This is a genomic window from Pseudomonas trivialis (assembly GCF_001439805.1).
Lineage (GTDB): Bacteria > Pseudomonadota > Gammaproteobacteria > Pseudomonadales > Pseudomonadaceae > Aquipseudomonas > Aquipseudomonas trivialis.
In genome coordinates, this window is the sequence record NZ_JYLK01000004.1 from 115343 (window position 1) to 173013 (window position 57671).

The following is a 57671-nucleotide window of genomic DNA, read 5'->3' on the forward strand; positions in this document are numbered from 1 at the left end:
CGTTATCCTCGACCACCAGGATGGTTTCCTGGCCGCCGAGGGGCTCCACGGGTTCAGCCGTCGACTCCTCGCATTCCTCGCCAAGGCTGCGCGGGAAATACAGCTGCACCACGGTGCCCTGGCCTTCGGCGCTGCACACATCGACATGCCCGCCGCTTTGGCGCACAAAGCCGAACACCATGCTCAAGCCCAGGCCGGTGCCATGGCCGTCGCGCTTGGTGGTGAAGAACGGCTCGAACACCTTGGCCTGGATCGCCGGTGACATGCCCACTCCGGTGTCGCTCACCGACAGGCGCACGTACTCGCCGGGGCTGATGCTTTTGCCCACGCAATCCCTGGGGTTGAGGATGATGTTTTCGCCGCTGATGCGAATCACGCCCTCGCCTTTCATGGCGTCCCGCGCGTTGATCGCCAGGTTGAGCAGGGCATTTTCCAGCTGGTTGCGGTCGACGTGAATGCGCCACGGGTCGCGCGGCAGCTGCACATCGATATGGATGGTTTCACCCAGCGCGCGCTGCAACAGCTCACCGAGGTTTTCATAAATGCGCAAAGGGTTGTATACCGCCGGCGACAGCGGCTGGCGACGGGCAAACGCGAGCAATTGCGAGGACAGCTTGGCGCCCCGTTCCACGGCGGCAATGGCCGCCGTGACGCGGCGCTGCACTTGGGGGTTATCCGGCTCATGCCGGGCCAGCAGGTGCAGGTTGCCGGCGATCACTTGCAGCAGATTGTTGAAATCGTGGGCCACGCCGCCGGTCAGGCCGCCGATGGCTTCGAGTTTCTGCGACTGGCGCAACTGGTCCTCGGCGGCCGAACGCGCCTGCACTTCGGCGGCGACGCGCTGCTCGAGGTTGTGGGTGAGCTCCTGGCGCACCCGCTCGGACTTCACCAGTTCGGTGGTCTCCACCACAATCGCCAGCACCCCGGCCGGTTGCTGGTTGTCGCCGGCAACCGGGCTGTAATAAAGGTCGAGCCACAGGGTTTCAGGCTGGCCGTTACGCGACAGCACCAGTTCCTTGTTGTTGAACGACAGCGTGCCGCCGGCCAGGCAGGTGTCCACCACATGCCGATTGAACTCGGCCACTTCCGGCCAGCCCTGCTCCACCGGCGTGCCCAGCAGGTAGGGATGGCGCCCGCCGGCGAACACCGAATAGCTGTCGTTATAGATCATGTAACCCGCCCGCCCCCACAGCATCACCATCGGCACCGGGGATGCGAGCATCATCTGCACCGTGCAGGCCAGGCTGGTGGACCATTCGTCGAGCGGCCCCAGGTCGGTGTTCGACCAGTCGAACGCGCGAATGCGTTGGGCCATTTCACCGGCCCAGCCTTCACAGTCATGTGGGTTGGATAAAAATTGCATGATTGGGCTCTGCGCAAAGAGAACGTTCGCAACGATTTGGAGCATGCCAGTTGTAGATGGTTTCATCCGGACTTATTTAGGGTGCAAACACTATGCAATCAACGGCTTCAATGGAAATTCCGGCTGCGCACATGGATGCCGTCCAGCAGCGGCGTGAGGTCGGTGAGACGCCCGGCGATCAGGTGCCGCACTTCGCCCACCGCCTCCCAGCGACCGTCCACCTTGAGCAGGCGCGAACCCACCAGGGCCTGGCGCTGGCGTTCGGCGAGGTCGCGCCAGACCACCACGTTGAGGTTGCCGAATTCATCTTCCAGGGTGACGAAGGTCACGCCGCTGGCAGTGCCGGGCCGTTGCCGCCCCGTGACCAGCCCCGCCACACTGACGTTGCGCCCATGCTCCACCGTCGCCAGCTCCCGGGAGCTGCGACAACGCCGCTTGCGCAGTTCCCCGCGCAGCAAGGCCAGCGGGTGCGGGCCCAGGGTGGTACCGAGGGTGGCGTAGTCGGCGTGCAGGTCTTCGCCCAACGTTGGCGCGGGCAACGCCACCGGGGTTTCGTCGGCGCCGGGCAGGCCGGCAAACAGCCCCAGCTGTTTATGCACACCGGCCACGTCCCAGCGCGCCTGGTGCCGGTTGCCGGCCAGCGCACGTAATGCACCGGCATCGGCCAGTAGGGCCTGGGCACGCTTATCCAGCCCGGCGCGCTCGTCGAGGTCGGCAATATCGCCGAACACTTGGCGCCCACGCGCGGCCTCGATGCGCCGCGCGTCGTCTTCGCGAAATCCCGCGATCATGCGCAGCCCCAGGCGAATCGCCGGTTGCTGACCGTCGATGGGCTCCAGGCTGCAATCCCAGTCACTGGCCAGCACGTCCACCGGGCGGATCTGCAGGCGATGGCGGCGTGCGTCCTGCAGGATCTGGTCCGGGCTGTAGAAACCCATGGGCCAGCTGTTGATCAGCGCACAGGCGAACGCCGCCGGCTCATGGCACTTGAGCCAGCAACTGGCGTAGGTCAGCAGGGCAAAGCTGGCCGCGTGGGACTCGGGAAAACCATAGCTGCCAAAGCCCTTGATCTGCTCGAAGATCTGCGCGGCAAAGGCTTCGGTGTAGCCGTTCTTCATCATGCCGGTGCGCAGGCGTTCCTGATGGGGCTCCAGACCGCCATGGCGTTTCCAGGCAGCCATGGAACGGCGCAACTGGTCGGCCTCGCCGGGGCTGTAGTCGGCGGCGACCATGGCGATCTGCATCACCTGCTCCTGGAACAGCGGGATGCCCAGGGTGCGCTCCAGCACCTCCTTTAGGGCAGGCGACGGATAAGTCGTGGGCTCTTCTTTATTACGCCGACGCAGATACGGATGCACCATGCCGCCCTGAATCGGCCCGGGCCGCACGATGGCGACTTCAATCACCAGGTCGTAAAACGCCTGCGGCTTGAGCCTGGGCAACATCGACATCTGCGCCCGCGACTCGATCTGGAACACACCAATGGTGTCGGCCTTGCTGATCATCGCGTAGGTGGCCGGGTCTTCCTTGGGGATCGACGCCAGCGTCAGGTCCTGGTGGCGGTGGCGGCGCAGCAGGTCGAAGCAGCGGCGGATCGCGCTGAGCATGCCCAGGGCGAGGATATCCACCTTGAGCAGGCCCACGGCGTCGAGGTCGTCCTTGTCCCACTGGATGATGGTGCGCTCGGCCATGGCCGCGTTTTCCACCGGCACCAAGGTGTCCAGCGGGTGTTCGGAAATCACGAAACCGCCGGGGTGCTGGGACAGGTGCCGGGGGAAGCCGATCAACTGTTGGGTGAGCGTGAGCACCCGGCGCAGGATCGGGCTGTCCGGGTCGAAGCCGCTTTCACGCAGGCGCGCCAGCGGTGGCGCATCATCACTCCAGCGCCCGCAGCACTCGGCCAGCGCGTTGATCTGGTCGGCGGGCAAGCCCAGGGCCTTGGCCACATCGCGCACTGCGCCGGCCGCGTGATAACTGCTGACCACCGCCGTCAACGCCGCGCGGGTACGCCCATAGCGCTGGAACACATACTGCAATACCTCTTCGCGGCGTTCGTGTTCGAAGTCGACGTCAATGTCCGGCGGTTCGTTGCGCTCTCTGGACAGGAAGCGCTCGAACAGCAGGCGGGTCAGGCTCGGGTCGATCTCGGTGATGCCCAGGGCAAAGCACACCGCCGAGTTGGCCGCCGACCCGCGCCCCTGGCACAGGATCGAACGGCTACGAGCGAAACTCACGATGTCGTGCACCGTGAGGAAGTAGCTTTCGTAGCCCAGCTCGCTGATCAGCTTCAGCTCGATGTTGATCTGCTCCAGGGTGCCGGCCTCGACGCCCTGGGGCCAGCGCCGGGCGATGCCTTCTTCGGTGAGGGTACGCAGCCAGCTCTTGGCGCTGTGGCCGTCGGGCACCAGCTCGCGCGGATAGTGGTAGCGCAACTGGCCGAGGTCGAAGGTGCAACGTCGGGCGATGGCCAGGGTTTCGTCGAGCAAGGCCTGGGGGTACAGCGCGGCCAGGGCCTCGCGGCTGCGCAGGTGGCGCTCGCCATTGGGGTGCAGGCGCGTGCCGGCTTCGGCCACCGGCACGTGATGGCGAATGGCGGTCATGGTGTCTTGCAGGGCCCGGCGACCGCGCGCATGCATGTGCACATCGCCACAGGCCACCGCCGGGAGGTGCAGGCGGGCGGCCAACTGCAGGCGCTGCTCCAGATGGCGCGCATCGTCCTGGCCGCAGTGCAGGTGCACCGCCAGCCACAGGCCGTCGACGAAGGTGCGGCGCAGCCATTGGATATCGGCCTGGGTATTGCCGTCTTCGGCCACCCACAGCGCCAGCAGTCCGGAAAACGGTGTGTCGAAGTCCTCCCGCAGCAGGCGATAACGGCCCTTTTCGGCGCGCCGCCGGGCCAGGGTGATCAGCCGGCACAGGTGCTGGTAACCGTTGAGGTCCTGCACCAGCAACACCAGTTTCGGGCCGTTTTCGATGCGCATCTCGCTGCCGATGATCAGCGGCACCTCCACCGCCTTCGCCGCCTGCCAGGCCCGCACGATGCCCGACAAGGTGCACTCATCGGTGATCGCCAGCGCGCGGTAGCCCTGCTGTTTGGCGCGCTCGAACAACTCCAGCGCACTCGAGGCGCCGCGCTGGAAGCTGAAGTTGGACAGGCAGTGCAGTTCGGCGTAGTTCATGCAAACCAGCCTTGCAGCCATAACCCGTCGCTTTGCCCCACGCTGCGGTAGGCCCAGCCCTGCTGGCCGGCGCGGGTCTGGATCAGGTAGTAGTCGCGGCGAATGTCGGCGCCGTCCCACCAGCCGGATTCGATGCGTTCCGGGCCCATCAGAATCTGCACCCCCTGCTCGGCCAGCAGGGTCGGTTCGCGCAGCAGCCAGCCGGGGCGTTGCACCTTGTTCAGGGTTGAGCAGGGATGTTTGTCGACCACCGCCTGCCAAGCACATTCGGGGCGGTGATCAGCATGAAAACGCAGGCCCTGCACCGCCTCATCCCCCAGGCGCGCGCGCAGGCGTTCGCGCAACTGTTCCCACGGCAGGGTTTGTTGCGGGCGGTCGTCGAACAGGTCCTGGCGCTGGGGCACGAACAACGGCAGGTCCTCGGCCACCAGGCGAAAGCCGCGTACCGGCGCGGTGACCTGCACCTGCTCAAGCCGCCCGCGAGCCAGCTCGAACAGCATCGCCGGTTCGCGCTCGGCGCTGAGCAGGCCGACCTTGATCACGCTGTCCGGCGCCTGGGCGTGTTCCAGGTGCAGGTCGAACCGTTGCACGCCGCTGTCGCGACCGCAGAGGAAGGCCGATAGATCGCCGGTCAGGCGGCGCAAGGGAAACAGCAACGCCTGGTGGGAGTGCACGTCGAAATTCAACTCGATGCGCGCATCGAACTGGTCCGGCGGCTGATAGAAGGCCAGGGCCAGGGGGCGCTGCCCGGTCAAGGTATCCAGGTGCTGCAGCAGCCCGGCTTCAAACCGCCGCGCCAGGGTATGCCGGGGCAGCGCCTGTACCTGGGCCAGCGTGCGCAGGCCCATGCGCGACAGGGCGGTGGCGGCCTGCGGGTTCAGGCCTGCGCGGTCGATGGGCAGCGGCGCCAGGGCGTGCAGCAAGGCGCTGTCATCGGCCACGGCCAGGCCATCGTAGAGGTTCGCCAGCACGCGCGCCGCCGCCGGGTTGGGGGCGGCGACGATGCGGTGGCGAAACCCCAGTTCAGTGAGTTCCTTGCGCAAGCGCGCCTCGAACTGCGGCCAGGGCCCGAACAGGCCCAGGCTCGACTCGATCTCGAACAGCAGCGCACGCGGGTAAAACACACTGACCTGGGAACTGAAACGGTAAGCCCAGGCCGCGAGAAACTGTTGCCAGTGTTCGATTTGAGCCGGGTCGTACTCGGCGCTGGCAAAGGTTTTGCTCAGCGCATGGGCGGCCGTCAGCGACTGGCCGGGGCGCAAGCCCAAGGCGCGCGCGGCGGCATTGGCCGTTTGCACGACGCGGCGCTGCGGCGTGCCCGCCAGCAGCACCAGCGGTTGATCCGGCTCGGGATGCAGACGCTGCACCCCGTCCATTGCCAATTGCGGGAAAACAATACACACCCAGCGCATGGCAACCTCAGTGCCCGGCCAGCGCGATCGGCGCCGGGTGGGCCAGCCCGCCCCGGCACTTGAGCACGCGCACCTGCGCAGGCCGCGCCTCGATCGCCAGACGCAGGGCCGCCGGCGACGCATTGACCGCCTCGCCCAATGCGCGCCAGGCAAACGCCAGGGTCTGCCCGGTTTCCGCCGCCACCTGCAAGCGGCGCAAGGCGCGGTCATCGGCCTTGCGCGGCCAGCACAACACCGCGCCGCAACTGCCGGAACGCAGGCACTGCTCCGCCGCCCACAGCGCGTCGCGTTCCTCGGCCTGGATGACGGCGAGCTGGCGCAGGTCCACCCCGGCGTTGTGCCAGGCATGGGCGTACGGCGTGTAAGGCGGCGCCACCAGCACGATGCGCTCCCCCGCCGCCGACAGGCGCGCCAGGGTCGGCAGCACCAGTTGCAATTCGCCTACGCCCTCCGTGGCCATCAGGATTTCGCTGAGGGCCGACTCCGGCCAGCCACCGCTGGGCAGCACCGCATCCAGCGCCGCCAGCCCCGTGGGGTGCACGCTGGCCGGTGGTGCAGCGGGCCGGCCTTTCCACACGCGGCCGCCATTGAACAGCGTGTCCAGTGCAATGACGGCGCCCATCAACCCTGCCTCACCAGGCCGCAGAACACCCCTTCGATGGCCAGGTCCTGGTCAGGCCCCACCACGATGGGCTGATACGCAGGGTTGCGCGGCAGCAGGCGCACGCTGTCGCCATGGCGCTCGAACCGCTTGATGGTGACTTCGCCATCCAGGCGCGCCACCACGATCTGCCCGTTTACGGCCTCGGCACTGCGGCGCACGCCCACCAGATCACCGTCGAGAATGCCGTCTTCGATCATCGAATCGCCCTGCACCCGCAGCAGGTAATCCGGAGTTTTGGCGAACGTGGTCGGGTCCAGTTGCAGGCGGCTGTGCACCTCGGCATCGGCACCGATGGGCAACCCGGCGGCCACGCGACCGAGCACCGGAACATCCAGCCAGTCGGGCCGCGCCGGCTGGTTGAGCAGGCGAATACCACGGGCCTGGTTGGGGTTGACCTCGATAAAACCGGCCTCGGTCAGGGCCAGTACGTGCTTGCGTGCCACGCTGCGCGAGGCAAAGCCGAACGCCTCGGCGATCTCGGCGAGGCTGGGAGGCTGCCCTTGCTGCGCGATGCGATCGCGGATAAAGGTCAGGATGGCGGTACGGCGGGGGGTCAGAGTCGTCATGGAGTACATTTGTACTCCTGCGGGAAATTTCTGACAATAGCCGGCAGTCGGGAGCGCTTATTGAAGCCAGGTGCACCAATAGCCCCAACTGACAAGTCGATAGGGCCGTCCGGTCCAGCGTTTGAGTGATAGCGGAACGGCGGGTAACTCTGCCTCAGTCATAAAACTTTTTTTCACTGAGCCCTACAGAAGGCCCAAAACGACGAATGTGTCGATGAGCATCACGAGGGTGTAGGCGACAAACCAGGACATCGTTAAGTCCCCTCTGGCCACCATTTGAACCACGCGTACCAAGCGCCTGTTGCGATAATCCAAATATAAGAAACACGATATGGCCACAATGCCCAACGCTTGAGCACCGGAGGAACAGATGCCAATTCCTCTTCAGTGACAAGGCCTGCTTTCAGAAAGCGCTTGGGCATCGAGAGGATGTCAATCATCAACCCCATACGATGAAACCGGTCGATTCGACTGTTTCTCTTCCAAAAGCGCTTATGCCTACGAACTTTTTCGTTATTGTCAAAGTAACTTTCCAGCTCGTCGAGTTTTGCATACTCGGCAAAAAGCATCAGGCTCAGGAGTACAAAAATACCCGCGAGGTGCACGATGATTAAGGCAAGAAAAAACGACACGGTCAGGCACCCTCTGGCTCGAAGATCAAGTCACCGTTGAGCTCAAGTATCTTTCCACCCAGAAATGCACTTTCATCACCAAGAACCGAACCTGCCTCATAGCCACCTGCAGCGCCGCCAATAACTGCGCAAGCAAGCGCACCCTGCCCTTTCATAGAAATACCCAACACCATATGGCAAACACTACGAGATAACTTCGCACCTACATGTCCACCAAAAACCGATCCCATTACCCCACCCACAAATCTGCCTGTCTCCACATACTTCGCGCTTCGACATTGCGCCTCTCTCCCCGTCACACACGCCTCCCTGACCTCCAACCCAGTAACGCCTACATCCAGCGCCAACCCAATGTAAGTCCCTTTGCCCAGCCATTTCGACATCTGCGCAATCTCCCGAATCCGCTTCGCATATCCTGCTATCTCACCTTTATGCAGATAGCTTCTGGTCGAAATTCCCAGCACTTTCCTCAGCCGCGTAAACCTGTACCGAACCTCGCAGCACCTTGCAGTTGCAATTCCAACCGGCTGAACAACGTTTGGCGCTGGCGGATAAAGTTCTCCCTGCTCAGATGCCCACTTCTCAACCGCTGATGCACTTGTTCGATTTCCTCCAAAGTTTGCGCCACTTCATCCAGATGCCGCGCCCAGGCGGATGTAGCACTGCCAATACCAATCGAGCCATACGCAAGAAAACTCTGCAGCAAATCATAATTGCCGATCACCACCGCGCCAGCCGACGTATTCAGCTCCAGGCTGCGACGAACCTGTTCAGCATGCCGCATCAACCAGGCCTCCTCGCCGGAACAGCTCACGCTGCTGGCATCGGGAATAATCACCAATTGCCCCGGTGCCACAAGACCGGGGCGCAGGTGTCGGTTCAGTACGTCGAAATGATCAGAGCGCTGTCGATTCTGGCCGCCGCCCATCAAGCGCGATTTCAAACTCTCGTAGTCCGTTGTGCGGTCATTGATGTAGCTCTGCGCCATGCCTTACATCCGGGATGCAATGAAACTGGCGTCGAAATATAAGCAGGGAAGCACGGCCTGGACACAAATCCGGGAGGGGCCCATCACATTTGGGAAGCTGCCTACACGGCAGAGAATTTGCGCTTACAGAAAGCGGCCCGACCTACCGTCAAACCTTCGGCAATAGCCGGTAGTCGGGAGCGCTCACTGAAGCCAGGCGCACCAATAGTCCCAACTGACAGCCCAAATCATCGCAAGTCGATAGGGCCGTCCGGTCCAGCGTTTGAGTGATAGCGGAACGGCAGATAACTCTGCCTCAGTCATAAAACTTTTTTTCACGGCGTCAGTTGGATCACATCAGATTTGAATGTCGAACCACCAAAACCAGACGCACCAAACGATGGTTGCGCCCCCCCAGATATAAGTAAGGTAAAAGGGCCACAACACCCAACGCCTGAGTGACAAAGGAATGGACTTCAGTTCGGCCTCCGTCACGATTCCTGCTTCCACGTGGCGTTTTGAATCGGACAAAAACTCATAAATCTGCAACATGCGATAAAACCTGTCGATTGGCTGGTTTCTTCCCCAAAAGCGTTTAGTGTCGCGAACCTTTTCATTTTGGCTGAAGCAGCTTTCCAGACTGTCGAGTTTTACGTACTCGGCAAATAGTCGCAGCCCGAGGGTAACAAGGCCTCCAACAAACCAGACGACGGTGTAGACGAGAAAGAATGACAATTGTCAGGCCCCTTCAGGATCGAATATCAAGTCTCCATCAACCTCGATGATCTCCCCACCCAAAAAAGCACCGCCAGCACCGCCAGCATTTCCGCCTGCGCTGCCTCCCGCTGCACCTCCAATGACCCCACACGCAAGTAATCCATTTCCTTTCAAATAAACGCCCAGATACAAGCGACAAGCACTACGAGCTACATCAGCAGCTAATTTTGCCCCAATGGCAGCTCCCGTCACCCCGCCCACAAACCTGCCCGCCTCCACATATTTCGCTCGTCTGCACTGCGCTTCCTTACCCGTCATACAGGCTTCCTTGATCTCCAAACCTGTGACGCCAACATCCAACAGCAATCCTGCATATGTCCCTTTGCCCAACCACTTGGACGTCTGCGTTATCGCCTTGATTCTTTGCGCATATCCTGCAATTTCATTCTTGTGCAGATAACTTTTAGTCGACAATCCGAGCACTTTCTTCAACGATTGATTGCCTTGCAATCCCGTTCCGAAACGCGCCGCTCCTTGCAACTGCGCATCCAATCGACCAAACAGCATCTGCCGCTGCCGAACAAATCCATCCCTGTCCAACCCGCCACTCTTCAACCGTTGATGCAAACGTTCGATTTCTCCCAGTGTTCGCCCCACTTCATCCAGATGCCGCCCCCAGCCAGACGCTGCGCTTCCCACACCAATCGAGCCATACGCAAGAAAACTCTGCAGCAAATCATAATTGCCGATCACCACCGCGCCAGCCGACGTATTCAGCTCCAGGCTGCGACGAACCTGTTCAGCATGCCGCATCAACCAGGCCTCCTCGCCGGAACAGCTCACGCTGCCGGCATCGGGAATAATCACCAATTGGCCCGGTGCCACAAGACCGGGGCGCAGGTGTCGGTTCAGTACGTCGAAATGATCAGAGCGCTGTCGATTCTGGCCGCCGCCCATCAAGCGCGATTTCAAACTCTCGTAGTCCGTTGTGCGGTCATTGATGTAGCTCTGCGCCATGCCTTACATCCGGGATGCAATCAAACTGGCGTCGAAATATAAGCAGGGAAGCACGGCCTGGACACAAGTCCGGGAGGGGCCCATCACATTTGGGAAGCTGCCTACACGGCAGAGAATTTGCGCTTACAGAAAGCGGCCCGACCTACCGTCAAACCTTTACCACTTTGGCGAGCGGGCTTGCCACAACAGGCCCGCTCGCCACAGAGGTGCACTTTTGCTGCACGAGAGTTTTTGCTTTGCTTTGATTTTGATCTCAGGCGCCCCGTCAACCACGCCTAGTACCCGGTCATCTCCAGATACCCCACCCCACCCTCAAACTTCACCGGACCTTCCCAGTAAGGAATACCCAGATCCATCCAGGCCTTGGGATTGACGGCCTGCGTCGTAATATCCAAGCCCTTGCCGGGAATCTTCAGCGACCAGCGCGTGGGAATACGGCGCCCGTCAATCTCGGTGGTGGCCAATGGCGTGAGCTGGATATCGGCATTGTGCAAGGTCTGCGTCCCCCCTTGCGGATCAATCCAGGTACCCGTCAGGTAACCCGAACCGTCCTTCTGCCGCACACGAAACAGCATCAACTGCTCGCCCCCGTCCAGGTGCAACGAAAACCAGTCCCAGCCCGTCTGGCTGGCGGCTAATGGCTGGCTGCTCCACTCCCGATCCAGCCACGCCGGCCCGGTCACCTGATACACCTTGCCATCCAGGCTGACACTGCCGCTGGCGGTGAAAAACGGCTGACTGTAGTAATACGACGCCTGGCCCTGATCCGATTTACGGCTGTAGCCACGGTCACCCTGCAGCACCAACGGGCGGCTGGAGGTCAGGCGCAAATCGTAGGCAAACTGCGCGCCGCCGGCCTTGAGTTGCATGTCTGCCAAGGGGCTGGCCGCGCCGGGACGGCTGGCAAAATTCCACTCGTCGATCCAGGCAGCAAACGGCGCCGCCTGGGCGCCGGCCTGGCCGACACCGCCACGGGCGTAGCGCTCGGCAGCGTAGTGCCGGGTGGCGGAAGTGACCGCCGCGTGGCCCAGCCACACGGTGGAATCGCGCCAACCGGCCTGCGCGGGCCCGGCCTGCAAGGCGTTGCGAAACAACGTCCACTGCACGCCAAATACATTGCCCTGGGCGTCCTTCACGTTGGCGGTCACGTACCACCATTCAATGCGAAAGCCTGGATGCGCGCCGTGGTCTTCGGGAAACGTGAACACCTTGCCCGGCACCACCTGGGCAAAGTCCGCCGCTTCGCTGCCAAGGCCGGCGAAGCTTTCTTCAGGGGCGGGGACTTTGTCGCACGCGCTCAACAGCAGCAACGCGCACCACAACCAGGCTTTAATGTTCATGGGCAAATGTCCTCAGCAGCTCCGCCGGGCGGCTGCGGTACAGCTGCCAAAGCGGCCAGGCCGAGGCCAGCAGCGTGGCGAGCATTGCCAGCCCCAGCAATTGCGCCAACTGCCACGGAAATACCTGCAACGGCAGACGCCAGCCAAAGGCCTGCACGTTGATCACCGCGTCCAGGCACCAGGCCAGCAGCAGGCCCAGGGGCAAGGCGAGCACCAGGGTCAGCACCGCCAGCAACCAGGTCTGGCCCAGGTTGAGCAGCATCAGTTGTCGGCGCGTCACCCCCAGCGCCCACAACGGCGCAAGTTGGCCGAGGCGGCTTTGGCTCTGGGTCAACAGGCTGATGAACAGCGCCACGCCGGCGACGCCGAGGGTGAGGCTGTTGAGCGCGGCCGTGGCAGCGAACGTGCGTTCGAACACCTGGCTCGACCAGCCTTTGAGCTGCTGTTGATCGACAATGCGGCTGTCCTCCAGGGCAAAGGTGCGCTGCACGGCCTGGATCAGCAAAGGTACCTGTTGCGGCAACACCCGCAGGTTGAAGCGCACCGGCGACAGCCCCGGCCAATGCGCCAACAGGTGCTGTGAATCGACCAGCAGGTGGCCCTTGGGGTTGCCGTAGTCGGCGTAAATCCCGACCACCGAGGGCGACCAGTTGCCCTGCGCGGTGGGCACGCTGAGCGTATCGCCCAATCGCACCTTCAAGCGCCGCGCCAATTGTTCGCTGAGCATCACTGTATCGCCTTGATGCAGGCGGTCCCAGGGTTGGCCGACGGCTTCCAGCAACGGCCAGTGCTGACGGTAGGTCGGGTCGTCGACCACGCCGAACACGTCCGCCGGCCAGCCCTGCAACTGCACGCTGACCTGCCAGGCGGGCAGCACCGCCTGCACCTGCGGTTGGCGGGCCAGCCAGGTGTGCATCTGCTCGGCCTGCGCCGGGTTTTGCGGGTTGAGGTAGAGCTCGGCGGTAAGGCGCTGTTCCAGCCAGTTATCGAAGGTGTGGCGAAAGCCCGAGGTCATGGAGCCCGCGCCGATATTGGCCGCCAGCGCCAACAGCAGCGCCATCAGCGCCAGGCTCAGGGCCGGCAGTTGCTGGCGGCAATCGGCGAGAAACCACTGACCCAACACCGAACGGCTGCGCCCCAGCACGCCTTTGAGCAGCGCATTGAGCAACACCGGCAAGCCCAGCGCCGCGCCCAGCAACAGTGCGGCCATCAGCACAAACCCGGCGGCCAGGCTGTTGCCCAGCCACAGCGCCAGCAACGCAATCAGCAGCGCCGCCCCCGCCACCCACCCCTGGCGCCGCAACCAGCGGCCATGGGCCTCATGCCAGGCCTGGGCGTTGGCCAGTGCCAGCAGCGGCAAGCGTGCCGCGCGCCACAGGCTGCCGGCACCGGCAAGCAGCGCGCCGAGCAGGCTCAAGCCGAGCCCGGCTACCCACCACCCAGGGCTGAGGCTCAGTTGGCCCGGCACCTCGGCGCCGTACAGGCCGCGTATGCTGGCAGCCACATCCGGCAGCAACAGGCTGGCCAGCAAGTACCCGCTGGCCACACCCAGCACGCCGCCGAGCAACGCCAGCACACCCAGCTCCACACTCAGGCTGAGGATCAGCAGGCGCGCGCTGACCCCGCAGGCGCGCAAGGTGCGCAGCAGGCTGCGTCGTTGCTCCAGGGCCAGCCCGATGGCGGCGTGGACGATAAACAACCCGACCACAAAGGACAGAAAGCCCAGGGCATCCAGGTTCAGGTGAAAGCTTTCGGTGAGGCGCGCGAGGTTGTTGTCTTCGCCCTGCTTGAGCTGCAAGCCGGCCGGTGGCGTGGGATGGGTGGCGGCGAAGGTCTTGTCCAGCAGCAGGCGCGACAATTGCCCGGGCATGCCCAGCAAAGGTTGCGCAAAGCCGATGTCCATCAGCAGCAGGCCGGGGGCCATGTCCGGCTGGGCCTGCAAGGGCGGCAAGGTTTGCCCGCTGGCGGTGTGCGCTTGCTCGCCCTCGCGCAGGCCCAGCGCGTGCAGGGTCTGCGGCGAAATCCAGGTGCGCCCCGGCGCGGCAAAAAACGCGAGCCTCTGCGCCTGGCTCAAACGCTGCCCTGCCACCGCGCCACTGCCGGGCAGGGACAGCGGTTCGATGCCCATCAACTGCAGACGCTGGTCTTCATGCCCCTTGAGCACCACGCGCCCCTGCACCACCGGCGACACCGGCCAGCCGGCGCGACGCAACTGGGCAAACAGCGCCTCGGGGAAAGCGGCGGCATCCGGCGCACTCAGGCTGGCTTGCGGCTCACCGCCGATCAACTGGCCGGCGCGCGCGTAACTGTCCCGCGCTTGACTGTTGAGGGCTTGCACGCCAGTGAGCAACGCCGTGGCGAGCCACAAGCCGGTGAGCACACTGAAAAACTGCACGGGGTGACGCCGCCAGTGGCTGAGCAGCGCGCGCAACGCCCAATAAAATACTCTCATCTCAAGACGCACCGGCGGGCACGACCCGCCCGCGATGCAGCACCACCTGGCGGTCGAGCCGCGCCGCGATGCGCGGGCTGTGGGTGACCATCAACAGGCTGGTGGGGCTGTCGCGCAACAGGTCCAGCAGCAGTTGCAGCACGTCATCGCTGGTGGCTTCGTCGAGATTGCCGGTGGGTTCATCCGCCAGCAACAGGCCCGGCCGCGACGCCAGCGCGCGGCCCACCGCCACCCGCTGCTGCTGACCGCCGGAGAGTTGCTCGGGATAGCGCTTGAGCAAGTCGCCCAGGCCCAGGCGCTCGACCAACTGTGCCTGCCACTGCGGATCAAAACGCCCGGCCAGGCGCGCCTGGAAGGCCAGGTTATCGTCGACGCGCAAACTGCCGATCAGGTTGAACTGCTGGAACACCAGACCGATTTCGCTACGTCGCCACTGCGCCAGTTGCGCCTCGCCCAGTTGGTCCAGGCGCTGCTCGCCCACCTGGATAGTACCGGCGTCCACGCGGTCGAGCCCGGCCACCAGATGCAGCAACGTGCTCTTGCCGCTGCCCGACTCACCCATCAGCGCCAGGCTGCCGCGCTCGCCCAGGTGAAGGTCGACGCCTGCCAGCACCGCCAGCGGCCCCTGCGGGGTGGTGTAGCTCTTGCGCACGCCGTGCACCTGCAACATAAAACACACTCACTTGAAAAGCTGAAAACGAGAATAACGGCTGAGGGCGCAAAGTACGCAAATTTTTCACATGGATTTCACCGCCATCCCACCACTGCCACTTTAAATTGCCGGCGCATTACTGATGAGTCGGCAACTTGTTAGTTATTCAGTGCGACAACTTTTAACCGCAGGATGTTCAGCCAAAAGACAGCCACCCTGTGACAGCCTCTTTATCCCACTGCGGGCATCCGTTAATGCATTGCGCCTACTTGAATATTAATAAATACGGCCATGGTGAATGATGTGGTTGACCTTACGCTGACCAAACCGCGCACGCGCCGACGTTTTATCAAACGCTGGCGAACGTGGCGGATGAGCCTTGCCGTCGTGAGCCTGATGCTCGCAGGCTGGCTGTTGTGGCCTGCGACACCCCGCGACCTGGGTGTGGGCAAACGGCTGCTGACGGCGCATCTTTTGCCTGCCTGGCGGGAAGGCGAACTGATCGTGCTGGTGCGCCATGAAGAGCGCTGTGATCGCTCGAAAACCCCCTGCCTCGGTCCACTTGACGGCCTCACCGTCGTCGGCAACCAGCACGCCGAGGCGCTGGGCAAAGCCTTCAGGGTATTGGGCATGACGCGCACCGACGTGCTCGCCAGCCCCGCCACTCGCACGGTCCAGACCGCCCAGGCGATGTTCGGCAAGGTCCAGCTTACCGCCGACCCACAGGCCATTTGCGGCGAGGCGATCGGCGAAGCGTTGCTGCAGCACAAACATCCCGGGCGCAACCTGATCTTCGTCACCCATAGTGGTTGCATCGCCGACTTCGAAAAAGCCCTGGGCTATCCCCATGCGGCGTTTCCCCAGTACGGCAGCGCGCTGTTCATACGGGCCAGGGCAGACGGCAGGTTCGACACCTTGGGCCTGGTCAATGGGCCCGCGTGGACGGCTGTTTTGAAAAACCTCTGAACACACTTTTTTACATATCCAGCATTACCTATTCAGCAAAATGACAGGCCTGTTCTGGCATGTTGAGCCGCGCCCGTTAATTAACGGCGCCCAACATAACTCGACCCAGTTAGTGAACATTTTGAGTCTTGCTCTTATTACTTATATAGCCCCCCACTCCGTCATTAAGTGTCAAGGAGCCGCGCGCTCATGACCCGACTAAAACCCCTGCCCTTGTTATTGCTGGCAATCGCCGCGTTTTACCTGCTGCCCCTTGGCCTGCATGGCTTGTGGGTGCCCGACGAAACCCGCTACGCCCAGATCAGCCAGGAAATGCTCACCAGCGGCAACTGGGTGTCCCCGCATTTCATGGGTTTGCGCTACTTCGAAAAACCTGCCGGCGGCTACTGGTTGATCGCCCTCGGCCAGGCGGTGTTCGGCCAGAACCTGTTCGGCGTGCGGATTGCCTCGGCACTCACCACCGGCCTGAGCGTACTGCTGGCCTACCTGATCGCCCGCCGCCTGTGGAACGACCCGCGCAAAAGCTACGCCTGCGCCCTGCTCTACCTGAGCTTCGGCCTAGTGGCCGGGCAAGCCGGGTACTCCAACCTCGACCCGCAATTCACCTTCTGGGTCAATCTCAGTCTGGTGGCGCTGTGGTTCGCCCTCGACAGCCGCACGCCACGGGCCCGACTCGGCGCCTGGGCGCTGCTCGGGGTGGCTTGCGCCATGGGCTTCATGACCAAAGGGTTCCTGGCCTGGCTGCTGCCGGTGCTGATCGCGGTGCCCTACTTGTTGTGGCAACGCAGGCTGGGTGAATTGCTGCGCTATGGCCCACTGGCCGTGGGCGTTGCCTTGCTGCTGTGCCTGCCCTGGGCCTGGGCGATTCATGTGCAGGAACCGGATTACTGGCGCTTCTTTTTCTGGCACGAACACATCCGCCGATTTGCCGCCGATGATGCACAGCATGCGCGGGCGTGGTGGTTCTTCCTGCCGATCATGGTGGTGGCGTGCCTGCCCTGGGCCGGGTTGCTGCCCAGCACACTGCTCAAAAGCTGGCGGGAAAAACGCCAGCCGGCCATCGTGTTTCTTTCTCTCTGGCTGTGGCTGCCACTGGCGTTTTTCAGCCTGAGCCGGGGCAAGCTGCCAACCTACATCATGCCGTGCCTGTTGCCGCTGGCCCTGTTGATGGGGCATGCGCTGATCGACCTGGTCCACCAGCACAAGCCACGCGCCATCCGCCTCAACGGCGTGATCAATCTGGTCGTCGGCCTGATCGCCATGGTGGCCTTGATCTACCTGCAAATCGACCGCCCGCTGTACGGCAACAGCCATGCCGAGATGTTCAGCCTGTCGCTGGCATTTATCGTGCTGCTGGGCTGGATCCTTGCCAACCTGCTGCAGGCCTTCCGCCCGCTGACACTGTGGGCGACACCGGCGCTGGGCATCGGCCTGCTGGTGGTGTTACTGCCGGTGGGGATGCCGGCGCAGATCGCCAATAACGAAATGCCCGACCAGTTCGTGCTCGAACATCTGGACGAACTGCAGCAAACCAAGGCGCTGTTGAGCAATCAACTGGAATCGGCCTCCGCGCTGGCCTGGCGACTGAACCGCGCGGACGTCACGCTTTACAACACCGAAGGCGAGCTGCGCTACGGCCTGCAGTACGCCGATGCGGCGCACCGCAAGGTCAACCTGGAGACGGTCCAGGCCTGGCTCGTCGAGGCGCGCAAGCACGGTTCGGTCGGCGTGCTGCTGCGCGTCAGAAGCACCAGCGAACACCGTGAAGAGGGGCAACTGCCACCCGGTGGCAAGCGCTACCGCAAGGGCGACCTGGTCATTACCCTCTACCCGCAATCCCCTTAGGAATACCCATGAGTTTCTGGAAAACCGAACGCGGCGCCCTGCTGTTGCTGCTGGGCGTATCAGCCCTGCTCCTGCTGCTGGGCCTGGGCAGCCGCGACCTGTGGGGACCGGAAACACGCTGGGCGAATATCGCCCTGCAGATGCTGCAAAGCGGCGACTACTTCGACCCTTATCTCAAGGGCGCTCCGTACTACGACAAACCCCTGCCCTCCTACTGGCTGATCACCGGCTTTGCCAACCTGATGGGCGGCCTTGGCCCGTGGTCGCTGCGCCTGTCGTCAGTGATCGCCGCATGGTTGAGCATCTGGCTGGTGTACCTGATCGGCGAACGCCTGTTTCGCAAGGGCACCGGGCTGATTGCCGGCTGGATGCTGGCCACCACGTTCTATTTTCTATTCTGGGCGCGAGTGGCCACGGCGGATGTGCTCACGGTGTGCGGCGTGCTGGCCGCCGTGTGGTGGTACTGGCGCGGGCCGGACGACACCCGATTGGGGCGCTACACGGTCTTTTTTCTGCTGCTGGCGGCGACGTCATTGTTCAAGGGTTTGATCGGTTTCGTGCTGCCGGGCCTGGTGCTGTTACCGCACCTGCTCAGCGAGCAGCGCTACAAACGCCATTTCAACCTGCGCCTCCTGCTGGCCGTGATTATCGCCGGCGCGTTCTACGCGATTCCCTTCATACTGTCCCATCTCTATGGCGCACCCACCTATGGCGAAAGCGGCCTGGAGCTGGTGTTCAAGGAAAACGTGGTGCGCTTCTTCGACCCCTTCGACCATATGGGGCCGATCTACACCTACCTGATCTACCTGCCGGCGTACACCCTGCCCTGGGCACCCTGCTGGATGCTCGGCCTGTGGCTGGCGCTGCGCCACTGGCGCGACACGCCGCCCAATGTGCGCTGGCTGGTGTGGGGCCTGGGCCTGTTGTTCGTGTTCTTTACCGCCAGCGGCAGCCGACGCAGCTACTACGTGCTGCCCCTGGTGCCTTTCGCCCAACTGCTGGCAGCGTGGTGGTTGAGCGAACGCCTGGCGAAAAAACCCGCCGGTTGGCCGCGCTGGCAAAAAGGCTTTGGCTTCGCTGTCGGCCTGATGCTGCTGGTGATCGGAGTGGTGTATCCCTGGACCAACGGCAATGGCGGCGTGACGCAATTTGTCGAGGATGTGAAAGCACAGGCGGTGAAAACAGCACCGTGGGATCAGTGGCAGATGGTGCTGGTGGAAGTCGACAACAAACTGCCGATGTACCTGAACAATGGCGGCAAACCCTTCTACTACGTCAGCGAAACCCAAAACTTCCCGCGCCAGGGCGACAGCGCCGCGTTCATGGCCTGGCTGGAGAAAACCAGCAGCCAGGAATTTGATCCACAGCACACCATCATCATCGCGCAGTTCTCCAAAGACGACCCGACGCCGCTGGCGTTTCTGGGAGTAGATCACCAAGTGATCGTTACCCAGCCGGATAATGGGGAGCGGTTTTTTCACAAGCGTGAAGGTGGGAGTGTGGGGTTTATTCCAGTGAGTAAATGAAGCGACCCGGTGCTTACAGACACTGACTATCCAGTGTGGGAGGCTCCGCCAAATCTTCGACTTAGCGCTGTCGCGCAAAAAACTGATTAGGGCTTGCCCGGTGGCGAGCGGGCTTGCCCCGCGTTGGGCTGCGCAGCAGCCCCACAACAATGCTCTGCACAGTGTCAGGTACACCGCGGTTTCTTCAATTGGGGGCGCTTCGCACCCCAACGCGGGGCAAGCCCGCTCGCCACAAAAAATCCGTTCGTCAGGAAGGCTCCAGTTTGCTGCGCGACAGCGCTGGCCGAATCTCCCACATTGACCGCAATCCATAGGGGTGTTGGTTAATGGCATTTGGTCATGGTTTGTACAGTGAGCACCTGGAGAGCCCCGAGCGGGCGAAGATTCTGGCGGTGTGGCATTTGCTGGAGATTGCCAGGACCACGGTGGATCGCTCTATCCACTGCATGAACAACCCAAAAACCACTGCCTGAACACGCGCAAAAAATGTGGGAGGGGGCTTGCTCCCGATGGCGGTGAATCAGTCAGCCAATCATTGGCTGACCCACTGCCATCGGGAGCAAGCCCCCTCCCACAGGGAGCGTATTTCAAGATCAGGTTCAGCGCATTTCAAACCCTCAAAGTCTGCGGCGGCGGTTGAGCTGCGGAATGGTGGTTTGCGCCACTTCCACTCGCTGCACCTGCGCCTGGGTGCGCGCTGCCAGTTGTGCCAGTGTCGGCTGGCTGAACAGGGTGCGCGCATCCACTTCCAGCCCGGCCTTGCGCAGACGTGCCACCAGGTTTACCGCCAGCAGGGAATGCCCGCCCAGCTCGAAAAAGTGGTCGTGGCGCCCCACCCGTTCCAGCTTCAGCACGTCGGCCCAGATCGCGGCCATGGTGGTTTCCACCTCGCCCTGCGGCGCCTCGTAGGCGCGGCTGATCACCGCTTCCAGGCCCGGTTCCGGCAGGGCCTTGCGGTCGAGTTTGCCCGCCGGGTTCAGCGGCAGCGTATCAAGTTGCACGAAGGCCGCCGGCACCATGTACTCGGGCAACTGCTCCAGCACATGGATGCGCAGCGCTTCAAGGCTCGGCGCCTGTTCGCGCACGGTGAAATACGCCACCAGCCGCTCTTCACGGATCAACACCGCCACTTCACGCAACGCCGGGTGCGCCAGCAGGCGTGATTCGATCTCGCCCAACTCCAGGCGCACGCCGCGCAGTTTGACCTGGAAGTCATTGCGCCCCAGAAACGCCAGATTACCGTCCGGCAGGTAACGCACCAGATCGCCGGTGCGATACAGGCGGTCACCGGCCACGAACGGGCTGTCGATAAAGCGCTCGGCGGTCATCTGCGCCAGGCCCAGGTATCCGCGCGCCACGCCAACGCCACCGATATGCAACTGGCCGCTGACGCCCAGCGGCACCGGCGCGTCGTGGTCGTCCAGCACATACAGGCGGGTGTTGTTGATCGCGCGGCCGATCGGCAGTTGCAGCGCCGGCACCGGTGCGCCGGGTTCAAGGGTCCAGGCGCTGCTGTCGACGGTGGCCTCGGTGGGGCCATAGACGTTGTGCAGGCGCACCTGCGGCAAGCGTGCCTGCACGCCACGGGCAAGGGCTTCGGTGAGTTCGCCACCGCCGCACAGCACGTCGGTGAGGCTGGTGCACAGCGCCGACTCGTCCAGTTCAAGGAACTGCTGCAACATCGCCGGCACGAATTTGATCACGCTGATGCGCTGCTCGCGAATCACGTGCGCCAGGTACGCCGGTTCCCGATGCCCGTCGGGTCGCGCCAGCACCAGACGCATGCCGTTGGTCAGCGGCCAGAACAGCTCCCACACCGAGCCGTCGAAGCTGAACGGCGCGCGTTGCAGCAGCGCGCCGCCTTCAGCGTTCGGGCACAGTGTGGAGCCCCAGTGCATCAGGTTGCTCAGGCCGCGGTGCTCGATCATCACGCCTTTGGGCGTGCCGGTGGAGCCGGACGTGTACATCACGTAGGCCAGGTTGGCGGCGCTCAGGCCCGGCACCAACGGATTACCGGTCGGCGCGTGGCGCCAGGCGCAGCAGTCGAAGTCGATCAGCGGGATCGACACGTCGCCCGGCAGGTCGCGCGTTGCGGCATGCACCAGCAGCGCCACCGGCTGGCTGTCGTACAGCATGTAGGCCAGGCGCTCGCGCGGGTAGCCCGGGTCCAGCGGCACGTAAGCGCCGCCGGCCTTGAGAATCGCCAGCAGGCCCACGACCAGGTCCAGCCCGCGCTCGACGCACAGCGCCACCCGCGCATCGGGCCGTACCCCGCGCTCACGCAGGTGGTAGGCCAACTGGTTAGCGCGCTCGTTGAGCTGTTGGTAGCTCAGCTGTTGTTCGCCGGCCTGCACCGCGATGGCGTGGGGAGTCTGCCGTGCGTGCGCCTCGAACAGCGCCTGCACGCTGAGGGTGTCGGGGTAGACGGTGTCGGTGGCGTTGAAGTCCACCAGCAAGGTGTGCAACTCGTCGGCGGGCAGCACCGGCACGTCGCGCAGCGGCGACGTCGGCACCCGCTCGAGCGCCTGCACCAGGCCGTGCACGGCCGTGTCGAGGTAAGCCAGCAGCCGGCCGGCGCCGACCTTGCGCGGCGCCTTGGCCTTGAGGCGAAACCCCTCGGCGGTGGCGTCCACCGTGAGCATCAGCGGGTAGCTGAGAATATCCTCACTGCTGAGCAAGGCAATGCCAGGCACCAGCTTCAACTCGGGGTCGGCCGAGGCATGCCGGTAATTGAGCAGGCTGTTGAACAACGGCGAGGCGCTGCTGCAACGCTGGGCCAGCGCCAGTGACGCCTGCTCGTGAACGAGCAAGGCACTCAGTTGGGCGTGGGTGTCACTCAGCGCATCCACCACAGTTTGCCCGGCCAGTTGCACCCGCAACGGCAGTGTATTGATGAACATGCCCAAGGCGCGGTCGGCGCCTTCGCCCGCCTGCAGGCGACCAAGCAATACGGTGCCGAACACCACGTCATCGCGGCCCGACACACGGCTGAGCACCTGCGCCCAAGCCAGGTGAAACAGGCTCGCGGCACTCACGCCCAGGGCGCGGGCCTGTTCGCGCACGCATTGATTGAGGTGCTCGTCGAGGGCCTGTTCGGCCTCTTCACTGTCGGCGCGATTGGCCTGGCGCTCCTGCAGGCCGAACGCCAATGTCGGTTCGTCGACATCCGCCAGACGCTCACGAAAAAACGCCTCGTGCGCGGCCTGGCGCGCCGGCAAGCGGCTCTGCGCGACCACATTGCGATACGGCACCGGCGCCGGCAGTTGCGCCTGCTGGCCGAGCAGGTGCGCGCGAATCTCATCCACCAGCACGGTGGTCGAGGTGGCGTCGTTGACCAGGTGATGAAAGCGCAATCGCGCAATCCAGCGTTGCTGCTGCGGCTGTTCGGCGTAGTCCAGGGCCATCAGCGGCGCCAGGCGCAGGTCCAGCGGTTCCTCGGTGTCGCCCAGCGGCGCGACGCGCAAGTGCGCCTTGCGCCACACCACCTGCATCGGTTGCTCCAGCGCATCCCAGGCCAGGCTGGTGCGCAGGATGTCATGCCGGTCGATCACCTGTTGCAGGGCCTGGGCAAAGGCATCGAGCTGTTCGCGCCGGACAAAGCTGAACATCGCGTGCTGCTGGTACGGATCGCGCTCATCGGTGAGGTGGTGGTAGAGCAAGCCCTCCTGCAACGGCGCCAGCGGGTAGATGTCCTGCACATTCGCCGCGCCGCCGGGAATACCCGCGACGATGCGGTCGATGCTGGGTTGGTCGAGTTCGGCGAGGGCCAGCAGGTCCGGGGTGATGTGGGTGCAACCTGGCGCAATTCGGTTGGCCGGCACCGCTACTTCGCGGCCCTGGCTGACGGCTGCCAGCGCCTCCAGGGTGGGCTGGCCGAACAGCACCTGCACGTCGGCATGCAGCCCGGCCTGTCGCATGCGCTGCACCAGCTGCACCGCCAGCAGCGAGTGCCCGCCCAGCTCGAAGAAATGATCATGCCGGCCCACTTGCCGCACCTGCAACAGCTCGGCCCAGATCTGCGCCAGGGTGGTTTCCGCGCCGTCGTGCGGGGCTTCGTAACGGCGGCTGACAAAGGCATCCTGGGTCGGTGCCGGCAACGCCTTGCGGTCGAGTTTGCCGTTGGCGGTAAGGGGCAGGCTGGTCAGCTTCACGTAGGCGGCGGGCACCATGTAGTCGGGCAGCGACGTTTGCAGGTGGGCGCGCAGGGCGTCGATATCGATAGGGTGATGCTCGATGAACCAGGCCAGCAGTTGTCCCTCGCGGAACTGCACCACGGCCTCCTTGACGGCGGGATGGCCGGCCAGAGCGGTTTCGATTTCCCCGAGTTCGATGCGCACGCCGCGAATTTTCACCTGGTCGTCATTACGCCCCAGGTATTCAAGGTTGCCATTGGGCAGCCAGCGCGCCAGGTCGCCGGTGCGGTACATGCGGCCGGCGCTGAACGGGTCATCCAGAAAACGTTCGGCGCTGAGGTCCGGGCGGTTCAGGTAGCCGCGCGCCACGCCCTGGCCGCCGACATACAACTCACCCGCAATGCCGATGGGCAGCAGGCGTTGCCGGGCATCCAATACGTAGACCTGGGCATTGGCGACGGGCGCGCCGATATGCAGCAGGCTTCCCACTTCAACCTTTCCGGAGGTGGCGACCACCGTGGCTTCGGTGGGCCCGTAGTTGTTGATTACGTCGAAGCTTTGCCCACGGTGGAACGCGCGCAGACGGTCGCCACCGATGAGCAAGGTGTGCAGGGTCGGGTGTTCCAGGCGCTGGCTGAAGGCGTACTCGGCCACCGGCGTGGACAGGAAGCACACATCCAGCGGCTGGGCGCGCCACCAGTCGAGCAGCGCGTCGATGTCTTCGGCACCGTCATGGGCCGGCGGCAGGTGCAGCGTGGCGCCCACGCACAGGGCCGGCCACACCTCCCAGGCCATCGCATCGAAGCCGAACCCGGCGACGCTGGCGGTGTGGCTGCCCGCGTGCAGGTTGAAGGCCCGGCAGTGCCAGTCCACCAGGTTCGACACGCTGCGGTGCTCGACCATCACACCTTTGGGCAGGCCGGTGGAGCCGGAGGTGTAGATCACGTAGGCAAGGTGCGTGGGCTGCACCGCCACGTCAGGGTTGGTGCCCAGGTGCAGCGCGGGACGGTCCAGTTCGATCACCGGTACGTCCAGCGCAGGCAGGCGTTGGCGCAGGTCGTGCTGGGTCAGCACGGCAACGGGTGCGCTGTCGTGCAGCAGGTAGTTGAGGCGTTCGGCGGGATGGGCCGGGTCCAGCGGCACATAGCAGGCGCCGGACTTGAGAATTGCCAGCAGCCCCACCAGGGTGTCCAGCCCGCGCCGGGCCAGGATCACCACACGATCGTCCGGCTGCACGCCCTGTTCGATGAGCTGATGGGCCAGGGCATTGGCCTGTTGATTGAGCTGGGCATAGCTCAGTTGCCGGCCCTGATACACCGCAGCCACGGCCTGCGGCGTGCGCGCAGCCTGGGCTTGAATGCGCGCATGCAGGGTGCTCGGCTGAGTATCGGGCTGGGCGGTGGCGTTGAACTGTTGCAGTTGCGCCTGCTCGGCCGGGGTAATCAGGGACAATTCGGCGAGGGCGAGCGCCGTGTCCTCCAGGCCCTGTTCCAGCAACCCGGTGACGCGCTGGGCGAGTGCCTGAACCTCGTCGTTATTGAAATACGCTTCGTTGTACACACAATGCAGGCTTGCAGTGTCCTGCGCACGATTGCGGCGCAGGTGCATGGCAATCGGCAGCGCTTCGTGGTGGTTGGAGACCTTGATGGCGCGGGCCTGGACCTCGCCGTAACGCAGGTCATGGTCGTCCTGCTCATAGGACACCGACACCTCGAACAGCTGGCCGCGATCCGTACGGCGCAGGCCCAGCTCACGGTTCATCTCGCTCAAGGGGAAACGCTGGTGGCGCATGTCCTGCTTGAGCTGGTCGCGCACGCCACGCACCAGTTCGCCGAAAGACAGCTGCTCGCTGAATTGAAAACGTACCGCACTGACCTGAGCAAACATCCCCACGGTCGCGCGAAAACGCGCATTGGCACGGTTGAGCATCGGCAGCCCCACCACCCATTCATCGCGCTGATGGGCGCGGGTGAAATACACATATAAGGCCGCCAGCAACACATGGAACGCCGAGGCCTGATAACGGTTGGCGACATTTTCCATGCGGTGCAGCAACACCACGGGAAACCCTTGCACCAGTGTGTTGCTCGGCGCTGAAGCGGTGTGCCGTGGCGTCAGCAGCGGCTCGGGCAGGGTCTGGTATTTGTCCAGCCAGTACGTACGGTCGCGGGTGTAACGCGGTGACTGCCGGTAGTGCTGGTCGGCGTCGATAAAGTCGATGTATGACGGCGCCGTCGGTTGCGGCTGCGGGCCTCGCGTCAGAGCCGTGTAGAGCTGCGCCAGGGATTGCAGCATCTGACCGAAGCCCCAGCCGTCGAGAATCAGGTGATGGGCCTGGGTGCCGAGCCAGTAGCGGTCAGCATCGAGCTTGACCAGAAAAAAGCGGAACAACGCCTCGTCCTGCAATGCATAGGGCCGGGCCATCTGCGCCTGCATCAAGGCCTGGGCGGCAACCTGCGGCTCGGGTAAAGACGAACAATCATGCCATGCCACCTCTACCGTCAGTGCTGCAGCGAAGTGCTGGCGTGGCAGGCCGTCGGCGTCGCTGAACAACTGGGTGCGCAACCCATCGTGCAGGGCTACCAGTTGCTCGATCGCCTGCTGAATCAGTGCGGGCTCCACTGGGCCGGCAAAATCGAGAAAACCACCAATGTTGTAGAGCGGTGAGTTGCCCGCGCGCTGTTGGTCCAGCCAGATATCCTGCTGGGCGGCGGTGAGCGGAAAGCTGGGCGACGGGCTGGAAATGTGCAGCATAAGATCCTTCTCATGGGAGGTCGCCAGGGAGGTCCATCACGGCGAAATTGCCGGATTGGAGCATGGGGACATGGATCTGCCTGACACCCCAAACCCGGACATCCAAATGAATGGATCCGGTCCGCCTGAACGTTCACCGCTGAAACGATTAAAGCGCTGTAGGAAATTGGCTATATCTGCCCGAGGCTGGCAATTAGACATCCCCGCAAAAAAACTAAATTTTTCTTTTAAATCATCACGTTAAAAATATATAAAAATCCGAGAGGGGTATTCGTATGCGGAAATACCTGACAGAACCGTCGAATTAATGACGGTGCTTTTATGGCAGGTTGTGTCCCACGTTTCCGCTACATACGTAGGACAAATCCATATGGCTAAATGAGTTCTCGAACGCCGAGTCACGTTCAAGCAGTACGGCGCGCCCCGCACAGACCCCCGGGCGCCCGATGACGGTTTTCGACATCAAGGATGAGATGGCTATGAGTCTGACGCGCACCATGAGCAACACAACCAGCCCGCATTTCTATGCCGAAATGGGTGAACTGATTTCAAACAGCGGCCAGGAAGATTTCGCCGCCCACATGCTGCACCTGGTGGACAAATGGGTGCCGATCCACATGGTGGATCTCAGCGAGTGGACCCTCGACGAACTGCGCGACCGCGTGCTCGATATCAAGCTGCTGGGCAGTGCTGGCCTCAAAAGCGAGCTGTCTGCGCCCCAGACCCTGCACCCGCTCAAGGACCATCCGCTGCTGCGAGAGATGCTGCGCATGCAGGACCCGCTGCTGATTCAGATGCGCGCTCAACCCAACAGCGCGCACCCGCGTGGCACCTCGCACCAGTGCAATCTCGTGGCGCGCCAGGGCAATCGGCGCCAGGTGATTTCGTTCTACCGCCCGCCGGCCGAGCGTGGGTTTTCCCTGGCGGAACTGTCGTTTCTCAAGTGCCTGTCGGACACCCTGCTGCCGTTGCTGGAGCGTCATGCCCAGTTGCTTCACCAGGCGCCGCAGAGCAGCATGGAACCGGTGCATAACCCGCTGGAGCAATCGCAATTGCAGCGTGAGTTTTACAAGCGCCTGTCACTGAGCGATATCACGTTGTCGGCGCGGGAGCAGGAAGTCTGCCTGGGCCTGTTGACCGGCGGCACCGTGCCGCAAATGGCAGAAAAACTCAGCGTGAAAAACAGTTCGGTCGAAACCTACCTCAAGCGCGCCGCCGCCAAACTGGGTGTGAGCGGCCGCCATGGCCTGGCCAAATGGATGGTGGGTGCTTGATGAACAGAGTCAAACTCACGGCCGTCGGGGTGGCCTGCCTGCTCGGCGGCTGTTCGCTGATTCCCGAGTACCACCGGCCCCAGGCACCGGTGCCGCAGCATTACCCTCAGGACGGGGTGTATCGCCAGGCGCAAGCGGGCACGCAAACCACCTCGGACTGGCAGCACCTGTTCCATGACCCGGCGCTGCAACAGCTGATGAAGGATGCACTGGTCAACAACCGCGACCTGCGGGTGGCGGCGCTGAACGTCGAGGCGTTCCAGGCGCAGTACCGCATCCAGCGTGCCGACCTGTTCCCGGCGGTGTCCGCCACCGGTGCCGGCAAGCGCCAGAAAGTGCCGGGGGCTGCGACGGGCAGCGGAAAGTCGGCGATCACCTCCAGCTATTCGGCCACCCTGGGCATCAGCGCCTATGAACTGGACCTGTTCGGCCGTGTGCGCAGCCTCAGCGAACAGGCGATGCTCACCTACCTGGGCACCGCAGAGGCCCGGCGCAGCGCGCAGTTGAGCCTGGTGGCGAATGTCGCCAACGCGTACCTCACGTGGCGCGCCGATCAGGAACTGCTGGACCTGGCCCGGCAAACCCTGGCCGCCAACGAACGCAGCCTGCACCTCACCGACCGCAGCAAAAGCGCGGGCAAGGCCTCGGCGGTGGATGTGGTGCAAGCGCGCACCAGTGTCGAAAGTACCCGCGCCAGCGTGGCCCGTTACCAGCGCCAGGTGGCCCAGGACCTCAACAGCCTCGCCGTGCTGGTCGGCGGCCCGGTGGACCCAAGCCTGCCGTCGCGCCCGCTGGCCGACGACCTGGTAGCGCGGGTGCCCGCCGGCCTGCCCTCGGACCTGCTGCAGCGCCGCCCGGATATCCTCCAGGCCGAATACCAGTTGCAGGCCGCCAACGCCAATATCGGTGCCGCGCGCGCTGCGTTTTTCCCCTCGGTAAGCCTCACGGCCAATGCCGGCAGCGCCAGCACCGAGCTGTCGGGGTTGTTCAAGGGCGGTTCGGGCACCTGGACGTTCCAGCCGCAGATCAACCTGCCGATCTTCAACGCCGGCAGCCTGCGTGCCAGCCTTGATTACGCCAGGCTGCAAAAAGACATCACGGTGGCCCAGTACGAAAAATCGATCCAGACCGCCTTTCAGGAAGTGGCCGATGGCCTCGCCGCGCGCCAGACATTCGTCGACCAGCTCAACGCGCAACGGGATTTTGTGGCCGCCAGCCAGCGCTATTACGACCTCGCCCAGCACCGCTACCGCAGCGGAGTGGACAGCAACCTGACGTTCCTCGACGCACAACGCTCGCTGTTCAGTGCACAGCAGGCGCTGATTGTGGATCGACTGGCGCAGTTGGTGGCAGAGGTGAACCTGTACGCGGCGCTGGGGGGCGCGTGGGCCGAAGCCCCGCGCCTGGCCGCTGCGCCCTAGAGCAGTTTCAGCCCGATCGCTGAGCGGTTGCTCCAGTCCGATTCGCGCAACTCGGATGCCCTTCCGTAGTCATCCAGCTTGCCGTTGATGACGGCCATTGAATGCACCGAGTCAGCGACCGTGCCGATGGCCCCCTGCCTGAAGTCTTCAAGAGTGGCCGGCGCCACGTAGTTCTTCAGGCCCAGGCGGCGCAGGGCCTGCCCTGGATACTCGCCATCGTTCAAGCTGGCCAGGGCCGCAGCGTAGCTCTGGTTGCCGACGCCATCATTGTTTTCCAACTGGGCACGCTTGGCGCTGACGGCATACAGGAACTGCGCATTGATCAGCACGTCATTGGGCCTGCTGGCCTTGAAGTCCGAGGCTTTTTGGGCTTGCTCCAACTCTGCGTAACTGATGTGCAGTCTGTAGGCATCGCGCATGACAATGCCAAACCCCGTGGCGGTCACCTGGACGCGCTTGAAGATGCCGTGGGGGTTGTGGCCGAACCTCATCATGGCGGCCTTGATTGCGGAAATGGTGACGCAGTTCCTTTCATGGTTCTGATAAAAGTCCGTGAATATATCAGCGGGTTTTATGCCGATGTTCGCCGCCGTACCGCGGATAAACCGGCCAATGTCGACGGCCCCCGGACCCAGCATTTTAGCCTGTGTGATGCGCAGGCGATTCACTGGGTGGGTGGTGCCATGTCGCACGCCCTTGTGTTCGGACAATTGCCTGAGCCGTTCGCCCAACACGCCCAGCGCGTTGATCAAACCCGCTACGTTGCGCCTCGACGCAGGTTCAATCGACGTATGCGCTGTGGAAAAATCGGTCCTTCCAAAATACACGTTAAGCCCCAGCATTTTTCACCTCAATTTTGTGACCGGCGCGGCCAGTCGGCCAGCACGACAACTTTCAAGGAAGGTGAGACGGGTCTGTTATAGAGCTGCCCCTCCATTACACCATCGATGATGACGCCGTTTTTATGGCTGCCGCCTGACTTCACCGGCACGCCTGCTCGCGAACCCAGCGTTTGCGCATCGACCACCCTGATGTGCTCTTTCAAGCCCAGCAAATACAACGCCGAGTCCCCATCAATGCCCTCGCCCGCCGACGCCAGCACGCCCGGATAGGTGCGGTGCGCGTGGTAGGCACTGTCCTCGCCATACAGTTTCATGAAGGGATCCGAAGCCTTTTGAGCGTCCTGCTCAAGGCTCTTGCGCTTGTTCATCACGGCAAACAGAAAGCAGGCATCCTTGACCATTCCTTCATCGCCACCGCTGAACTTTGCAGCCCTGAACGCCAGGTTCAACTCTTCAATCGATATAGTGAGTTCGACACCATCTCTCATCGTGATGCTGTAGCCGTCCCCGGTTTCCACCACGTCCTCAAATACACTGGCCGGGCTCTGTCCACACGTCATCATTGCAACTTTGATGGCGCCTATATGTTCTTCCCTGCCAGAGCTGCCCAAGTAAGGATAGTTTTCGTATGACGCACGCAGTCCATTGACAATGTCGTCCGGCTTTTGTCCTTTGGGTGTTGTCGATAAGAAGTTCGTCAGCGGTTCATAGTGCTCATCTGCAAACATCTCCGTCAGTTCGCCATCAAAATGGGTACGGGTCGCTGCCAGATTTGACCGTTCCATGAACGGTGCCAGCCTACTGCGCCAGACATTGTCCGTGGACACCGGCTCAGCGCGCGGAGCGGGCGCGACATCCATGAGCGGCAGTGGACTGGGCAGCGTTTTATCCCTGGCCATCCATTTATTCAATGCACTGACCAATGCGTCGTACATCTTCAACAAGGCAGCCAACTCGGGATCTTTTTCCTGCGCCGTTAAATGGTGGCCAATCTCGCTAAGTGCCGAGAACTGTGGAAGAGGATTAACGTTATGACTCGCCGCCGGTTGATTATTGATCGACTCAGGCATTTTGCTAATGCGCGCGGGATTTTTACCGCCCAATGAAAACATCATCAGACGATTGTTGTACGCAGAACTCATGAACATGACATTCAAGTCTCGGTAATTAAAATAAAAGGTCAACCCGTCAACGTGGGTACTTTTGCGTGGCGAATCGAAGATGATCGTTCCGGCCACCCGCGGGCTAATACGTAACAACGACCTTCGATTTCAAACAATTACCATCGGAGAAATCCGCAGGCTCGGCCTGTTTGTCCGAAGGCACGCGGCCCTGCTGGAACTGACGCGGTGTACAACCAAACTCACGCCGAAACACCGTGTGCAGATACTGCGCCGAAGTAAAGCCGCAACGTGAAGCGATATCGGCAATCGCCAGCGCCTGGTTGCCCAACCCCTTGGCAGCCGCGGCGAGCTTGAAGCGCAGGATCTCGTCATGCACGCTGCAGCCGCGCACCTTGCGAAAGTGCGCTTCCAGGGAAGAACGCGACACGCCCACATAGGCTGCTACCTGCGCAGTCTTGATGCCTTGGCAGGCGTACTGGCGAATAAACAACAGGGCTTGCATCACATACGGATTGCCCAGTGGTTGATGCAGGCTGGAGGCCTGCACGTTGATCGCATCCGGCGGCACCAGCACCTGGGTGCCCGTGCAGGGTTTGCCGTGCAACATCTGGTGCAGCAACGCGGCGGCGGTGCGGCCCATGGTCTCGGTGCCCTGGATCACCGAACTGAGCGGCACCCGCGTAAGCGTGCGCGTCAGCGGGTCGTTGTCGATGCCGATCAGGGCGACCTGCTCCGGCACCGCAATGCCCGCCGTGAGACACGCCTGCAAGAGCTGCCGGGCGCGGGCGTCGGTGACGGCGATAATGCCGATGGGCTTGGGCAGGCTGTGCAGCCAGGCGATCTGCTGCTCCACCGCGCTGTCCCACAGCGGCGCGCTGGTGCCCAGGCCGCGATAGATCTGCACCGCCAGACCGTCGCGCTGCATCAGCCCACGAAAGGCCTTCTCACGTTCCTGGGCCCACCGATTGGCCTGGGCTTCGGGCAGGCTGAAACAGGCAAACCGGGTCAGCCCGGCCTCGATCAGGTGTTCGTAGGCGAGCTTCATCAGCGCATGGTTATCGGTGGCCACGTAGGGAATGCCCTTGGGATAGGCGCGCACATCCTCGTAGGAGCCCCCCACCGCCACCACCGGCAACGTGCTCCCGGCCAGCGCCTCGCCGATCAGCGGGTCATCGAAATCCGCAATGATGCCATCGCCCTGCCAGCGCTCGATGCCCTTGAGGCGGCACAGGAAATCCTCTTCCAGAAACAGATCCCAGGACGCGCGGGTGCTGCTCAGGTAATTGCCGATGCCCGCGATGATGCCGCGGTCGTAGATTTTGCTGCCGTTGAAGAGCAAGGCGATGCGGTGGACGGGCGGTAGGGTTTTCATTGTTTTTATCCTGGGGCCGGTCGGTGCAAACAGGTACGCAGAGGTCTGACTGCCAAGGATAGCGGACCTGGGATGAGGCCCGCTTAACTTACCTAAATTCCACCAGCATGGCTGCAACTACTGACCAAAAGACGGAACCGATCAACATCATCATATTGATGGCCAACAGGCGTTTTAGGTGAGGAGGAAAATTTTTGAGATCGACGGGGTCCAGTTCTCCGATGCGAAGAGACGCCTTTGGCAACGTCACCATTCCGGCAATTTTTGATATTTCCCAAAGCGACCAGATTACCCCCCTCTTTCCCAGGCTTGTCCCACATATATAAATAAAGCGACTGTTCCTCAGTGCCTCTTTCATAGACTCCAGGTGCCGACGACTTAGGTAAAAACTAAAGGTAACGCCAGCAACTGCGAGAAAAATTGGCCCACCTGTAACAATGATTGCAATCCAAGGAGGCCAAGTATCAACACTGGTCATGGTTGTCTGGCCTCGTAAATTTTTTCACCTAAGTACTCACCCGTTTTACCACCGTAAGTCGTACCCACCCATGCGCCGGTACCTACAACAGCAGCAACGCAAATAACACCACCTACCCCTGTTGTGACGCCAAGCGCAACGCAGACCGCAGTACTGGCATAGCTGGCTGCCAATCCGGTTGCACCACCTACAGTGGTTGACCCGACGAATTTTCCTCCTTCGGTAAACTTAACCTTCTCACATGCTGCACCGGAATCCCCATTACACACCTGCTTAACCGCCAACAACGAAGACACCCCGCCAAGCCCAATGCCGATGTACCCCCCTGCCTTCATATACTTCGTGGCACGACTAACCGCCTCCACATGAGAGGCATACCCCGGAATCTGCCCCGGCCCACCTGCCTTGTCCCAGTGATGCACCAGGCTTCGACTAGATATACCCAGGGCCGCTTTCAACTTCGGGTGATCGCCCAGGGTTGTCTGGCCGCGCAAGCGAGTGGAATTCACCAAGTGCGCATCCAGCTGTTTCAGAAGCCGCTGGCGATCCGCAAAGAACTGTGGCGATTGGAGGTGGCCGTGCAGGCGATAGCTTTGCTGATGCAAACGTTCGATAGCCTGAAGGGTACCGCGCAGATTGCTCAGATGCTTTTCCATCACCACCGCACTGACGCCCAGCCAGGTCGAGCCATGGCCGATGAAACCGGCAATTTCAGGCCCATGGCGATGCATAAAGTCGGCTTCCTCAGGCGTCAGGGATTCCAGTGACGCCTCAACCTGTTGAGCAGCCCGCATCAGTTGCGCTTCCTGATAGGTGCAGGCGCTGTTATTCGGATCGCTGAGCACGATCAGCGAGCCGGCTTTCACAGTGCCCATGTTGGGGTTGAGCGCTTGGAACTTGCGCATTACGGCCGGATCGATTGCCGGGAAAAGTGTGGCCTCCAACGCCTCGCGGGAGGTGCTTTGGGGCACGATGTAAAAGCCGGGGTCCTCCCCTTGTACGCCGTTGAATGCTGCCGGGGTCGCGGTGCTCGAAGCGTTGTAAGCGCTGTGAGAGAGCGCAACCTGCGGGCTTTCGGCCATTGTTCGGGGCGGCCCGGATGCCCCACTGGAAGTTCGTGGTGCCGTGTTCCGGCTCTCGTAGGTGGCCGTGTGGACCGACGGTATCAACCGGGCTTTACAAGGGCAGCCACTGTGACTATCCAGCGTACCGGCCATGAGCCTGCCGTCATTGTTGATATGGGCAATGCCGCCAATGATGGGATAGGTGTGGCCATCTTTCCCGCAACTGACCCGATCTCCTTCATAAGCGTGGAGGAGGCCATAGAAGTTGATGCGGTTATCCCCATCCAGCACCTCCCCGCCACAGGTGGTTTTGTCACCGAGACCAATGAAATGACCTGCGCTCATAACGTTTCCTTGTTCTATTCGGGCCAGCCGACAATCTTCCCTGAAACTTTGAAGAGGCACTCTCTGGACGTAAAGTCAGACGCTTCCCCAAATCATGTACTACCGGGCCTGCGTTTCATCAGCCACTCAAAATCGCACCACACCTTGGTGATTTTCATAATCGGCAGGCCACGGGCCGTTGCTAGTATCCAGACACCGCCAAGAACAATAAGGAAAACGCCATGCCGTACTTCCCCGGTGTCGAGAAGGTTCGCTTCGAAGGCCCAGACAGCGACGCCCCCCTCGCCTTTCGCCATTACGATGCCAACAAGCTGATCCTCGGCAAACCCATGCGCGAACACCTGCGCATGGCCGTCTGTTATTGGCACACCTTTGTGTGGCCAGGCGCGGATGTGTTTGGCGCAGGCACCTTCAAGCGGCCGTGGCAGCGCAGCGGTGATCCGATGGAAGTCGCCATTGGCAAGGCGGATGCGGCCTTCGAGTTTTTCTCCAAGCTGGGCATCGACTACTACAGCTTTCACGACACCGATGTGGCGCCCGAGGGCAGCTCGCTCAAGGAATACCGCAACCACTTTGCGCAGATGGTCGACCATCTGGAGCACCATCAGGAGCAGAGCGGTATCAAGCTGCTGTGGGGCACCGCCAACTGCTTCAGCAACCCGCGCTTCGCCGCCGGCGCCGCGAGCAACCCGGACCCGGAAGTGTTTGCCTGGGCCGCCGCCCAGGTGTTCAGTGCGATGAATGCCACGCTGCGACTCAAGGGCTCCAACTATGTGCTGTGGGGCGGCCGTGAAGGCTATGAAACCCTGCTCAACACCGACCTCAAGCGCGAGCGTGAACAGCTTGGCCGTTTCATGCGCATGGTGGTGGAGCACAAGCACAAGATCGGCTTCAAGGGCGACCTGCTGATCGAACCCAAGCCTCAGGAGCCGACCAAGCATCAGTACGATTACGACAGCGCCACGGTGTTCGGCTTCCTGCACGAGTACGGGCTGGAGCATGAGATCAAGGTCAATATCGAGGCCAACCACGCAACGCTGGCCGGGCACAGTTTTCACCATGAAATCGCGACGGCCGTGTCCCTGGGCATTTTCGGCAGTATCGACGCCAACCGTGGCGACCCGCAGAACGGCTGGGACACCGACCAGTTTCCCAACAGCGTCGAGGAAATGACCCTGGCCACCTATGAGATCCTCAAGGCTGGCGGATTCAAAAACGGCGGCTATAACTTTGATTCCAAGGTGCGTCGCCAGAGCCTGGACGAAGTGGACCTGTTCCATGGGCATGTCGCGGCCATGGACGTGCTGGCCCTGTCGCTGGAGCGGGCGGCGGCGATGGTGCAGAACGACACGCTGCAGCAGTTCAAGGATCAGCGCTATGCCGGCTGGCAACAGCCCCTTGGCCAGGCGGTGCTGGCCGGTGAGTTCAGCCTTGAGTCGCTGGCCGAGCATGCGTTCACCCATGAGCTCAACCCGCAGGCCGTGAGTGGGCGGCAGGAGATGCTGGAGGGTGTGGTCAACCGGTTTATCTATCGGTGAGGTTTGGCTTGTGTGGTGAGCCTGCTTCTGTGGCAAGCGGGTTCATTGTGGCGAACGGGCTTGTTGTGGCGAGCGGGCTTGCCCCGCGTTGGGCTGCGAAGCGGCCCTGAAACCAGACGCCTCGGTTGTATCAGGTAAAACTGCGGTGTATGAATTGGGGGCCGCTTCGCGCCCCAACGCGGGGCAAGCCCGCTCGCCACGACCAGTAATGTGTTTGCCTAGAGTCTTCCAACAACAATAAAAGGACGCACCACCATGAAGTCATTCAAACGTACCCTGCTTGCCGCCACCCTGGCGATGCTCGCCCTGCCGGTGATGGCCGACCCTGCGCATCCGAAGATCGGCTTTTCCATTGACGACCTGCGTCTGGAGCGCTGGTCCCGCGACCGTGATTACTTCGTGGCGGCGGCGGAAAAGCTCGATGCCAAGGTGTTTGTGCAATCGGCCGATGCCAATGAGCAAAAGCAGATTTCCCAGATCGAAAACCTGATCTCCCGGGGTGTCGACGTGATCGTGATCGTGCCGTTCAACGCCACGGTGCTGACCAACGCGGTCGCCGAGGCCAAGAAGGCCGGCATCAAGGTGGTGTCCTATGACCGCCTGATTCTCAACGCAGACATCGACGCCTACATCTCCTTCGATAACGAAAAGGTCGGCGAAATGCAGGCCAGCGGCGTGCTGCAGGCAGCGCCCAAGGGTAATTACTTCCTGCTTGGCGGCGCGCCCACCGACAACAACGCCAAGGTGCTGCGCGAAGGCCAGATGAAGGTGCTGCAACCGGCCATCGACAAAGGCGATATCAAGATTGTCGGCCAGCAGTGGGTCAAGGAATGGAACCCTACCGAAGCCCTGAGCATCGTCGAGAATGCCCTGACCCGTAACGACAACAAGATCGATGCCATCGTCGCCTCCAACGACGCCACCGCCGGCGGCGCCATCCAGGCCCTGGCCGCGCAGAAACTGGCGGGCAAGGTGCCGATCTCCGGGCAGGACGCCGACCTCGCCGCGATCAAGCGCGTGATCGACGGCACCCAGACCATGACCGTGTACAAGCCGCTCAAGCTGATCGCCACCGAAGCCGCCAAACTTTCGGTGCAACTGGCCCGCAGCGAAAAACCGGCCTACAGCTCGCAGTACGACAATGGCAGTAAAAAGGTCGACACCATTCTGCTGACGCCGACCCCGCTGACCAAGGCCAATGTGGACCTGCTGGTGAAGGACGGCTTCTACACCAAAGAGCAGATCGGCGGGCAGTGACCGTCATGGCCGACTACCTGCTGCAAATGAACGGCATCGTCAAACGTTTTGGCGGTGTCAATGCGCTGAACGGCATCGATCTCAAGGTACGCCCCGGCGAGTGCGTGGGCCTGTGCGGCGAGAACGGTGCCGGCAAATCCACGCTGATGAAGGTGCTGTCGGCGGTCTACCCGCACGGCACCTGGGAGGGCGAAATCCTCTGGGACGGGCAGCCGCTTCAGGCCCAGTCCATCCGCGAGACCGAAGCCGCCGGCATCGTCATCATCCACCAGGAACTGACGCTGGTGCCGGACCTTTCCGTGGCCGAAAACATCTTCATGGGCCACGAACTGACCTTGCCCGGCGGGCGCATGAACTACCCGGCGATGCTGCACCGCGCCGAAGCCCTGATGCGTGAACTGAAGGTGCCGGACATGAACGTGGCGCTGCCGGTGTCGCAGTATGGCGGCGGCTATCAGCAACTGGTGGAGATCGCCAAGGCCCTCAACAAACAGGCGCGCCTGTTGATCCTCGACGAGCCCTCCTCGGCCCTGACCCGCTCCGAAATCGAGGTGCTGCTCGACATCATCAAGGGGCTCAAGGCCAAGGGCGTGGCCTGCGTGTACATCTCTCACAAGCTCGATGAAGTGGCGGCGGTGTGTGACACCATCGCGGTGATCCGCGACGGCAAGCACATCGCAACCACGGCCATGGCCGACATGGATATTCCGCAGATCATCACGCAGATGGTCGGGCGCGAAATGAGCAACCTCTACCCCGCCAGGCCTGATGCGGTGGGCGAAGTGATCTTCGAAGCGCGCCACGTCACCTGCTACGACGTGGACAACCCCAGGCGCAAGCGTGTCGACGATATTTCCTTCGTGCTCAAGCGTGGCGAAATTCTCGGCATCGCAGGTCTTGTGGGCGCCGGGCGCACGGAGCTGGTGTCGGCGCTGTTCGGTGCCTACCCCGGACGCTACAGCGCCGAGGTGTGGCTGGACGGCGACGTGATCGACACGCGCACGCCGCTCAAGTCGATCCGCGCCGGGCTGTGCATGGTGCCCGAAGACCGCAAGCGCCAGGGCATCATCCCCGACCTGGGCGTGGGCCAGAACATCACCCTGGCGGTGCTCGACACCTATGCGCACCTGACGCGCATCGATGCCGAGGCCGAACTGGGCAGCATCGACCAGCAGATCGCGCGCATGCACCTGAAAACCGCCAGCCCCTTTTTGCCAATCACCAGCCTCTCCGGCGGCAACCAGCAAAAGGCGGTGCTCGCGAAAATGCTGATGGCCAAACCCAAGGTGCTGATCCTCGACGAGCCCACGCGCGGGGTGGACGTGGGCGCCAAATATGAGATCTATAAACTGATGGTCGCACTGGCAGCCGAGGGTGTGGCGATCATCATGGTGTCGTCGGAACTGGCCGAAGTGCTGGGCGTTTCGAACCGCGTGCTGGTGATCGGCGACGGCCAGCTGCGCGGCGACTTCGTCAACCAAGGCCTCACCCAGGAACAGGTGCTCGCCGCCGCGCTCAGCCAAAACAATAATGATCGGAAGACCGCCTAGATGAATCAGGTCAAACAGCTTTTTACCCGCTACAAAATGCTCGCGCTGGTGATCGCCGTGGCGTTCATCTGGCTGTTTTTCAGCTGGCAGACCGAAGGCGGTTTTCTCACGCCGCGCAACCTGTCCAACCTGCTGCGGCAGATGTCGATCACCGGGATTCTGGCGTGCGGCATGGTGCTGGTGATCATCAGCGGCGAGATCGATTTGTCGGTGGGCTCGTTGCTCGGGTTGCTGGGCGGGCTGGCGGCGATTCTCGACGTGGTGTATCACGTCCCGCTGCTGGCCAACCTGAGCCTGGTGGCGTTGTGCGGGCTGATGATCGGCCTGGCCAACGGGTATATGACGGCGTATCTGCGCATCCCTTCGTTCATTGTCGGTTTGGGCGGCATGCTGGCGTTTCGCGGGATTCTGCTGGGGATCACCGGCGGCACCACCATCGCGCCGGTGTCGCCGTCGCTGGTGTATGTGGGCCAGGGTTATCTGCCGCATGGGGTGGGAATCGGGCTTGGGGTCTTGCTGTTTGCACTCACCGTGTTTCTCACCTGGAAGCAGCGGCGCAACCGCGCACTGCACGGCCTGACCGCGCATTCGCCGGTGCGTGACGGGCTGCGTGTGGTGCTGATCGGCGCGGTGCTGGCCGGGTTTGTCACCACCCTCAACAGCTACGACGGCATCCCGGTACCGGTGCTGCTGTTGCTGGCGCTGCTCGGGGTGTTCAGCTACGTCACCAGCCAGACCGTGTTCGGCCGCCGGGTGTATGCGGTGGGCAGCAACATGGAAGCCACACGGCTGTCGGGTATCAACGTGCAGGCGGTGAAGCTGTGGATCTTCGGCATCATGGGCGTGATGTGCGCCCTCGCCGGCCTGGTCAATACCGCGCGCCTGGCGGCCGGGTCGCCGTCCGCCGGGAACATGGGAGAGCTGGATGCGATTGCCGCGTGCTTTATCGGCGGCACCTCGATGCGCGGCGGTTCGGGCACGGTGTATGGCGCGCTGCTGGGCGCGCTGGTGATTACCAGCCTGGATAACGGCATGTCGATGCTGGACGTGGACAGTTACTGGCAGATGATCGTCAAGGGCAGCATCTTGGTGCTGGCGGTGTGGGTGGATGTGAGTACACGCACGGGGCGGCGATAGCACCTGTAGGAGCCGGGCAAGCCCTGATGCCGTTCAGTTAAGGAAAGTTTGTGGGCTTATGTGGCGAGCGGGCTTGCCCCGCGTTGGGGTGCGAAGCGCCCCCAATTAAGGAAAACACCGTGTATCTGACACTGCTCAGAGCCTGATTTTGGGGCTGCTGCGCAACCCGACGCAGGACAAGCCTGCTCGCCACAGGGAATTTGCGCTTAACTGAACGGCATTGGGGCAAGCCCTGATGCCAGTCAGTTAAGCGAACGCAATGCTCAAAGTAACGAAGATCAAATGTGGGGCGCCCCCTCAATCACGCCGGTTCCTATTCAAACGCCTGGCGATTTTCTGGCGTGATCAACTTGAACGGCACCCACACCACCGTCGACTCCAGCGCTTCGCCGCGCACAAGGCGCAGCGCGGTGTCCACGGCGCCACTGGCCTGGCCGGCAGCGTCCTGGAACACGCTGACCGCCATCTTGCCCTCAGCCATCAGTTTCAACCCATCCGGGGTGCCGTCGATACCGCCGACCCAATAGTCCCTGGCCTGCTTGCCGGCCTTTTCCAGCCCCATGATCGCGCCGATCGCCATTTCGTCGTTATTGGCCGCGATGATCGAAAAGTCGACGCCCTGCTTGACCCAGTCAATGACAATGGTGGCGGCCTGGCTACGCTCCCAGTTACCGACCTTTTTCTGTACGACTTTCATCTGCGGGTATTTGGCGACGACTTTTTCCACATCCTCGGTGCGCATCAGGGAGGACGCGTTGGCCGGGTCGCCCACCAGAATCACTACGTTGCCCTTGTAACCGGCGCGGCGCGCCAACTCTTCCATCTGCAACGTGCCCGACTCCAGCTCGTTGGAGCCGACAAAGGCAGTCTGCGCCGGCCACTTTTCCGGGTTCGGGTGGCGGTTGACGAATACCAGCGGGATCTTGGCCTCTGAAGCCAACTGCATCATTTGCGCCGCACTTTTGCCGTCAACCATCGCAATGATGATCGCATCCACCCTGGAATTGACCAGATTACGGAATTGGCGCATCTGCAAATCGATACTGTCCTTGCCATTCTCCATAAAGATGTCGGCGTTCATGACGCCGGCCTGCTGCTGCACGCCATTGCGCAGCAAGGTCTGGAAGTTATCGTCGAACTTTGCCATCCCCACGCCCAGCAAGGGCGTGGCGGCCTGGGTGAGGCCCGGGACGAACAGCGTCGCGCCCAGCGCGAGCATTAACCATGCTTTCATGTTCTGACTCCTGCGGCTCAAACGCTGAAATGATGGAGCAGCTCGCGCTGCACTTTGGCCATGTCCGACAGCTCCTGGCTGCTGATGGCGGATTGTTCCGCACCGCTCGCCGTCAGTTGGGCCGAATCGTTGATCTGAATGACCATCCGACTGGTTTCCTGCACCGTGGCACTTTGCTGCTCGGTGGCGGCGGCAATCTGAATATTCATGTCGCGGATACTGTCGACCGCGCCGCTCATGGAGAGCAACAGGTCACCGGCACCCGAGGCCAGGGACACGCATTGGCTGGACTGCACCTGACTTTCGTTCATGACGTGCACCACCGAATGAATTTTTTCCTGCATGAGCCCGATCATGTCCTGGATTTCGCTGGTCGAGGTCTGGGTACGGCTGGCCAGGGAGCGCACTTCATCGGCCACCACCGCAAAACCACGCCCTTGCTCGCCGGCACGGGCCGCTTCAATCGCCGCGTTCAGGGCAAGCAGGTTGGTCTGTTCGGCAATGGTGCGAATGGCGACCACAATGCCCTCGATGTTCTGCCCGTATTTCTGCAGCTCATCGGTCACCTGCGTGGCTTTGTTCACCTGCTCGGCCTGCTGGCGGATATTGACGATGGTCTCGGCCACGCGCTCCTGCACCCGGTGCGTGAGATCACTCGTATCGTCCACCGCCTGGCGTGTGTCCTGCGCGCGCCGCGCGACCTCTTCGACCGTGCTTTCCATCTGTGTCATGGCCGAGGCGGCCGATTGCAAGCGTTCCTTCTGCTCATCCACCACGCGGGTGGTCTGCTCGCTGTTCAAGGCATTGCTTCCAGCGGTGACGGCCAGCGCGTCGGCAGAGCTGATCAATTCACGGAAAGTCTTGCGCAAGGCCTGGGTCAATTCGTTCAGATAACCGCCCAACTCACCGAACTCATCCTTGCGGCTGACATCGAAACTGACCCGCATGTCGCCGGCGGTAAGCGTCTTGAGCACTTCGCGAAAGGCCGCCAACGGACGCCGCAAGCTGAACGCGACCCAGGTACCAATCGCCACTGCCGCCAGCACCGCCAGCACGCACGCGATCAACAGCAAGCTGCGGCTGGTGCCAATCGTGGCATTGGCCGAGTGACTGGCCTGGTTGGCGACCTCCAGAGACTGGCTGCCGAACTCGCCAATCCGCTCCAGGGTGGCCTTGAGCGCCGCGTCAACGGCATCGCGTTGCTGCTGCACTTGCGCCGCCAGTTTCGCCTCCACCTGATAGGCCTGGAACAGACCGTCAGGGGCGGTCAGGTCCGTGAGCAGGCGATTGACCATGACGCCGGCAATCCGCCCGACTCTCGGATCAATCGCCGTCAGGGCCTGGGCGCGCGTGCTGATCACCTCGTCCTGCAGATTGAGCACGCGCTGTAACTTATCAACGGCCGGCGTGACGGTATGAGCCGCGAAGCCATCGTAGGATTTGTTGACTTCCAGCAGCAGTTTTTCAGCGGCCGCCACCTGCTGCGGCTCGCCGGCACTGCGCGCCTGCGCGATGTAATCACGCAGATAGCTGGTCAACTGCATCGCCTGCGCACTGCTGTAGCCCTGCAGTTTGCGTGTCGTCGCCAACTGCTGCACATGCTGCAAGTGAGACGTCATCAACGCCTGGGCCTGTTCGGCGTAGGCCCCTACCTGCTGACGCTGCTGCGCCAGGTTCGCCCGCAACGCCTCATGCTCGCCGGTATAGGCCAGGGTGCTGTCGAGCAACTGGTTGAACTGAGCGATGCTCTCGGTAAACGGGCGCTTGCCGTCCTCGATCTGCTTGGGGTCGGCGCTGATCTGAATGGCCAGCAACGCCTGGTTGGCGCGCAGGATGTGCACGTACAACTCACTGGCGGCCCGGCTCAAGGGTGCCGATTGGCCGGTGATGATGGACAAGCGACTGCCGATGGATTGCGTGTTCTGATAGCTGATCCCTGCCATGATCAGCAGCAACAGCACCAACACCGCAAATCCGCCGATCACGCGTTGCAATATGGTCATGGCTACCCCTTTTGATTTTTATTCGTTGACCTGAGCGACGACCCGGCGTGCACGTCCGATTCCGGGAGCGTTCAGCGTGCTAGTGCCTGTATCGGCTCGGCGGGCGGGGACTTGAGGCAGCAAAACGCAGTCCAGGGAGATGCAGAAGGGGCTTGCTCCGACAGCGCAGGTCAGCCACGGATAAAGTGACTGACACTGCGCTATCGGGAACGAGCCCCTCACACATTGGATAGCTGTGACGTGCAGAACTTAACGGGACACCGGCATCGCAAACTCCGCACCCTGCTCGATACTCTCCGACCAACGCTGCATGATCGACTTCTGTTTGGTGTAGAAGCGCACGCCCTCGGTACCATACGCATGCATGTCGCCAAACAGGCTTTTCTTCCAGCCGCCGAACCCGTGCCACGCCATCGGCACCGGGATCGGCACGTTGATGCCGACCATGCCCACTTCGATGCGCCGCGCAAACTCACGGGCAACATTGCCGTCGCGGGTGAAGCAGCTCACACCGTTGCCAAACTCATGATCGTTGACCCGTTGCACCGCCTCGGCAAAGTCATTGACCCGCATACAGGCCAGCACCGGGCCGAAGATTTCTTCGCGATAGATGCTCATTTCGCTGGTCACGTGATCGAACAGCGTCGCGCCGAGCCAAAAGCCGTTTTCCAGGCCGGGCTCGCAGGGCACGTAATCACGGCCATCAAGCAGCAACCGGGCGCCGGCCTGCACGCCCTGTTCGATGTAGCCACTGATACGCTCCAGCGCCGCACGGGAAACAATCGGGCCCATTTCGGCCTTGAGGTCGCGGCCATCGGTGATGCGCAGCTGCCTGGCACGTTCGGTCAGGGCGGCGACCACCTTATCGCCCACATCGCCCACCAGCACCGCCACGGAGATGGCCATGCAGCGCTCTCCGGCACTGCCGTAGGCTGCGCCCATCAAGGCGTCGACGGTTTTTTCGATATCGGCGTCAGGCATCACCACCATGTGGTTTTTCGCACCGCCCAGGCCCTGCACGCGCTTGCCGTTGCGCGCGCCGGTCTCGTAGATGGAGTGGGCAATCGGCGTCGAGCCGACAAAGCTCACGGCCTTGACGTCCGGGTGTTCAAGCAGCGCGTCCACCGCCTCCTTGTCGCCCTGCACCACGTTGAACACGCCCTGGGGCAAGCCGGCTTCGCGCAGCAGCTCGGCCATGAACAGCGAGGCGCTCGGATCGGTAGGGCTGGGCTTGAGGATGAAAGTGTTGCCGGCGGCGATGGCGATCGGGTACATCCACATCGGCACCATCACCGGGAAATTGAACGGCGTCACGCCCGCCACCACGCCCAGGGGCTGGCGCAGGGTCCAGTTGTCCATGCCACGGGAGACCTGGTCGGAGTGTTCGCCCTTGAGCAGGTTGGGGATGCCGCAGGCGAATTCGAGAATGTCGATGCCACGGTCGACTTCGCCCTGGGCATCGGTGAACACCTTGCCGTGTTCGGCGACGATGATGCTCGCCAGTTCGTCCTTGCGCTCACGCAGCAGGTGCAGGTACTGAAACAACACGCGGGCGCGGCGGATCGGCGGCGTGTCGGCCCAGCCGGCAAACGCCGCTTGGGCGGCGGCAACGGCTTCGCCCACGGTGTCGCGACTGGCCAGGGCGACGCGGCCGGTCACGTCGCCGGTGGCCGGGTTGTAGACGTCCTGGTAGCGATCATCGCGGCTGACGCGCTGGTCGTTGATGTAGTGCTCGATGGTGGTGGTCATGACGGCGGATCCCGGGTCGATTAGCGTTGGCACCTACCATAGGCTTCCGCTTTGTTCCAAACCAGAGCAGAATCCAGAACTGATTGTGCACACAGGCGAACAATAGCCCCATGGAAAAAACCGAGATCGAAGGCCTTTGGACCCATATCCACTGGCTCTCCGTGCTGGAAGAACAGGGCACTTATACCGCTGCCGCTGCGCGCCTGGGCGTGAGCAAATCGGCAGTGAGCCAACGTATTTGCGAGCTGGAAACCGCCACCGGCACCCGCCTGGTCACCCGCACCACCCGCAGCGTGCGCCTCACCGACGCCGGGCGCTCACTGACCCGCGACGTGCGCAGCGCCTACGAACACATCGCCCGCAGCTTTTCCTCGGTGCGCGACTCGGCCGGCGACATTCGCGGCCTGGTGCGCCTCACCGCCCCGGTCGCATTCGCCCGCCAGCAACTGGTGCCGCACCTGCCCGAGTTCCTGCGTCAGCATCCACAGGTTCGCATTCAGCTGGATGTGTCCGATGCCTTAAGCTCACTCGCCGCCGAAGGCTACGACCTGGCCGTGCGCCACGGCTTCCAGGTGCCGGAAACCCACGTCGCCTGGAAACTCTGCGACACCGCCTCGGTGCTGGTCGCCACCCACGACTACTTGCACCGCCACGGCGAACCCCGCGAACCCGCCGACCTCAGCGCCCACAACTGCCTCTACTATCCGCGCGGCGTCGACCAGCCGGCGTGGACCTTCGAACGCGGCGTTAAAAAGACAGAACGTGTCACGGTGCCCATCGCCGGCCGTTTTTCCACCAATAACAGCGAGGCACTGCGTGACTCGGCCCTCAATCACCTGGGCATCGCCCTGCTTCCGGATTTCAGCGCCCACGCGGCACTGGCCAACGGCACGCTGAAGCAGGTGCTCAAGGGGTGGCGATTGAAAGGCGCATTTGCCGATGAAATCTACTTGATACGGCCGTACTCGCCCCATGTGCCGAAAGCGGTGAGTGCGTTGGTGGTTTTTTTGAAGGAGCGGCTGTCGGCAGGCTTTGGTCCTGGTGATGACGCTGAGCGGCAGGTCGCAAAGAGAACGGACTGAACATTTTTTTGAAAATGCTGCGATGCGTAGGATATTTCACACAGTTTTCACAGGCGGACACTTAAGCTCCACTCAGCTCCTAAGTGAACACCTTTTAAGCCCGCGCCCCCATCGTGGGCTTTTCTTTGTCCGGGATTTGGCGGGCGCCTCACGAGACAGGGTCGATCATGGCGTTCGCGTGCAGGTGCAGGCGGTCAACCATTGCCTGTGCCGCCGGACTCAACGACTGACCGGCCAGGCGCAGGATGCCAAAGCGTCGCACCCGTCGCGGATGCACCAAGGGTACAAACGCAAGACGCTCGGCCAGCATGGTCGGGATACCCTTTTTGGCCAACACTGTTACGCCCACATTGGCGTCGAGCAACGCCAATAACGTCAGCATGGTGTCCACCTGCAGCACCGGCCGCTGCAACCACTTGGCCTGCTGCGGCCAGGCTTCCAACTGGCGGTGCGCCGTGGTGCCGAGCAGGGGCAGTCCCTCAAGCGCGCTCCAGCGCAGTTGCTGGCATGTTGCCAAAGGGTGGTTGCGGCTGCAGACGAGCCCGAAAAGGTCATCCATCAACGGTTCGAAGACAATGTGCGGTTTGTCCGACACCGTGCTGCCTATGCCGAAATCCACCTGCGCCGCCAACACCATGCGCTCCACATTGCGTGAATTGTCGTCCAGCAAACGTATGGCCACACCGGGAAAGTCACGCTGGTACTCGGCCACCCGTTGCGGTAACCAGTTTGCCGCCGCTGCGGCTATAGCGGCAATTGTCAGCGCGCCGCAGTCTTTACGCACGAACGCCGACATGGCAATCGCGGTGCGGTCATGATGCGACACGAGCTCACGCAAATAAGGCAGGCATTCGCGACCCAGCGGCGTCAGCACTGAACGCCGGCCAGGTTCGAGCAGCATGCCGCCCAGACGATCCTCCAAAGCCTGGACGGACTTGCTGATCGCCGGTTGGGTTCGACAGGCTTTGCCGGCTGCTGCATGGAAGCCGCCATGTTCGGCAACCAGGAGAAAGTGTCGTATCTGAGCGATGGGCAGATCGGCCAACATAGGCAGCGATTCCTCTTTTTTATCAAAAGATAGAAATTATTCCTTATCGTGATGATCGACAGATTTCTAACATGTCGCCATGAATAAATCATTCTTCCATGAGATCAACGCAAACGCCCCGCACTGCCGTCCACCGGCAGCGCTGGAGGCCATCACCTGGCGCAATATTGACGGGCCGTTGCTGGTGACGCTTCCAGGTGCCGGCTGCAGTCCGTCCGTATTCAGCAAACTGCGGGCCGACGGGTGGAGCATTCAGCCCGTCGACTGGGCACAACCGCCCCACTGTCCACATTCGTGTGCCCCCCTCCCGGTGGCCGAACGCCTTGCCAACAGCCTGCGCGAGCGCATCCAGGACCGCAGGGCCGGTCCTGTTGTGCTGCTGGGGTATTCGGTGGGTGGTGCGATAGCCCTGCTGACGGCGCTGCAACACGATATGCCTGTCGCCGGCGTGGTGGTCGGTAACACGGGCGCCCACAGCCAGCGTCACGGCGACCCGGCCCTTCCGCAGCAAGTGCGTGAAGCATGGACAGAAAAAGCCCGGCAAGACTTCCTGCGGACCTGCTTCATACGCCCTCCACCTGCGCCACTTTGGCGGCAGTTATGCGCCTACCTCGCCAAACTGCCGCCCCACGCGTTGTTGCAAAGCCTGGAAGGCCTGCGCGCTTTGGACCTGAGGCCTTCTCTGTCGAAACTGGCGTGCCCGGTGCTGGTGCTGCATGGCGAATTCGACCGGCGCCGCAGGGTTGAGGATGCGCTCGAGCTGGCATCGTACCTTGTGGATGCACGCCTGCAACTGCTGCCCGGCGGCCACACGCCCATGGTTGATTGCCCCGACCAATACCTCAGCGCTCTGCAAGCTTTTCTGACCAGCGTTTTAGCCCGCGATACAGGCACCGGCACTCCATGGCAGTGTTCATAACAACTACAAAATGAGGCGTTTGCATGATCACATTCATCGGTTTCACCCTGATGCTGAGCATCATCGTGCTGATTCTACTGCGCCGCATAACACCGATTGTCGCCTTCACTACGTTGCCGGTCGCGGCCAGCCTGTCAGCCGGTTTCAGTGTCGAACAGACTGGCACGTTTATCAAAAGCGGCCTGGCGACTGTGGCCCCGACCGCAACGCTGTTCATTTTTGCGATCCTGTATTTCGGTGTGATGCGTGATCGCGGCTTGTTCCACCCCTTGGTGAACTTCCTGATTCGCATGACTCGAGGTCGGCCAATACCGGTCGCATTGATGACAGTCGCAACCACGGCACTGGTGCATCTGGACGGCATCGGCGCGGCAACCTTTCTACTGATCATCCCCGCATTACTGCCGGTGTACCAACGCCTGAACATGAACCCCTTGATGCTGCTGTGCCTCGTCGGCACCACTGCCGGCGTCAGCAATATGGTGCCGTGGGGCGGCACCACCACGCGGGCGGCGGCAGTTACCGGCTTTGATGCAACCCAACTCTGGCTGGCGCTGGTTCCGGTACAGGCAATAGGGCTGCTGTGCTTGTTCGCCATTGCTGGCTGGCTGGGTTACCGCTGTCAACGGGGTGCGCAAGCCATGGCAAAGCCGCCCACGGAGCTGCCGGACGCGAGCGTGCAAGGTTTGACCGAAACGCACGCGTTATCGCCCCGCTGCTGGCGATACTGGGCAAACCTTGGCTTGACCCTGACTATCGTGGGATGCCTGTTTGCTGGGCTGCTGCCCTTGCAGGCAACCTTCATGATAGGTCTGGGCATCGCCCTGCCCCTGAATTTCCCCTCTCTCACCCAACAGTCCGAAAGGCTCAAGGCCCACGCTGGCGACGCCATGCATATGGCACTCGTCATACTCGCAGCTGGCGTATTGCTGGGGATACTGTCGGGCACCAGGATGAGCGAAGGCATGGCCATGGCCTTGAATGGATTGATGCCGGTCGACAGCGGCCAGTACCTGCACGTGGCGATTGGCGCTCTGGGCGTGCCCCTGGGCATGCTGTTCTCCCCGGATGCCTATTACTTCGCGCTGTTGCCGGTGATCAATGAAGTGGCCGTTGCGTCTGGCGTGTCCGCGGACAGCGTTGCCAGAGCGATGTTAATTGGCGAAAACACCGGGTTTATCGTCAGCCCGATGGTACCCAGCGTCTATCTGGCAGTCGCATTGGCAGGAATGGAGTTGCGAGCGCATATCCGCTACACCTTTTTCTGGGCTTGGGCCGTCAGCCTGGTGATGTTGGCGTTTGCTGTATTCATCGGGGTGATTGGCTTCTCGCAATAGTCTCAGGGGGGGCGTTCTAGCGCGGCAGGCATGATCCTGCACACAAAAAGCCCGGCGCTCTGTCCGGGCTTCTTTAACCGCGGCAGCTCTTCAGTTATCCGGGTGCTCACTCGCCACCGAATCAGCGGCGTCCACGTCAGACATGTCTTCCTCGTCATCAGCCGGCAACGACTGCCCCAGGACGTCGCGCTTGGGATCATGGCCGGTTTCGCTGTCGGTGCCCCTGGTCACGGGCTGCTGTGAAATGTTGCCTGGAGCGTTCTCATCAATTTCCATGCTGGCTCTCCGCTTGGGCGTTCGGGATATCCGCGCTTGAATATGAGAAGCACCGTGGGCTGACAAGTGCCGTTTGATGGACGAACGGTGGCCTGTTCAGACCTCGCTCGGTCGAGAGACCTTGAAATAGATCTCTTCGTCCGCGTCATTCTGGAACAGGTCACCGGAAATGGCCCGACTGTCCAGCAATGCCTGCGCTTCTTCCCAGGACATTTTGACCACTGCCTGTTTTTTCCCGGTCACGATGTAGACCACGTCCAAGCCATGGCTCGCCAGCGCCGCCAGGTAATCGGCCGCGGGCATCGCCTCGCTAAGCTCGTAACGTCGCTGCTCTGCGACCGTCACGCCACCGATTTCAGCCAGCCTCTGGAGGGTCAGGCCCATGCGATGCCGTTCCTGTTTCAACCGCCTGCCGATCTCTTTCATCGCACACCTCTGTATGGCTGACCCACCTTATGGCTCTTTTGGGTAGAAAAAGATCAGTGTTGAAAATTCAGTTTAATCGTCAGGCTTCGGCGTTAACGGCTGTCTCAATCAGCGGTGTAGAAAATTTGAATTAGGAGATTGTCCTCCCGGTCAAGAATTATGAACGCAGTCAATCTGACGAGGTGAGCGTAATGACTATCCAGGCGGAGACACTCGTACAACTGACCGACGTGCTGCGCGAACGCGGCTTGAACCTGATGTCGGATGTGCACTTTACCCGTGCACCTTATCGGCACAATCACCGCTGGATCTGCTCAGTGGAATGAGGTCACACCAAAACAAATGCCCCGACGAGTCGGGGCATTTGTTGTCAGCCTGCGTAGACCGCGTTTTCACACGGCCCGCCGGGCCCTTTTTTACTCACTGCAGGCTTACCTGACGCAATTGCGGATCGCTGTCGCCGCCGATCGTGATGCGTTTGGGCTTGGCCTCTTCAGGCACCACACGCAGCAGGTTAATGCTCAGCAACCCGTTGTTCATCGAAGCACCGCGCACCTCGATGTGATCTGCCAGGCGGAACGACAACCGGAAGGCCCGTTGAGCGATGCCCTGGTGCAGGTAAGTCACCTCTTTCTCGCTTTCACGTTTGTCACCGACAACCGTCAAAACGCCCTTCTCAACCTGGATATCCAGATCCGCTTCAGTGAGCCCGGCAACTGCAATGACAATGCGATATTCGTCATCACCGTGCTTTTCCACGTTATGAGGCGGATAGGTGTTGGGAGCCTCGCTGCGCAGCGCAGACTCAAACAGGTCGTTGAAACGATCAAAGCCCACCGACTGACGGAACAGAGGGGCCAGGGAAAGAGTAGTAGCCATTTTAAAATCTCCTGATTAGATCCAAGTGATTTAAAACGCGACCCTGATTCGGCGTCGCGTGAAGGCAATTTATGTGCGGGGAGGAAGATTTCAAGGGGCGGATTTGAAATTTTTTTTACGCGCGCGTGGCCCTGGGCTGAAAATCCCGCGGTGCCTCTGGCTCGCGGGATTCTCATTGATGCCGGCTCAGTTGACCTTGAACTGCCTCACCAATCCCTGCTGATGCTCGGCCAATCGAGCGAGCTCGCGACTGGTGGCGGCGGTTTGCTCAGCGCCGGCGCTGACCTGGATCACCAGTGAGTTGATATCGTTGACATTGCGATGAATTTCTTCGGCCACCAGGCTTTGCTCCTCGGCAGCTGAAGCCACCTGAATGTTGCGGTCGCTGATGGACGCGATGCCTTCGGCGATTTCATTGAGCAAATGGCCCGCACGAACCACATTGCTCGCGCCTTCCTGCGCCTTGCCAAGGGTCTCCTGCATGGAAACGGCGGCGCGGTCGGAACCCGATTGCAGGTTGGCGATCATGTTCTGGATGCTGACCGTGGAGTCCTGGGTCTTTTTCGCCAGATTGCGCACTTCATCCGCAACCACCGCAAAACCACGGCCCTGCTCTCCCGCACGCGCTGCTTCGATGGCGGCGTTCAGTGCCAGCAGGTTGGTCTGCTCGGCAACGCCGCGAATCACGTCCAGCACCGAAGAGATGGAATCGCTTTCGAGCTTGAGTTCGTTGATGATCCTCGAGGTTTGTTCGGCCTGCACTTCCAGGCCCTGGATCAAACTGATGGTGTTATCGATCTCAGTCTTGCCCTGCATCGTGCTGGCGTTGACACGCTGCGACATTTCGGCGGCCTCGGTGGTGCTACGCGCCACATCTCTGACCGTGGCGCTCATCTCGCTGATTGCGGTGACCACCTGGTCGGTACCCTGACGCTGCTGTGCCACGTTCTGGCTGGTCTGCAGGGCCACCGCCGAAGACTGCTCGGCAGCCGTGGCAACCTGCGCCGTGGCGTTGCCAATGTCGCTGACCACTCCACTTATCTGAAGCGCCATGTTGTCCAGGTTGCGTGATATTTCGCCAAACTCGTCCTTGCCTGTGTAGCGGGTCCGCACCGTCAGGTCGCGGGTGGAAAGCGATGCGAGAGTACGGTTCACATCGGTCACCGCCAGCTTGATATTGCGGATGATCACCAAAGCCAGCCACAGCAAGGCGATCAACATCACTATAACGGTCGCGATGGCCACATACAGACTGAATTCGGCATTATCACGCTCGTGATGGGCGAGGCCGACCAAGGTCTGGCCCAGCTCTGCTTCGACCCCGGCCATGAGGTCGATACGACTGGTCGAAAGGTTGAACCAGTCTTCAGGTTTGATATTGAGCGGGTCGCCCAGGGGCGTATCAAAACCGAGGCGCTGCAGGCGAGCGACTTCCAGTGATCCGGGTTGTTGCAGGACGGCATCCAGCTTGCTCTTGGAGGCTACCGGCGCCCATCGCTGGAAGGCCTCAAAGTAGCCGGAGAATTCACCGAGGTTACGGCTGAAGCGCGACAACAACGCAGCGTCGAACCGATTTTGATTGAACGCCAGGCCCAGCAATACGCGCTCGCGCCCGGCACGCTCTTTCATATCGACAAATTGATTGAGCGAGCCCAACGCACGCAGAATTTGGGGTTCATCAATGCTGGCTTCCAACGAATAATTGAAACCCACGAGGGTTTTAATCAGGTCGGTAAAAAGAGCACCGGACTGTGTGTTGTTTATCGCCAGGTTATCGACTTTCAAACGCAAGGCGGCCAGCTCACCCAACGCACGCAAGGCCTCGTTCGGCGCTGGAATACCCTCGCTCGATTGCCCTCGCAATTCGCCGATTGACGTGTCGGTTTCCTGACGCAAGGCCTTGAGCTTGTCCTGCATGGACTTGCCACCGCTGCCCAGAAAAACGCCGCTGGCGCCGCGCTCGCGTTGAAGAGTTGTCACGACATTGCTGAATTTCTGTGCGGCGGTGGTGGCGGCAACTGCGCGATTCATTGCCCCCAGCGTATCGCTTTTGTCCGCAATGAAAATGCCCGCAAAGGCCAGAAATCCGAGCAAAGGAAAAATCAGAATAAGCAGCAGCTTGGTACTCAAAGGAGCATTGCTAAGCATTACAAACCTCAGGACTTACAATTTTTGTCTAATAATTACCTCGGGCGCACGTTCTAGTGGAATCGACGTTTATAGGAGCCAAAGATGATCCAGTTTGAGCCCGCCTTAGCCGTTTTTCGTCCGTTTAGACTATCTCGGCCTGAAGCTATCGAGCTTTAGAGCTGTCAGAAAAAATGGACTGCGCGTGAACCTGGACACCTGAGATGTTTACAAACCCCAGAAACGCAAAAGCCCCGCTTTCGCGAGGCTCTCGTGTCAATCTTGGCGGGAAACCAGGGATTCGAACCTTGGGAACGCTATTAACGTTCGCCGGTTTTCAAGACCGCTATGCAAACTCGTGCGGGCCGTTACACAGTTTGCGAAGTGGAAACGATCATGGAGTAGTTCTCTCATGAGCTTGTCTACTATCGCGCGGCGCTTGGGCACGATCTGCAAGACTGTAGTCTCGTACCACGTGGGCAATGCGCAGATGGTAGTCATTGAAAACCTGCTGACGGCCTGCTAATTGGGCCGCTCGATGCAGCTCAAGGCCGCGCCACCGTTGGATAGCTTTTTCGTCACGCCAAAATGACAGCGACAGTAATTTTCCTGGCTCACTCAGGCTTTGGAAACGCTCTACGGAGATGAAGCCATCCAACTCTGCCAGTAATGGTTTCAATTGAGCGGCCAGGTCAAGGTAACGCTGGTATTGATCTTCGCGTGGCCAGGCTTCAAAAATAACGGCGATCATTGCTGAGCTTCCTTAGCAGGATAGAATTTGGGAATGCGTCCATTAAGGGACGGCAAATAACTCCACCGAAACGATCGAACAGCGGAGAAAGAATGGCGTTGCAACCACACCGATATCGCTTCAGAGGCGATCGTCAACGCCAGTTGCTGACCTGGGCATTCATGTCGTCCTGAGCCGAAACTGAAGGTTCGTCTATGGCTTCGCTTGAGCAAGAAGCTATCGGGGTCTGGGTTCAGGCTGGGATCCCGGTTGGCTGAAGCGAGTAACACCAGAACGGTATCCCCCGCCTCCAGGACGCTATCGCCAATCGTGCATCGCTTCGCAACGAATCGCCGCGTGTTTTGCACTGGCGAATCGTAGCGCGCTACCTCGGCCACCAACTCTGCGATGAGGCTCGGTGCAGGTTGCCTGTGTCCAATCAGGTCAGGATTGCGATGGAGCGCTACGAGGGTGTTTCCAATCAAGCCTGCGGTGGCTTCGCAGGTCTGTGACATCAGGCCGATCAAGTTAGCAATCAACGCTTCCTGATCTTCCCATTCAGCGGCCTTGCTTTCGCTGTGGATGCGAGCCAACAAGGCGCTATCACTTTTATCGTCATTCAGCAGCGCGCTGAATATCTGGCTTAATTGAATGGCTCCGGAATGAGCCTTATTGAGCTGCGTTTCATCGCTTAATGGCGATAGGCAGGCGACAAAATCCCGTGTCAGCTTCGCGGCTTCCTGCATGCGGGAGGATGGCAGACCTATCAAGGAAGCAATGACGCAAGCCGGCAACGTAAACATCAACTCGTCCGTAGTTTCGAGCGCGTTATCAAGTACCGTAACCACGCGTGACACAATGTCGGCGATGCCTTCCATCTCGATAGAGGCCAGGGCGGGCTCAATCGCCATCCTTGGGCACCGGTGTTGAGCCCCTTCGTTCATACGCATCAACCGACCGAAAACATGTCCGGCGGCGCCCTGTGCAATGGCAGGAGGAATGGGCTCGTGGAGGGGGCGCACCCGACAATCGGGACTCCCCAGAATGGCCTCGACCGCTCCGGCCCCACACGCAATCCATAAACCAAAATCTGCATCGAAGAACAATTCCTTCTGTTGCCTGAGGTGTGAGTAGTAACTATAAGGATCATCATGGGTGGCTGCTTCAAACGGCGTCATTTTGGAGTCCTGCTCACAAAGAACGGTTACTATCGGACACCTTTCACGCTGACGATTCGCTCAGGAACGAAATATGGATTTCCAAGGCAATGAGCTTGCCCTTTCTCGGATCGCTGGCGCTATTGCCGAACCTGCGAGGACGAAAATGCTTTGCTCGCTGATGGATGGTCACGCGCGAACCAGTACCGAAATGGCCGTTATCGCCGACGTAAGTACCTCCACCGCAAGCGCGCACCTGGCAAGACTCAAAGAGGACGGGTTGCTCAAGCTGCACACGCAGGGGCGACATCGTTATTACAGTCTGGCGGACATGCAAGTGGCGCAAGCGCTTGAAGCCCTCATGGTGGTCAGCCAATCCGCAAACCCCAGGTTTGTTTCAACGGCCCCTAACCGATTGCAGTATGCGCGTACCTGTTATGACCACATGGCCGGAACCTTGGCGGTGTATCTGCATGGTCACTTCATCGAGTCAGGTTGGTTGATCGTTTCTGACGCAGGTGACCGTGCGTATCAACTGACTGACAGCGGCGAAGCAGCGATGGTTGGTTTGGGTATAGAAATAGCGAAAGTAAAGGCACAGCGACGCCGTTTTGCTTGCTCGTGTCTGGACTGGAGCATGCGGCGCCCTCATCTGGGTGGTGCGCTGGGAGCAGCTTTGCTTCAGACATTTCTGAACCGTAAATGGGTTACCCAGGACCTTGATAGCCGGGCACTTGCATTGACGCCCAAAGGGAGAAAGGAGCTGTCTGGCCGATTTGGTATCACCGTTGAATACCTGGACACGGAGAAAGCAGACGTGCGAAATGTGGCACGACCCGCCGAACCGGGTTTACCGATGTCATGTAGTGGTCTAATGAAACCGGACACCCATTTAGGCGAAAATGCTCGCCATATCGAGGTGTCAGATGACCAAACAACGCCGCTCCTTTACTCCTGAATTCAAGCGCGAGGCTGCCGACCTGATGCTCAAACAAAACTACAGTTACATCGAAGCCAGCCGGTCAGTCGGCCTTGGTGAATCGGCATTACGCCGCTGGCGTTGACCAGATTCAGAAAGAACATAAAGGCATCACCCCGCAGAGCAAGGCGCTGACTCCGGAACAGCAGAAAATCCAGGAGCTGGAAGCCCGGATCGCTCGGCTTGAGCGAGAGAAATCCATACTAAAAAACCGCCTCCCCGGCACTCCGCGGCCCATTGGGCTAGAAACACTACGTACTACACTTACATTTCTGGACAGTGGTCGCTGGCTTTTTGGAGGCTAAGTCCCCGTCAAAAAACGTGACCCAGGGGAAGCTGCGGACCCGTTAGTGGTGGCGCTTCTATGACCCCGTTTAGGAATGTGATTTGATCCGAGTCCCCGTCCAGTCCTGCCCTTGACTGGAGGTGCGTATGAAAAATTCTGACTTAAAAACCAGAGGGTTACCGGTAATTAATACTCGAGCGGCCGGCATTGATATCGGCTCACGCTTTCATGTTGTCGCCGTTCCAGCGGATCTCGCGCAAGATCCGATTCAAACCTTTAATGTCTTCACCGCTGATCTTGAGCGGATGGCTAACTGGCTGGTGAGCCTCGGCATCTCGACAGTCGCCATGGAGTCGACCGGCGTTTATTGGATTCCGGTTTACGAGATACTCGAAACGCACGGACTTCATGTAGTACTTGCCAATGCCCGCGATGCTCGCGCGGTGCCAGGGCGTAAAACCGACGTGAATGATGCGCAGTGGATTCAACGACTCCATTCCTGCGGATTACTTCGAGCTAGCTTCCGTCCAGATCGCGAAATCTCGGCTTTACGTAGCTATTTAAGATTGCGAGAGCGCCACCTTGACTACGCGGCCGCGCATATTCAGCACATGCAAAAAGCCCTCACACATATGAATCTGCAACTGCACCATGTTGTGGCGGACGTAACCGGAGTGACCGGCATGCGAATAATACGGGCCATTGTGGCCGGTGAGCGAAGCCCGTCAGTATTGGCTGCCATGAGTGATACCCGCTGCAAAGCCGGTATCGATGTCATTAAGGCAGCGCTAGTCGGCAATTATCAACCGGAGCATACATTTGCCCTGTCACAAGCACTGACGATGTATGACGCATACCAAGCGCAACTCCTCATCTGCGATCAGCAAATTGCACAAGTGCTCATCAAGCTTTCGCAGGAAAAGGTGCGTCCGTCAGAACCGTTACCTAAACCGCGCCATAAAACCCGGCAACCCAATGCGCTTAACTTCGATGTTCGCACCTTGCTCTATCAGTTGGTCGGTGTAGACCTCACGCAAATACATGGCATTGGCCCCTTTTTGGCACTGCGGCTGGTCGCCGAATGCGGTACAGATCTGAGCCGATGGCGCACTTGTCATCATTTCACTTCGTGGCTAACGCTTGCGCCGGGATGTAGGATCAGTGGAGGTAAGGTGCTTTCCGCTCATACTCGGAAAACCAAGAATCGAGTGACCGCCCACCTGCGCTTGGCCGCTGTCACAGTCGGGAGAACGAGTACTGCGCTTGGGGCCTTCTATAGACGCCTTGCAGCTCGAATCGGAAAAGCCAAAGCAGTCACTGCGACCGCCCGAAAAATTGCGATTTTATTCTATAACGCGATGCGTTTCGGTATGAACTATCAGGACCCCGGAGCAGACCAGTACGAGCAGAGATATCGGGAGCGAGTCGTAAAGGGTCTACATCGCCGTGCTGCCGAATTTGGTTTCACTCTTCAGCCAACGGAGGGTGTTTCTTAGGAAGGCTACCGCGCTCTTGATGTCGGAAGATCACGAGCGCTCGCGCTGATTGATCAGTTGAGCGCCGATGAGCCGGTCGACTGGCTATACAAGGTGTTTGACGTGACCCGCTCGTGTTACTACGCCCAGCGCCTGCGGCGCCGCACGCCCCGATGTTGAACGGCTTCGATCGCGTAGCCGCGTCAGTGAGCTGTTCTCGTAAAGCCGACTCTTTCGCCAGCGATTGTGGCGATGATACCGCATGCGCCAGAGTATGAGCCGACGAGGAAACTGCTGGTATAACGCACCGATGGAGCGCGTATTTCGCAGCTTGAAGACAGAATAGATACCGACTTTGGACTATCGAACTGCGCAGG

General features: G+C 61.3%; 42 protein-coding genes and 5 pseudogenes (2 of these 47 running past the window's edge). 18 read left to right on the forward strand and 29 right to left on the reverse strand.

The window, feature by feature from the left end; translation table 11 throughout:
- From TU79_RS07745 to TU79_RS07800, 12 genes and pseudogenes are all read right to left on the reverse strand, one after another.
- Positions 1–1363 carry the 5' portion of an ATP-binding protein gene (locus TU79_RS07745; RefSeq protein ID WP_057007639.1) on the reverse strand. Its footprint begins 350 nt before the window's first position, so only the first 1363 of its 1713 coding nucleotides appear in the window; the start codon lies at positions 1361–1363; its stop codon lies off the left edge, out of view.
- Positions 1364–1470: 107 nt separating this feature from the next.
- Positions 1471–4563 (reverse strand): error-prone DNA polymerase, encoded by a 3093-nt coding sequence (locus tag TU79_RS07750; protein WP_197675630.1) that lies wholly within the window; start codon positions 4561–4563, stop codon positions 1471–1473.
- Positions 4539–5954, reverse strand: a complete 1416-nt coding sequence (locus tag TU79_RS07755; RefSeq protein WP_057007449.1) for a Y-family DNA polymerase — start codon at positions 5952–5954, stop codon at positions 4539–4541. The genes TU79_RS07750 and TU79_RS07755 overlap by 25 nt, the downstream gene beginning before the upstream one ends.
- Before the next feature lie 7 nt (positions 5955–5961).
- The gene (gene imuA / locus TU79_RS07760) at positions 5962–6576 is read right to left on the reverse strand and encodes a translesion DNA synthesis-associated protein ImuA (protein ID WP_057007450.1); all 615 of its coding nucleotides are present in this window, start codon (positions 6574–6576) and stop codon (positions 5962–5964) included.
- Entirely contained in the window at positions 6576–7193 is a 618-nt protein-coding gene (gene lexA / locus TU79_RS07765) for a transcriptional repressor LexA (protein ID WP_057007451.1), read from the reverse strand. Before lexA ends, imuA begins: the two co-directional genes overlap by 1 nt.
- A 245-nt stretch (positions 7194–7438) precedes the next feature.
- Positions 7439–7816, reverse strand: coding sequence for a hypothetical protein (locus TU79_RS07770; RefSeq protein WP_015372368.1), 378 nt, complete (start codon positions 7814–7816; stop codon positions 7439–7441).
- Between the two features lie 2 nt (positions 7817–7818).
- Positions 7819–8804, reverse strand: a pseudogene (locus TU79_RS07775) (hypothetical protein).
- A gap of 336 nt (positions 8805–9140) precedes the next feature.
- Complete coding sequence (locus TU79_RS07780) at positions 9141–9518, reverse strand: hypothetical protein (RefSeq protein ID WP_057007452.1); 378 nt, start codon at positions 9516–9518, stop codon at positions 9141–9143.
- Positions 9519–9521: 3 nt separating this feature from the next.
- Positions 9522–10517 (reverse strand): hypothetical protein, encoded by a 996-nt coding sequence (locus tag TU79_RS07785; RefSeq protein WP_057007453.1) that lies wholly within the window; start codon positions 10515–10517, stop codon positions 9522–9524.
- A 275-nt stretch (positions 10518–10792) separates the two neighbouring features.
- Positions 10793–11857 carry a lipocalin-like domain-containing protein gene (locus TU79_RS07790; protein WP_057007454.1) on the reverse strand — a complete coding sequence of 355 codons (1065 nt, stop codon included), beginning with the start codon at positions 11855–11857 and terminating at the stop codon, positions 10793–10795.
- Complete coding sequence (locus TU79_RS07795) at positions 11847–14309, reverse strand: ABC transporter permease (protein ID WP_057007455.1); 2463 nt, start codon at positions 14307–14309, stop codon at positions 11847–11849. Before TU79_RS07795 ends, TU79_RS07790 begins: the two co-directional genes overlap by 11 nt.
- A gap of 1 nt (position 14310) precedes the next feature.
- On the reverse strand, positions 14311–14979 hold the full coding sequence (locus tag TU79_RS07800; protein WP_057007456.1) for an ABC transporter ATP-binding protein: 669 nt from the start codon (positions 14977–14979) through the stop codon (positions 14311–14313).
- Positions 14980–15252: 273 nt separating this feature from the next.
- Between TU79_RS07800 and pmrG the strand changes: the two genes are divergently transcribed.
- The 4 genes and pseudogenes from pmrG to TU79_RS25980 all read left to right on the forward strand — a co-directional run.
- Positions 15253–15927, forward strand: a complete 675-nt coding sequence (gene pmrG, locus TU79_RS07805; protein WP_057007457.1) for a lipopolysaccharide core heptose(II)-phosphate phosphatase PmrG — start codon at positions 15253–15255, stop codon at positions 15925–15927.
- A gap of 189 nt (positions 15928–16116) precedes the next feature.
- Positions 16117–17772, forward strand: a complete 1656-nt coding sequence (arnT, locus tag TU79_RS07810; RefSeq protein ID WP_057007458.1) for a lipid IV(A) 4-amino-4-deoxy-L-arabinosyltransferase — start codon at positions 16117–16119, stop codon at positions 17770–17772.
- 8 nt (positions 17773–17780) lie between these two features.
- The gene (locus TU79_RS07815) at positions 17781–19298 is read left to right on the forward strand and encodes an ArnT family glycosyltransferase (RefSeq protein ID WP_057007459.1); all 1518 of its coding nucleotides are present in this window, start codon (positions 17781–17783) and stop codon (positions 19296–19298) included.
- A 353-nt stretch (positions 19299–19651) separates the two neighbouring features.
- A pseudogene (locus tag TU79_RS25980) lies at positions 19652–19771 on the forward strand (DUF6124 family protein); the annotation flags it as partial.
- Positions 19772–19915: 144 nt separating this feature from the next.
- On the opposite strand, the gene TU79_RS07820 reads toward TU79_RS25980, so the two are convergent.
- Positions 19916–26185: a non-ribosomal peptide synthetase gene (locus tag TU79_RS07820; RefSeq protein WP_057007460.1), complete on the reverse strand. Its 6270-nt coding sequence runs from the start codon at positions 26183–26185 to the stop codon at positions 19916–19918.
- A gap of 479 nt (positions 26186–26664) precedes the next feature.
- On the opposite strand from TU79_RS07820, the gene TU79_RS07825 reads away from it, so the two are divergent.
- Both TU79_RS07825 and adeC read left to right on the forward strand, forming a co-directional pair.
- The gene (locus TU79_RS07825; RefSeq protein WP_057007461.1) at positions 26665–27459 is read left to right on the forward strand and encodes a helix-turn-helix transcriptional regulator; all 795 of its coding nucleotides are present in this window, start codon (positions 26665–26667) and stop codon (positions 27457–27459) included.
- Complete coding sequence (adeC, locus tag TU79_RS07830) at positions 27459–28880, forward strand: AdeC/AdeK/OprM family multidrug efflux complex outer membrane factor (RefSeq protein WP_057007462.1); 1422 nt, start codon at positions 27459–27461, stop codon at positions 28878–28880. The genes TU79_RS07825 and adeC overlap by 1 nt, the downstream gene beginning before the upstream one ends.
- Here adeC and TU79_RS07835 read toward each other — a convergent pair.
- From TU79_RS07835 to TU79_RS07855, 5 genes are all read right to left on the reverse strand, one after another.
- Positions 28877–29632: a hypothetical protein gene (locus tag TU79_RS07835; protein WP_231986844.1), complete on the reverse strand. Its 756-nt coding sequence runs from the start codon at positions 29630–29632 to the stop codon at positions 28877–28879. The genes adeC and TU79_RS07835 overlap by 4 nt on opposite strands.
- Positions 29633–29730: 98 nt before the next feature.
- Positions 29731–30864, reverse strand: a complete 1134-nt coding sequence (locus TU79_RS07840; RefSeq protein WP_231986845.1) for a type III secretion protein — start codon at positions 30862–30864, stop codon at positions 29731–29733.
- A 103-nt stretch (positions 30865–30967) separates the two neighbouring features.
- Positions 30968–32218, reverse strand: a complete 1251-nt coding sequence (locus TU79_RS07845) for a XylR family transcriptional regulator (protein WP_231986846.1) — start codon at positions 32216–32218, stop codon at positions 30968–30970.
- 88 nt (positions 32219–32306) lie between these two features.
- Positions 32307–32696: a hypothetical protein gene (locus TU79_RS07850; protein WP_057007463.1), complete on the reverse strand. Its 390-nt coding sequence runs from the start codon at positions 32694–32696 to the stop codon at positions 32307–32309.
- Positions 32693–34105, reverse strand: a complete 1413-nt coding sequence (locus TU79_RS07855; RefSeq protein ID WP_057007464.1) for a PAAR domain-containing protein — start codon at positions 34103–34105, stop codon at positions 32693–32695. The genes TU79_RS07850 and TU79_RS07855 overlap by 4 nt, the downstream gene beginning before the upstream one ends.
- 221 nt (positions 34106–34326) lie before the next feature.
- Between TU79_RS07855 and xylA the strand changes: the two genes are divergently transcribed.
- The 4 genes from xylA to TU79_RS07875 all read left to right on the forward strand — a co-directional run bounded on the left by xylA (position 34327) and on the right by TU79_RS07875 (position 39587).
- A complete protein-coding gene (gene xylA, locus TU79_RS07860) occupies positions 34327–35643 on the forward strand; it encodes a xylose isomerase (protein ID WP_057007465.1) in 1317 nt (438 codons plus the stop codon).
- 255 nt (positions 35644–35898) lie between these two features.
- Complete coding sequence (xylF, locus tag TU79_RS07865; RefSeq protein ID WP_057007466.1) at positions 35899–36900, forward strand: D-xylose ABC transporter substrate-binding protein; 1002 nt, start codon at positions 35899–35901, stop codon at positions 36898–36900.
- A gap of 5 nt (positions 36901–36905) precedes the next feature.
- Entirely contained in the window at positions 36906–38450 is a 1545-nt protein-coding gene (gene xylG / locus TU79_RS07870) for a D-xylose ABC transporter ATP-binding protein (protein WP_057007467.1), read from the forward strand.
- A complete protein-coding gene (locus tag TU79_RS07875; RefSeq protein WP_057007468.1) occupies positions 38451–39587 on the forward strand; it encodes a sugar ABC transporter permease in 1137 nt (378 codons plus the stop codon).
- Positions 39588–39900: 313 nt separating this feature from the next.
- On the opposite strand, the gene TU79_RS07880 is transcribed toward TU79_RS07875, so the two are convergent.
- From TU79_RS07880 to TU79_RS07890, 4 genes and pseudogenes are all read right to left on the reverse strand, one after another.
- Positions 39901–40821, reverse strand: a complete 921-nt coding sequence (locus TU79_RS07880) for a substrate-binding domain-containing protein (RefSeq protein ID WP_057007469.1) — start codon at positions 40819–40821, stop codon at positions 39901–39903.
- A gap of 17 nt (positions 40822–40838) precedes the next feature.
- Positions 40839–41552: a methyl-accepting chemotaxis protein gene (locus TU79_RS26855; RefSeq protein ID WP_414896202.1), complete on the reverse strand. Its 714-nt coding sequence runs from the start codon at positions 41550–41552 to the stop codon at positions 40839–40841.
- A gap of 144 nt (positions 41553–41696) precedes the next feature.
- Positions 41697–42824 (reverse strand): annotated as a pseudogene (locus TU79_RS26860) (HAMP domain-containing protein); the annotation flags it as partial.
- Between the two features lie 249 nt (positions 42825–43073).
- Positions 43074–44573, reverse strand: coding sequence for a CoA-acylating methylmalonate-semialdehyde dehydrogenase (locus tag TU79_RS07890; RefSeq protein WP_057007471.1), 1500 nt, complete (start codon positions 44571–44573; stop codon positions 43074–43076).
- A gap of 110 nt (positions 44574–44683) precedes the next feature.
- Here TU79_RS07890 and TU79_RS07895 point away from each other — a divergent pair, with 110 nt between their 5' ends.
- On the forward strand, positions 44684–45655 hold the full coding sequence (locus TU79_RS07895; protein ID WP_057007472.1) for a LysR family transcriptional regulator: 972 nt from the start codon (positions 44684–44686) through the stop codon (positions 45653–45655).
- 148 nt (positions 45656–45803) lie between these two features.
- Here TU79_RS07895 and TU79_RS07900 read toward each other — a convergent pair whose 3' ends face one another.
- Complete coding sequence (locus TU79_RS07900) at positions 45804–46703, reverse strand: LysR family transcriptional regulator (protein WP_069665405.1); 900 nt, start codon at positions 46701–46703, stop codon at positions 45804–45806.
- Between the two features lie 79 nt (positions 46704–46782).
- Between TU79_RS07900 and TU79_RS07905 the strand changes: the two genes are divergently transcribed.
- Complete coding sequence (locus TU79_RS07905) at positions 46783–47622, forward strand: alpha/beta fold hydrolase (RefSeq protein ID WP_057007474.1); 840 nt, start codon at positions 46783–46785, stop codon at positions 47620–47622.
- A 23-nt stretch (positions 47623–47645) separates the two neighbouring features.
- Complete coding sequence (locus TU79_RS07910) at positions 47646–48959, forward strand: CitMHS family transporter (protein ID WP_057007475.1); 1314 nt, start codon at positions 47646–47648, stop codon at positions 48957–48959.
- A 90-nt stretch (positions 48960–49049) separates the two neighbouring features.
- On the opposite strand, the gene TU79_RS07915 is transcribed toward TU79_RS07910, so the two are convergent.
- Both TU79_RS07915 and TU79_RS07920 read right to left on the reverse strand, forming a co-directional pair.
- The gene (locus TU79_RS07915) at positions 49050–49235 is read right to left on the reverse strand and encodes a hypothetical protein (protein ID WP_057007476.1); all 186 of its coding nucleotides are present in this window, start codon (positions 49233–49235) and stop codon (positions 49050–49052) included.
- Positions 49236–49331: 96 nt separating this feature from the next.
- Positions 49332–49661, reverse strand: a complete 330-nt coding sequence (locus TU79_RS07920) for a helix-turn-helix domain-containing protein (RefSeq protein WP_057007477.1) — start codon at positions 49659–49661, stop codon at positions 49332–49334.
- 191 nt (positions 49662–49852) lie between these two features.
- Between TU79_RS07920 and TU79_RS26725 the strand changes: the two genes are divergently transcribed.
- Positions 49853–49987 carry a hypothetical protein gene (locus TU79_RS26725; protein ID WP_269457974.1) on the forward strand — a complete coding sequence of 45 codons (135 nt, stop codon included), beginning with the start codon at positions 49853–49855 and terminating at the stop codon, positions 49985–49987.
- Between the two features lie 94 nt (positions 49988–50081).
- On the opposite strand, the gene TU79_RS07925 is transcribed toward TU79_RS26725, so the two are convergent.
- From TU79_RS07925 to TU79_RS07940, 4 genes are all read right to left on the reverse strand, one after another.
- Positions 50082–50540, reverse strand: coding sequence for an Hsp20 family protein (locus tag TU79_RS07925; RefSeq protein ID WP_057007478.1), 459 nt, complete (start codon positions 50538–50540; stop codon positions 50082–50084).
- Between the two features lie 186 nt (positions 50541–50726).
- Entirely contained in the window at positions 50727–52688 is a 1962-nt protein-coding gene (locus TU79_RS07930) for a methyl-accepting chemotaxis protein (protein WP_057007479.1), read from the reverse strand.
- Between the two features lie 373 nt (positions 52689–53061).
- On the reverse strand, positions 53062–53418 hold the full coding sequence (locus TU79_RS07935; protein WP_057007480.1) for an antibiotic biosynthesis monooxygenase family protein: 357 nt from the start codon (positions 53416–53418) through the stop codon (positions 53062–53064).
- Positions 53415–54575, reverse strand: coding sequence for a cytochrome P450 (locus tag TU79_RS07940; RefSeq protein ID WP_057007481.1), 1161 nt, complete (start codon positions 54573–54575; stop codon positions 53415–53417). Before TU79_RS07940 ends, TU79_RS07935 begins: the two co-directional genes overlap by 4 nt.
- Positions 54576–54648: 73 nt before the next feature.
- Between TU79_RS07940 and TU79_RS07945 the strand changes: the two genes are divergently transcribed.
- The 4 genes and pseudogenes from TU79_RS07945 to TU79_RS25125 all read left to right on the forward strand — a co-directional run.
- The gene (locus TU79_RS07945) at positions 54649–55512 is read left to right on the forward strand and encodes an ArsR/SmtB family transcription factor (RefSeq protein WP_082638419.1); all 864 of its coding nucleotides are present in this window, start codon (positions 54649–54651) and stop codon (positions 55510–55512) included.
- Positions 55481–55742 (forward strand): annotated as a pseudogene (locus tag TU79_RS25115) (transposase); the annotation flags it as partial. The gene TU79_RS07945 and the pseudogene TU79_RS25115, both read left to right, overlap by 32 nt.
- Before the next feature lie 223 nt (positions 55743–55965).
- Complete coding sequence (locus tag TU79_RS07950; RefSeq protein WP_057007482.1) at positions 55966–57315, forward strand: IS110 family RNA-guided transposase; 1350 nt, start codon at positions 55966–55968, stop codon at positions 57313–57315.
- Positions 57316–57517: 202 nt separating this feature from the next.
- Positions 57518–57671, forward strand: a pseudogene (locus TU79_RS25125) (integrase core domain-containing protein) (its annotated part continues 92 nt past the right edge of the window); the annotation flags it as partial.

Excerpts from the sequence above, each read along its gene's own strand:
- TU79_RS07750 (WP_197675630.1), bottom strand. The coding sequence starts at position 4,563 with ATGGCTGCAAGGCTGGTTTGCATGAACTACGCCGAACTGCACTGCCTG.
- TU79_RS07755 (WP_057007449.1), bottom strand. The coding sequence starts at position 5,954 with ATGCGCTGGGTGTGTATTGTTTTCCCGCAATTGGCAATGGACGGGGTG.
- imuA (WP_057007450.1), bottom strand. The coding sequence starts at position 6,576 with ATGGGCGCCGTCATTGCACTGGACACGCTGTTCAATGGCGGCCGCGTG.
- lexA (WP_057007451.1), bottom strand. The coding sequence starts at position 7,193 with ATGTACTCCATGACGACTCTGACCCCCCGCCGTACCGCCATCCTGACC.
- TU79_RS07785 (WP_057007453.1), bottom strand. The coding sequence starts at position 10,517 with ATGGCGCAGAGCTACATCAATGACCGCACAACGGACTACGAGAGTTTG.
- TU79_RS07790 (WP_057007454.1), bottom strand. The coding sequence starts at position 11,857 with ATGAACATTAAAGCCTGGTTGTGGTGCGCGTTGCTGCTGTTGAGCGCG.
- TU79_RS07795 (WP_057007455.1), bottom strand. The coding sequence starts at position 14,309 with ATGAGAGTATTTTATTGGGCGTTGCGCGCGCTGCTCAGCCACTGGCGG.
- TU79_RS07800 (WP_057007456.1), bottom strand. The coding sequence starts at position 14,979 with ATGTTGCAGGTGCACGGCGTGCGCAAGAGCTACACCACCCCGCAGGGG.
- pmrG (WP_057007457.1), top strand. The coding sequence starts at position 15,253 with ATGGTGAATGATGTGGTTGACCTTACGCTGACCAAACCGCGCACGCGC.
- arnT (WP_057007458.1), top strand. The coding sequence starts at position 16,117 with ATGACCCGACTAAAACCCCTGCCCTTGTTATTGCTGGCAATCGCCGCG.
- TU79_RS07815 (WP_057007459.1), top strand. The coding sequence starts at position 17,781 with ATGAGTTTCTGGAAAACCGAACGCGGCGCCCTGCTGTTGCTGCTGGGC.
- TU79_RS07820 (WP_057007460.1), bottom strand. The coding sequence starts at position 26,185 with ATGCTGCACATTTCCAGCCCGTCGCCCAGCTTTCCGCTCACCGCCGCC.
- TU79_RS07825 (WP_057007461.1), top strand. The coding sequence starts at position 26,665 with ATGAGTCTGACGCGCACCATGAGCAACACAACCAGCCCGCATTTCTAT.
- adeC (WP_057007462.1), top strand. The coding sequence starts at position 27,459 with ATGAACAGAGTCAAACTCACGGCCGTCGGGGTGGCCTGCCTGCTCGGC.
- TU79_RS07840 (WP_231986845.1), bottom strand. The coding sequence starts at position 30,864 with ATGAGTTCTGCGTACAACAATCGTCTGATGATGTTTTCATTGGGCGGT.
- TU79_RS07845 (WP_231986846.1), bottom strand. The coding sequence starts at position 32,218 with ATGAAAACCCTACCGCCCGTCCACCGCATCGCCTTGCTCTTCAACGGC.
- TU79_RS07850 (WP_057007463.1), bottom strand. The coding sequence starts at position 32,696 with ATGACCAGTGTTGATACTTGGCCTCCTTGGATTGCAATCATTGTTACA.
- TU79_RS07855 (WP_057007464.1), bottom strand. The coding sequence starts at position 34,105 with ATGAGCGCAGGTCATTTCATTGGTCTCGGTGACAAAACCACCTGTGGC.
- xylA (WP_057007465.1), top strand. The coding sequence starts at position 34,327 with ATGCCGTACTTCCCCGGTGTCGAGAAGGTTCGCTTCGAAGGCCCAGAC.
- xylF (WP_057007466.1), top strand. The coding sequence starts at position 35,899 with ATGAAGTCATTCAAACGTACCCTGCTTGCCGCCACCCTGGCGATGCTC.
- xylG (WP_057007467.1), top strand. The coding sequence starts at position 36,906 with ATGGCCGACTACCTGCTGCAAATGAACGGCATCGTCAAACGTTTTGGC.
- TU79_RS07875 (WP_057007468.1), top strand. The coding sequence starts at position 38,451 with ATGAATCAGGTCAAACAGCTTTTTACCCGCTACAAAATGCTCGCGCTG.
- TU79_RS07880 (WP_057007469.1), bottom strand. The coding sequence starts at position 40,821 with ATGAAAGCATGGTTAATGCTCGCGCTGGGCGCGACGCTGTTCGTCCCG.
- TU79_RS26855 (WP_414896202.1), bottom strand. The coding sequence starts at position 41,552 with ATGACACAGATGGAAAGCACGGTCGAAGAGGTCGCGCGGCGCGCGCAG.
- TU79_RS07890 (WP_057007471.1), bottom strand. The coding sequence starts at position 44,573 with ATGACCACCACCATCGAGCACTACATCAACGACCAGCGCGTCAGCCGC.
- TU79_RS07895 (WP_057007472.1), top strand. The coding sequence starts at position 44,684 with ATGGAAAAAACCGAGATCGAAGGCCTTTGGACCCATATCCACTGGCTC.
- TU79_RS07900 (WP_069665405.1), bottom strand. The coding sequence starts at position 46,703 with ATGTTGGCCGATCTGCCCATCGCTCAGATACGACACTTTCTCCTGGTT.
- TU79_RS07905 (WP_057007474.1), top strand. The coding sequence starts at position 46,783 with ATGAATAAATCATTCTTCCATGAGATCAACGCAAACGCCCCGCACTGC.
- TU79_RS07910 (WP_057007475.1), top strand. The coding sequence starts at position 47,646 with ATGATCACATTCATCGGTTTCACCCTGATGCTGAGCATCATCGTGCTG.
- TU79_RS07915 (WP_057007476.1), bottom strand. The coding sequence starts at position 49,235 with ATGGAAATTGATGAGAACGCTCCAGGCAACATTTCACAGCAGCCCGTG.
- TU79_RS07920 (WP_057007477.1), bottom strand. The coding sequence starts at position 49,661 with ATGAAAGAGATCGGCAGGCGGTTGAAACAGGAACGGCATCGCATGGGC.
- TU79_RS26725 (WP_269457974.1), top strand. The coding sequence starts at position 49,853 with ATGACTATCCAGGCGGAGACACTCGTACAACTGACCGACGTGCTGCGC.
- TU79_RS07925 (WP_057007478.1), bottom strand. The coding sequence starts at position 50,540 with ATGGCTACTACTCTTTCCCTGGCCCCTCTGTTCCGTCAGTCGGTGGGC.
- TU79_RS07930 (WP_057007479.1), bottom strand. The coding sequence starts at position 52,688 with ATGCTTAGCAATGCTCCTTTGAGTACCAAGCTGCTGCTTATTCTGATT.
- TU79_RS07935 (WP_057007480.1), bottom strand. The coding sequence starts at position 53,418 with ATGATCGCCGTTATTTTTGAAGCCTGGCCACGCGAAGATCAATACCAG.
- TU79_RS07940 (WP_057007481.1), bottom strand. The coding sequence starts at position 54,575 with ATGACGCCGTTTGAAGCAGCCACCCATGATGATCCTTATAGTTACTAC.
- TU79_RS07945 (WP_082638419.1), top strand. The coding sequence starts at position 54,649 with ATGGATTTCCAAGGCAATGAGCTTGCCCTTTCTCGGATCGCTGGCGCT.
- TU79_RS07950 (WP_057007482.1), top strand. The coding sequence starts at position 55,966 with ATGAAAAATTCTGACTTAAAAACCAGAGGGTTACCGGTAATTAATACT.